Below are 57,671 nucleotides of genomic sequence, written 5' to 3'. Positions count from 1 at the left end.
ACAAGAAGTTTGAGGTGGAGAAGAATCGGGCATTGGCAGGGAAAGATATGGCGGATCTCATTAATCCGTTCTCTCCTGATGAATTTATGGCGGGGTCGACGGATGTGGGCGATGTCAGCTGGATTGTGCCGACTGCGCAATGCATGACGGCCTGTGAACCGCTCGGGACGCCGCTCCATACGTGGCAAATCGTCGCGACCGGAACGACTTCGCTAGCGCATAAGGGAATGCTTCATGCCGGAAAAATTATGGCGGCAACCGCGGTGGATGTCCTGCAGCAGCCGGAGCTCATTGAAAAGGCGAAGGCAGAACTGGTGGAACGCAGGAATGGGGAAGAGTATGTATGTCCATTGCCGCCGGAGGTAAAGGAATATAAGGTTCGGATTTAATGACAAGGAAAAGGCGTGCACCGTGTGATAGCACGCCTTTTTTATATTCAATTAGATTTATTTCTATATCAAAAGCACCCCGGTAGTTGAGGATGAAAATTGAGAAAATCTCAGCTTATCTGGAAGGACAGTTTTTAGACTTTAAACGGAAAAATGTCCCAATGGTGTATATTAAAAAACCAACCCTTAAAGATTTGAGTAGGTTTTTGTTATCGTGGTAGACCAGGAGGATAGTAATAGGGGGGTACTTTAAGCCACCCTCGTTTACGCATAAGTGTTTTTAAGGTGGTTCCATACGTTGCCCATTCTAGATAGTTTTGCAACCAAATTAATCCGACATCATTTCGAACAGAATCAGCTTGTCCCTTCGAACACGCTTGCAAACAGGTAACTACCTTGAATGCTATACCATTTGCAAGTTCATTATCCGTCAACTTTACTCCTAAAGGAATATCATTTGGATGTGAATTTTGTTTTGACGATGATACATCTGGTAAGGGAATTCCCTCTTTTTTCATAAAACTGCTTAATTTTTTTACTTGTGATTCACATATTCGAATGACATCCGTTAATATTTCTTTGACCTCATCATCAGTTGTTGTATTTAACCCCATCTCCTCATAACGAACGAACTCTTCCATCAAAGTTAAATACGTCCAACAGTCACCCGCTTCAATGATATGTAAAGGTGATTTTGCTTCATTTGTTGTATCAAACGATATTTTAAGCAGATTCCAAATCGCTTCAAAAGGATTAGACATTGTCACACCTCCTAAACTGTATTATTCCATTTTTTTAAAAAATAATGTAATTTTAGAAAGAACTTAAGGGAATAAAACAAAGAGTCGCAGAATACGACTCTTTGCGTAATAAAAAGTGGTCCACTGCGACCTAAACTTTAATCTTCGTTTAAAATAAGGGAACAGTCTAGGGTTTTATTTTAAAACGTTAATGAATTCATCTTTTAATTTCTCTAACTGCTCATTAACACCGCGATCAATCAGATTTCCTTTCTCATCAAACTTTTCACGGGCATTCCCCACTTGGATCATAGGTCTATTGATCAACTTTACATTTAAAGCATACATAACATCGCGTAAATGACTTTGTGAGACTCCAACCTGAATGGAGGCAGCACCCATAACGGCAGTTGGTTTGCCTGCTATTGGTCTTTGTAAAGAACCGCGTGATAACCATTCAAGAGCATTTTTTAGTACAGCCGTATAAGACAAATTATATTCGGGGGAACTAACTAGTATAGCATCCGCAGACTCCACTAATTCTTTAAGTTTTATTACGTTTTCTGGCAAGTTATTTTCTCTCTCTTCACTAAAAAATGGGAGTTCCGATAGATCAGCTACTGTAAATTTAATATGTTCGGGCAGCAGCTGCCCAAATGCGCGTAATAGACCGCGGTTAAACGAATTTTTCCGTAAGCTGCCGCAAATCCCCACAATATGTAATTCGGAATTTAATTCTTTCATAGTTAATCCTCCTATTGTATAAAATTGTCACTTTGACCATATAGTACAACGCCTATTGTATCAAGAGCCATTTATCATAGGACTGAACATAAGAAGGGGAATGTTGTCATCAAAGTGGAACAAATCTAACACAATCTTTTGATCATTAAGTTCCAAAAGAAAATTAATTTTGGGGAACAGGATTGTTAACGCCGGAGGTTAAGAAATATAAGATTCGAATCTAATGACAAGGAAAAGGCGTGCACCGTTTGCACGCCTTTTTAAAAAACGCCTAAAATAAAAAAGCACAAGAACAGGAATGGGTGCATAGCCTATTAAAACGAGTTTAACTTAAATAAAAAGGATGGCTGTCAAAATGCCTGCGATTATTTTTGGACCGGTAACAATAAATAATATCACTGGAAATGGTGATGTCCAATTTGGTGATAGTTTGTTCAACTCACCAAAGGTTGCATCTAAGACTCCTGCTGGTGCCGGTGGATTTAACACGGGAGCGTTCATAGTAACAAATACCGGTGTAAGTTCTACGAATTTTATTGACCCTGACGGAGTTGACCAGCCAACTATTGGTAATGCCTAAAGTAATAAAACCCATTTTCCCCTTCGAGATTTGGAATCTCTTAAAATTCCAAGAAAATAAAAAATAATGAAAAGGATGGCTGCCTAAATGCCTGCAATTATTAATGGACCCATAGCAATCGATAATATCACCACAGATGGTAATGTCAAATTTGGTGACTCCATTTTTATGACACCAAAGCATGAATCCAAATCCTATGCTGGTTCTGGAGGATTTAACACAGGGGGGGCCGTGATAGCAAATACCGGGGTAAATGCTACAAATTATGTTGACCCTGATGTAGTAGATCAGCCGATTTATGGTAATAACTAAAGTGATAACAACCGTTTTCCCCTTCGTGATTTGCAATTTCTTAAATTCAGGGAATATAAAAAAAATACCAGGGAATGAAAGTGCATAAAAAGTGGCGGAAGCCAGCACACATTCCTTGGTATTTTTTCATATGTGGGTAGTCAAGCCCTACGAGGACGCGATTGATCATATTATATATGTACAAACAAGTATACCAGCTTGCACATATGATGATGTAAGAGCACTTTAGGGGGAATACACTTGTTTGTTAAAAAAGACGGTATCCATATTGGTACTATTTCAGGCGGGGTTGTCAACTTCGGTGGGTCAGCTTTTAATTCACCGATCACTGTAGCAAAAACACTTCGCGGGGCTGGAGAAGGCAACACGGGGACAATCGTTATAACGAACATAGGACGCAAAATATGAATTCAGAGTGCGATTTTGTTCCATTATTTTGTAGGATCAGCAACAAAGATGACGAAAAGAGCCTTAAAAAACAAAAGGGACAAGCTTTTGCTTGCCCTTTTAGTAACACTAGTTTTTAGGATGTTTGTAATAAACTAGGCATCCATCCAATCATATTTAGGTGAATACTCATAATCTACTGTAACTTTGAATGAGAGGATGATATGAATGGCTTACTACATAATTTTGCATCACTACCATCCATGGCATACACCTATTTACGTGCCATTTTTTCCATCGCCGGTATCACCAGCTGCTCTTACCTATCGATATTTGTTGAATAATTATGGTACAAAATACCTTTATTAGACTAGGCTGGTGTAAGGTAAGTGCGATTAATAAAGAATAGTACGCCGCCTTGGCGTGCTCATTTTTTGCGTCAATTCTTCAAGAATAATGCTTTAAAGCTTAACCGTTACTTCTGTTCCATCCTTTAGGATGGTTTCCAGCAATAGTAATCCTTTGTTCTCAGAAAGTGCATGCAGCAGTGGTTTCAAATCTTTTCTATCTATTTTTGGAACCTTAAAGGATTTTCCTTCTTTTTCGATTGCTTTATTTGCATATTTTAATATCCATTCTGACGTAAGAATGGCACTAAGCATCGTTAAAAGGGCATACGGAACAGGTATGGTGAATTTTCGATCCTTTGTTTTAATTTTCACTCTTAACATAGGCATCACTCGATGGTCACAAATAATTTTTCACCTTTGGCCGAGGTGATATCAACGATTTGGCCGTCTACTTCATTTTCAATTGCCTCAATTAAGAGGTCGATATTAATATCTTTCACATATTTTTCAGCTTCCGGGATTTTTTCAGCAATACTCGTTCCCACTTTTAAAACTGCCTTTACCAGCTTTATGGGTAGATTCACATTTACATGATCGCCCTCTTCAGATGCCACGCGAATCTTGAGCATTTTATTTAGATAGGGGGTATCTTTTCTTTCTAGAATGGAAGTTTCTTTCCCTTGTAAGGCATTAATTAATTCCGTCGCATTCTTTTTATCCAGCTTCCCTTCCTCAACCATCGTTAACACACGTGAAATTTCCTCTTTCATTTAGGATTCCCCCTCTTTAATTAACTGTATGGCTTCTTCTGCGGTAATTTCCCCTTTTTCAAGCATGGAAACAATTTTTTTCTTATCGACCTCTGTTTTCTTTACTGCGTTATAACCCAGTGAGCTAATAATCTCATCCAATTTCCCACGAACGGTCGGATAAGAGATCCCAAGCTCCTTTTCAACTTCCTTGATGTTTCCACGGCATTTTAGAAAAATTTCAATAAAATGAAGCTGTTCTTGTGCAAGAGCTGCAAATTTCGATAATTCAAATTCATTCTCCACCGTGGTATGACAATGAGTACATTGCAGCTTGGTAATGGTTAATTGATTGCTGCAAACCGGACAATTAGAGATTAGTGGATAAGCCATTTTTATCTCCTTTCCTAACTTAACCTCATCATACTACATCTGAATTGAAAAATGAATAACACAATTAACATTATTTAAAAACTACATAAAATTAATTAATAATATTAATTTTCGTTTTAATTTTATTTAATGAAAAGGCTCTGTAAATCTTGGTTGTTGATTTCCGCTCCAGGCACTTCGCTTTCCGTGGGCGGTTCGGGGAGCCTCCTCGTCGCTTTGCTCCTGCGGGGTCTCCCCTGTCCCGTACTCCCAAAGGAGTCTTCGTGCCTTCCGCTCCAATCAACACTGTTCAAAAAATCAACATTGTTCTTTAACACATCCAATGAAAAAAGGATCCCTTCACAATTGTTCTATTTATTTGTAGAAAGTAATACATATAACGGATGGAGGAGGATAGAATGAAGGCAATTGTGTACACCAAATATGGTCCCCCCGATGTTCTTCAACTAGAAGAGGTAGAAAAACCGATTCCGAAAGAGAATGAAATCCTGGTAAAAATAAAAGCCACCACCGTAACCGTTGCCGATGTTCGGGCCCGGAGCTTTACCGTTCCTCCCGCTTTCTGGCTGCCGGCACGAATCACGCTTGGTTTTAGACAGCCCAAAAAAGTGATCCTAGGAATGGAATTGGCAGGAGAAGTGGAGTCCGTTGGGAAAAAGGTTAAACGGTTCAAGGAAGGGGACCCGGTTTTTGCTGCATCACTGGCGGGGTTTGGAACCTATGCTGAGTATAAGTGTCTGCCGGAGGATGGGCCAGTAACCTTAAAACCTTCCAATATCACGTATGAGGAAGCCGCCGCTATCCCAATTGGAGCCCGCACAGCCTTATTTTTTCTAAAAAAGGCTAATATACAAAGAGGCCAAAGGGTTCTCGTTTATGGTGCTTCCGGAAGTGTAGGAAGTTATGCAGTTCAGCTTGCCAAGTATTTCGGAGCGCATGTGACAGGGGTGTGCAGTACCACGAATTTGGAATGGGTTAAATCTCTAGGAGCAGACAAGGTAATGGACTACACGACGGAGGATTTTTCCAAGATAGATGAGACGTATGATGTGATCTTTGAAGCGGTAAACAAGAGTTCGTTTGCGGCTTGTATGAAATGGTTAAAGAAGGACGGTGCCTATATAAATATCACAGAGCCGTTGCCAAGTGCTCGAATGCTTTGGACTCAAATGACGAGCAACAAGAAATTATTATTGAGTCGAAATTCACCTGAAACCCCGGAATCACTGGAATTTCTTAGGGAACTGGTTGAGACCGAGAAGTTAAAAGTGGTCATTGATAGAACCTATGCGTTTGAAGATATAGTGGAAGCTCATCGATATGTCGAGAAGGGGCACAAGAAGGGGAATGTTGTCATAAAGGTAGAACAACTCTAATTAACAATCCTGTTCCAAAAGAAAATTAATTTTTGGGAACAGGATTGTTATTTGCTTTTCTGACGATTGCGATAAAAACTCGAGAAATAAGAAAAGTGATACTCAAAGAATAAAAGCTAATGAGGGAATTCCATCCCTTTTTGAATTTAATTAAAGACGTGTATTTTTCTAAGAAATGCTCTGTTACAGTCATCGGAATACTGAAATAGAATACTTTAAAAAATATACCGAAAATATTGGACTTTTTTGTAACCTGGTTATAGTAAACACAAGTTATCGGGTAAAGTAAATAATCAAAAATAAAGCTAAAATCAAAGGATTTAAATAATTTAACCGGATATTTGATGTATCCTTTTTTCACAATTAAATTATCTAATATGGAAGATAAAAATCCTTTAAAAAGAAAGATCAGTAACCAATCCTTTGCGGGGGGTTTTCGAATCAAATTTATAAATGAGATGATTCCAAAAATGAATAAAGTCCATAATACACTTTTCTCGAATGTTTTTTTCATAATGACACCTCATTTTGAAGTATACCCAAATGGATTGAGGGATTATTTAAGTTTGTATTAACTTCCATAATTTTGGAAATGATAAAGAAAAATTATGGGATGGGAATGAAAATGAATGGTAGAACACTTACCCAAAATAACATCTGCTGAAATTTCGATGTTGTGGAGTACCTATATTGGTGACACCATGTCTATTTGTGTTCTAAAACATTTTTTACAAACCTGCGAAGATCCGGACATTTTGCCGATCATCGAACTCGCTCTCAGCTATTCATACGACCATGTCGCACAAATATCTGATTTATTCACAAAGGAAGGCATTCCTCTGCCGAATGGATTTGGAGAACAGGATGTAAACTTGCAAGCGAAGAAGCTCTTTTCAGATGTAACGTACTTGCGTTACTTGCAACATATGGGGAGGACGGGATTGAATTCATACAGCCTGGCTAAGTCCGTTTCTGCCCGTAAAGATGTCCGTCAGTTGTTTAAACATTTTTCAGACCAAACAGAAACGTTGTTTGACCGTAATGTAGAACTGATGCAGGAAAAAGGGGTCTTTATCCGAGCTCCCTATATTGCTTACCATGACAAAGTAGAGTATATTACAGATAAAAAATTCCTTGGTGGACTAGTAGGCCATCGAAGGCCGCTTCTTGGAATTGAAATTGCCCATTTAGGGGTTAATATTGAAGTTGCAAATGTTGCAAAAACAATGCTTTTAGGATTTAGTCAAGTTGCTCAGTCAAAGAAACTGAGTGACTACTTTAAAGAGGGATATGATTTAGGAAAGAAAATGGCGGAAGATTTTATGATAAAACTAAAAGAAGATGATGATTCTTATCCTTCCACATGGGATTCAACGATTACAAATAGCACGGAGGCACCTTTTTCGGATAAATTAATGTTATTTCATACAAATGCGCAAAGTGCGATTGGGATTGGAGATTTTGGACTTGCCATTGCCGCATCCCTTCGAAAAGATTTAACGGTCAATTATGAAGGCTATATCCTTAAGGTCGGAACATATGCCGGGGAAGGTGCAAAACTCTTAATTGATCATGGATGGTTTGAAAAACCTCCCCAAACCATTGATCGAGAAGCACTTAGAAACCAAAATAAATAAATTTATAGAAAAGCTCCCTTCAACGAAAGGGAGTCTTTTTATTTTTAAAGTAAAGGGCAAGGGTCAGCGATCGCTCAGGAATATCGTTCCACAGAAATAGGAGTAAAGGTACTTTTACGGTACAAATGGCTGCGTTCTTATAAACGATTAATGATGACAAATAGAATTTAAGAGGTGCCTTATGTTACAATCCGGGTAGGAACTCACTCATTCGAACTATCTGATTTCTGAAAGGAATTCTTGAGTAATGAAAAAAATCGTTTTAGGAATTGTTGGCCCGCAAGACCTCGTAACACGGGTCCAAGAACAAGCCGTAACCGCCAAATTGGATCATATCGAAATCCAAACGTATAATACTAGTTTGTTTGAAGAACTAAAAATATTAGCTAAAAAAATAGCTGAATCTTGTGACGCTTTACTTTTTACCGGGCCAGGGGCCCATGAGATTTACAAGGCGGAAGAAGCGAAATTGGACTTGGAGTTTCCTCCCATATCCGTTTCTGTCCGTTATGATGGGTCCGCCCTTTATCGATCCCTGTACGAACTGTCCATAGAAAATAAGGGCGATCCCTCGCGATTTACTCCTTTTACCATTGATCGGTTGCCGATTAATGAAATGAATGAAGTGCTTCGTGAAGTCAGGCTACAAGAAGAAAAAATGATTGTGATTAACGATATTACTTCATCTTCAACGAATGATTGGGCAACTCTTCATGAACAACATTTTCTTACTGGCAAAAGTAAATATGCCATTACGTGTTTAACAAGTGTCGCGAATGAACTGATACAACGTGGCATTCCTGTCAAGAGGGTAGAACCAACCTACTCTTCCATCCATTCAGCCTTGCAAATTGCTTATGCAAAGATAGAAAGTCTTTTGCAAATTCAATCCCAAATAGCGGTAGTTCTGCTAAAATGGCGGTTTCCGGACCGGCGCCCGAAAAATCGTTTTAGTGCCTATAGAGCTAATCTAAAATTGCAAGAAAACATCATTGATTTTTGTGAATCTTGGGAAGCCTCCCTAACCTTTTCAGTCGATAATCAAGCGGTCATCTATACAACAATGGCAGTAGCTAAAAGCTTTACTGATAATTTCAAACACTTTCCCCTCCTGCACACATTGGATGAAGAAACCGGCAATAAGATTTTTGCTGGGATTGGCATCGGGACTGATACGCTAAAGGCGGAGCGCAACGCAGAAGAAGCGATAAAATACACCGATTTGAAAAGCAATTCTTGTGCCTATATCATGTTTGCGGATGGGAGCCTTATGGGCCCACTGGTACAAAGTGATAGGATCCCGCTAAAATTTTCGAAAAGTGCTGATAATCCGGTTCTAGTCAAACTATCTGAACAAACCCATCTAAGTGTGGTAACCCTTACCCGGCTATTGTCATTGGCGGGTCAGCAAGAACAAGAGAATATCAGTGTACATCATATTGCCAAAGCCTTTGACATTTCCCTACGTAGTGCAAGAAGGCTGCTACAGCAGCTTGAAGCCTGTGGACTTGCCGAAGTGGTGGGAGAAGAACAGCCACCCGGACGGGGTAGACCGCGGCAGCTGTTTCGGCTTCTGTTTCCGGAAGAACTAGCCAAGAAAAAGAATGGATAGAATTTGAGAGTGTACAGCAAACGTTGCCTGTACACTCTCTTTTTCATTTTCAAAATAGGTATAGACTGTTCCTTAAAATAAATAGAAATATTTTAAAAATATGAAAATTTTAAATTGACAAACAATTAAACGCTTTTTATTATTTAATTACGGACTATTTATCAAACTTGAAATAAACGACCGTAATTCGAATGAGAACGTTCTGTTTCAAAGCGGGTTAGGAAAAGGAGGTGAACGTATGTATGAGAACTTAGTTGTTCGATAGGTAGTTGGATCTTATGTTTCATATAGCACCTACACGAATGATCAATACCAAACAATAATAAAATCTGTAGTTTTATTAGGGAGGTTAATGGGCGTGAAAGATGCGTTAAATAAAGGAACGGGAAAGTATATCGTCTTTGCTCTTTTGTATGTAGGTTGGTGCATTTCTTATATCGACCGGGCCGCCATTAGTATTGCCCTTGCATCTATAGGTAAAGAATTTCACTTAGATGCTTCCGTACTTGGAGTTGTATTAAGCACTTTCTTTATTGGATATGCAATTATGCAAATTCCGGGTGGATGGTTGGCAGATAAATTCGGGTCAAAGAAAGTCATTATGACCGCTATCCTGCTATGGTCGATTTTCACGCTCTTTACTGGTTTCGCATGGTCTTTGACCGCTTTGATTGTGATTCGTTTATTGTTTGGCCTAGGAGAAGGAGCATTTCCTGCAGCCAGCGTAAAAGGTGTCAGCGAAGTCTTCCCTAAAAAGGAAAGATCGAAAATGGCGGCGGGGCTTATGTCTTCTAATTATATTGGTAGTGCTCTTGCTCCATTGTTGATAGCGCCTATCATGATTGCCTTTGGATGGAGATCCTTGTTCCATATCATCGGAATTATCGGTATTGTTTTTGTCTTGGTTTACTGGTTGGTAATACGCCCTGTAAAAGCAGAGACAGCGGCTTCAGAGGGCAAGGATGCTGAACAAAAAGCCCTTCAGAAAGGGCAGATTAAAGAACTCCTTAAAATGCCGATTATGTGGCAGTTGGTCATTGCCTGGTTTGGTCTGAGCTTGGTCAATAAAGGATTGGATTCCTGGATGCCCACATATCTGTTAAATGTACGCCACTTGGATTTGAAGTCGATTGGGTTTTTAACACCATTGCCCTTTATTGCTGCAGGGATTTCGACTGCCATTGGCGGATGGGTTATGGATCGGTTCTTTGATGGCAAAGAAAAATACTTGCTTGTCATTAGTGCAGCCTTTACCGCCTTTTTCCTTTATTTCATGTACACTGCCCATACAGTTGCCATGGTCATTACGTTCCAAAGTATCGTCTATTTTTTCAAATCCTTCACGCTGGCAACAGTCATAGCCTTGCCTGTGAAAATGCTTTCTGGAAAAGTTGTTGGAACTGCTACGGGGATGATTAATTTTGGGGGACAATCTGCAGGGTTTGTGTCACCGGTCATTATCGGATTGATGATCAGCGCTTTTCATGGTTCATATAATGCGGCGTTTTGGTTCCTGATTGGAGCGGCTTGTCTGTCAGTCATGGCTAGCTTAACGATTAAATCACGTACCAAGGCGGATGGTTCATCTAATTTAAATAAAGCAATAAATTAAGTTGAACGAACTGGAGGAGTATAAAATGAAAATCGAAAAAATTGTCCTGCGAAAAATGAAAATGGCTTTGAAGACCCCTTTTGAAGTGAGCTTCGGTGTATTGACGGAAAGAGACTTTATTTTAGCAGAGGTTCATACGAAGGATTTTGTCGGATATGGGGATTGTTCAGCCATGCCATTTCCTTATTATAGTGAGGAGACAAATGCTACAGCGTGGCATATCTTGGAGAAATTTCTCATCCCATTGGTCTACAGTAAAGATGAAATTGCACACCCTGAAGAGCTCTATTCGCTGTTTAGCCACATCCGCCGAAACAAAATGGCCAAGTCGGCTCTGGATTGTGCCGTCTGGGATCTATATGCCAAAGAAAAGAATCTCCCTTTGCACAAGGTGTTAGGCGGAACAAGGGAACAAATTGAGACCGGGGTAAGCATAGGAATCCAAAAGACTTCGGATGATTTGCTAAGGGTGGTGGAGAGACACATGGAAGAAGGCTACCGCCGAATAAAAATCAAAATAAAACCGGGTAAGGATCTTCAATATTTAGAGGCGGTTCGGGAAAGGTTTGGCAATATCATGCTTCAGGCTGATGCGAATTCCGCCTACACATTAGATGACCTGGAATTATTTAAAGAAATGGACCACTTAAATATGCTCTTAATTGAACAGCCGCTAGCCCATGATGATATTGTAGATCATGCAAAACTGCAGTCCGTTATGAAAACAAGAATCTGTCTAGATGAGAGCATTCATTCAGTGGAAGATGCGAGAAAAGCAATCGAGCTTGGGAGCACAAAGACGATTAACATTAAAGTGGCCCGGGTCGGCGGGTTAACCGAGGCCAAGATGATTCATGATCTTTGTGCTTCTCATGACATCCCTGTTTGGTGTGGAGGCATGGTGGATACGGGGATTGGAAAGGCTCACAACATCGCTATCGCTACGTTGCCTAACTACCAATTTCCTGGGGATATCCCTGCTTCCGACCGCTATTATACTGAAGATTTTGTTGCCCCTCAAGTCAAAATCAATCAGGACTCAATGATTCAAGTTCCGGAGAGGGCAGGCATTGGATTTAAGCCTGTTCCTAAATTGTTGGACCGCTTTACTTACGATATAAAAGAATTCAAAAGATAAACAATCAAAAACATATCTGGGGAGAAAAGATCATGAGCTTAACGAGAGTGGAAGAGTTAATCGCTGAAAGAAAAGAAGAGTACTTAGAAAAGTTATTTTTGATATTGCGGCAAAAAAGCATCAGCGCTCAAAATGTCGGGATCAGGGAATGTGCCCATTTGGTTCAGGAGATGTTTACCGAATGTGGAATCCAGTCCGAGATTTATCAAACGAGAGGACTTCCTATCGTCTATGGTGAAATTAGTAGGCCCGAAAACACTTTTACACTTCTCATTTATGGCCATTATGATGTCCAGCCTCCCGAACCACTGGAAAAGTGGCTTTCCGATCCGTTCGAACCAACCATCAGGGAGGGGAGAATCTATGCCCGCGGTGCTGGGGATAACAAAGGTCAGTTTATGGCCCATTTGTTGGCGATCCGGTCATACATAGACGTTTATGGGCATCTTCCGATTAATGTAAAATTTATCATTGAAGGGGAGGAAGAAATGGGTAGTCCCAATCTTCCCTTATTTGTGGAGGAGCACAAGGAGTTGTTGAAGGCCGATCTCGTTTATACCGCGGACGGTTCCTCCCATGAAAGCGGGGCACAATCCATTTTGCTTGGCGTTAGAGGGATGCTATATGTGGAGATGACCGCAAAAGGAGCAGAATGGGACAATCATTCGGGGAATAAGGGCAATATTGTGCCAAATCCCGCTTGGAAATTAATCGATTTGCTCAAAACGATGCGCAATGAACAGGGTAAAGTATTGATTGAGGGATTCTATGACCGAATTTTGCCGCCTTCTGAAATAGACAAAAAGATCATGAGGGAAATTCCTTATGATTTAAACGAGGTAAAGGAAAAAATCGGCTATCCTGACCTGGAAATGGATAGTGAGACATATCAGCAAAAACTCATGTTCGAGCCGACCTTCAACATTTGCGGGTTTTATAGCGGGTATACAGGGCCAGGGGTGAAAACCATCATCCCATCGACAGCTACTGTAAAAATTGACATTCGCCTGGTTCCCGATCAGGACCCTGATTACATTTATCAGTGTATTCAACAGCATATCAGCAAACATGCGCCTGACATTCAGCTTAGTGAACAGTTGTATTCAGTTCCGTCATCCAGAACGTCCCCCGATTTGGAATGTGTACGCTTGGTGGCGGAGGCTGTAGAAGCCTCAACGGGCCGGAAACCGGTTATTCAGCCAAGCCTTGGAGGCAGCTTGCCAGATTATATCTGGACGAAGATATTGGGCTTGCCGTCCATCAATGCTCCTTATGCAAATTTTGATCAGGGGAATCATTCTCCTAATGAAAATATCAAAGTAGAGAATTTTTTTAATGGAATTAAGAGCACTTGCCATGTGATTCACAAGTTTTCTGAGAAATGATTGATTATTTAACCCCGCTTTTCCGATAAAAAAGGAGGAGCGGGTTTTATTGTAGAATGAAAACAAACCTTAATTTTATCGAGAGTAAGCAATGAGAATGAAGAAGAAGCGAAAAAGAAAAAATGGGACTGGGTGCTGGAGCTTATTGATGTTATTGAGGTGATGGGGCAAATCTTATTATGGTTGATACGTGGGATTTTCCACGTGATTACGAAAATCATGCACTAAAAAGTGAAAAAGAGCTGCCCATTTTAAAGTTGGGAAATCTTATAAATGTTCCGCCGCCACCCCCGTGTATGCGGCTTTTCCTCGGCAAATCCAATCAGAAGAATTCTTCAAGAAGGTCTGGACATTCACCCATTATTCTTCCATGCAAAAAATAACCCAAAATTATTTTTCTAAAAACCTCATGCTAATAGGAGAAAAAAGAAGTATATAAGAGGAGTTTTAGGGTGATTACGCTTACTTGAAGTTTCACAAAATTGTCATTTTCAGTTATACTTCATTTGCTTACAACGGACCCGACTTTCATGAGAGTTGAAAGTCAAAATAACAAAAATAAATGAGGTGTTTCATAATTGAAATTACAAACAATTAAATATGAATGGTTCGGGAATATCAAGGGGGATATTCTTTCAGGCACTGTCGTCGCGTTAGCATTAATTCCAGAAGCCATTGCCTTTTCCATTATTGCGGGTGTCAATCCAATGGTTGGTTTATATGCATCTTTTTGTATTGCTCTTGTGATTGCTTTTGTTGGCGGCAGACCTGCGATGATTTCTGCTGCCACTGGAGCTACAGCCTTGTTAATGGGCGGCTTAGTGAAAGGTCATGGATTGCAGTATTTATTAGCTGCCACCATTCTAACAGGAATCATTCAAATCATCTTTGGTTCCTTGAATATCGCACGGTTAATGAAATTTATTCCTCGTTCCGTTATGGTGGGCTTTGTGAATGCACTGGCCATTTTAATTTTTATGGCTCAGTTAACCCATTTTAAGGGTCAATCATGGGTGATGTACGTAATGGTTGCAGGCGGGCTAGCCATCATTTATCTATTCCCGCGAATAACAAAAGCTGTGCCTTCACCACTTGTATCCATCATCATGATTACCATTATTGCGGTGTTAACAGGAGCACATGTAAAGACGGTTGGTGATTTAGGGACCCTGAAACAATCGCTGCCTACTTTTCTTCTGCCACATGTTCCTTTTACGTTGGAGACATTCAAAATCATCTTTCCTTACTCACTTGGAATTGCGGTGGTTGGATTGATTGAGTCGCTATTAACAGCGCAAATTGTCGATGATTTGACCGATACGACGAGTGATAAGAATAAAGAAGCCCGTGGACAGGGGATTGCTAATATCGTATCTGGAATGTTTGGCGGTATGGCTGGATGTGCCATGATCGGTCAATCCGGAATCAATGTCAAATCAGGTGGCCGGGGAAGGCTCTCAACCTTTGTTGCGGCAGTATTTTTAATGGTTCTGATTGTTATTTTAAATAATGTTCTTGTAAAAATTCCAATGGCTGCCTTGGTAGCGGTCATGTTTATGGTTTGTATTGGAACTTTTGATTGGTCCAGCTTAAGGAAATTGCCGATCACACCTAAATCTGATGCGATTGTTATGATTGTCACGGTTGTTACGGTTGTTGCAACCAATAATTTATCCATCGGTGTTGGAGTAGGTGTCATTCTGAGCGCGGTTTTCTTTGCCTCGAAGATTTCAAAAGTGGAGGTAAAAGCAATCTCAAACGGGACAAAGAAAAAGACTTATCTCGTATCAGGACAGATTTTCTTTGCATCCGTGAATGATTTTGTCCAGCACTTTGATTTTAAAGAGGATGTTGCGGAAGTAGAGATGGATTTATCCAATGCCCATCTTTGGGACGATTCCGCCATTGGTGCGATTGATAAGATTGTTCTTAAGTATCAGCAAAATGGGGTACGAGTGAATCTTAAAGGGTTAAATGTTGAAAGTACGAGGTTGTTAGATAAACTAACTGTGCATAAGGCTTCCGAAAGTTTTATGAAGGTTTCGAATCAATAGGGAAGAAGGGGGCGTCCAAAAAGTCAGTTAACTGACCTTTGGGAGCCCCTTTTTTTCGCTAATTTTTTCGGGTGGTGCCTTATTATTGTTCCTTATTTAAGGGTAACAACTTTATTGGTTAATAGTTGAATCGTAGTTTTTCGAATCAGCTTTGGGAGAACGTGAAACGTATAGGGTTTATAAACGCGTTCGGTCCATTGGTGGCCGTCTTTGCCATAGACACCCATATTTATAGAAGCAATATTTAACTCTCGAATATCCTTAAAAGGTGTAATTCCGATTGAGTCCCATTCAGGAATATTATCAATTAATGAAAGAATCTCTTCATCAGTTTCATGTAAGGATAGGAAGCTTCCGTCGGCTAAATAAGGGAAGAACTTTTTAACAGCAAAGATTTCTTCTGTTTCTGTTTCCATTTCTGCGACAACCTTTTCAACCACCTGTAGCAATGTTCGATCACGAGCCTGATCATCCTTTAAATAATTATGCGGTAAGTAAGGCGGTGCAAAGAACAGAATGACTCTTGGTTTCTTATCGGGATCTAGTTGTTGTAAAGCTTCGACTACTTTAAAGCAAAGCATCCGCAGTTCTAATCCTTTATTTTCTTCAATCACCATTTGCGTATGTGAGGCCGTTTGTATTCCTTTTCTTTCAAGATCATCTATATAATCCGCTAAGTTTGTCACTTCAATATTCCACAAAAGCGGCTTTGGCGGCAATCCGGTTTGTTTTAAAAATGTTTGGTAACGCGTATATGAGGAATGTTCGACTTCAGAGCAGGCATCAATGGCGATTTCCTGTAACTGATCCATCACTTCTTTTGCGGTTCGCTCATAGATAAAATAATTAAAATACAAATAGCTGCTTTTGGCCGTCTGTACATTGTAGATTTCTTTTGTGTCCCTTTGATATAAACAAGTTGGCGGCAGGCATAATTCTCCTTCAATGTTTTCGGCTAAATCGAGATTATTATGAATCCGTCTGGTTAGTTCGGAGGCGATCACATTTGGGTCAATCCCTGTTAATGTATCCCCGACATGAACTTCCCGACCATAAATATAAAAACATGGAAGTAACTTTCCTGCTGCCCCTGTATAAATATAACGAGTGCGATCCCCGTCATATAATGGAGTAATGAAATCATCGTTAATCGCCGCAACAAAATCCAGCTTTTCCTGTTGACTCAAGCGTTTCAACTCAGAAATTGCCGATTGTACGCCAACATGCTGGCTTTCTTCATCTGGATTGAGCATGAGAAGAATGTTTCCCGGAAGCTCATCTAAATGTTCACTGAAATATAGCACATTTGCAAGATGAACAGCAATCCCGCTTTGCATGTCTACAGCGCCTCTCCCAAACATCCATTCACCAGAGAGGGCATCCTGCTGCACCTCTTGATCAAACGCATAGGTTGAGAAAAATGCCTGCAAGGCATCGGGATTTAACGCATCACTCTTTAAAGAACCAAAGTCTTCGATTCCGACTGTATCCATATGAGAATGGAAAATAATTGTTTTTTGTGATGCAGATTTACCGTAAATCAAGGCGAAAATATTTTTCCGGCCAAACGGATCTCCAGGTATTGGCTGTTCCCACACGTTCAATGGGTGCTGTGTAAAGTAAGGGAATGTTTGAAGGGTTTGTTTAATAAAGTCGGCCACATTCGCTTCACCATCTGTTCCATTGACGCTAGGAATACTAACGAGTTTTCTTGTAATCGTTTCTACTTGTTCAGCCAAGGTTTGTTCTTTTAGTTCGTTATACATGATTTCAATCCCTCCTGATGCTTAGGAAACCTTTTCCTTTACAGCGTCTGATTTTTGTTTCTTTTTAATCACAAAATGGAAATACAGATAGCAAAAAATAATGAACGGTATGCTGCAATAAATTCCGAGTCGTTGATCTGGAATGAAGAGTAAGGATACAAGAATGAATCCGTATAATCCAAATCCGAGTATCGGAACAATTGGATAAAGCGGTGTTCTAAACTTCAAGTCTTCCAGCTTTCCACCGTCTTTTATGTATTGTTTGCGGAAGAGAAGCTGGGATAAGCAAATCGACATCCATACAAAAATAGTAATAACGCCAGAAATGGAAATTAACCACACATACACCGTTTCCGCCGCAAAAACACTAGTTAAAAGAGATAGGGCTGAAACACTTAAGGTCATGATTAAAGCCCGAAATGGGATTCCCCGTTTTGATAATTTTTTCAAGAAGGAAGGTGCCATCCCTTCATTTGATAAAGACCAAGCGATCCGTGATGCAGCGTAGGTACCTGAGTTTGCTACCGAAAGCACAGCGGTAAGAATAACGAAATTCATAATATCTGCTGCATAAGGAATCCCGATTCTATCAAATACAGAAACAAATGGACTTTCCGATAATCCCGCTTGATTCCATGGAATAAAGGCATTAATAATCGCAATCGCTAAAACGAAGAAGATAATGGTCCGCCAAATAATATTACGAATGGATTTGGGCAGTGTTTTCCCCGGATCTTCACTTTCCCCTGCGGCAATGCCGACAAGTTCTGTCCCTTGAAAAGAGTAGTTTACCGTAACCATTGTTAATAGAATGGCTGCGAAGCCGTTAGGGAAAAGACCACCATGACTTGTGAAATTCGTGAGAAAAGGAGCAGCCTCATGTCCTGTTAACGGAATGATACCAAATACTGCGGCACCTCCTAGGATAATAAAGGCAAGAATAGCCGTTACTTTAATACTCGAAAACCAAAACTCTGTTTCCGCATAACTTCGTGCAGAGATTGCGTTCAGCATAAAGATCACAACTCCAAATACGATGCACCAAACCCAAACAGGGATATCTGGAAACCACCGCTGCATGGTGATTCCTGCTGTTGTAAATTCTAAGCCGGCTGTATTCGCCCAGCTTAACCAATAGAGCCAGCCAATGGTAAATCCGGTAGACGGGCCAATAAATTTTGAAGCGTATACTTGGAATGACCCTGAAACCGGCATGGCCACAGCTAATTCCCCAAGACAAAGCATTACGAGATACATAAGAAGTCCACCAACTAAAAAGGCGAGAATGGACCCACCTGGTCCAGCTTTACTAATAATTAAGCCTGAACCGTTAAAGAGTCCTGTACCAATAACACCGCCGAGTGCGATCATGAAAAGATGCCTGCCCTTCATCGTCCTCTGCAGCTCAGTGTTTGTTTCGTTTTTTTGCGTCATAAGTTATCCTCACTTTCCATTCTTCGAATCTAGTAAAATGCAGAATTATAGACAACGCTTACAAATGAATAATAAAAAAATCAACTCCTTAAATGTTTTCGCATTACGAAAAACGTTTTCGTAATGCGATAAAAGTCTATTTATATTTAAAATTATTTTTATTTTCTTGTCAATACATACTATTTAAAAGTTTCAGTTTAATCGATATTTACATCATTTCTCTGGTCATGTAGAATGGACAGTATTGAAGGTTTTAAGGAGATGGGGAGGACGATGATTCAATCAATTGATCGGGCAATGAGCATTATAAATATCCTTATCTCAGATGACAGTAAAAGTTCGTGGGCCATTTCTGAAATTGCAAAAGAAATGAATCTGCCTGTAGGTTCTGTACATAGGATTATCAGCACCTTAATGAGTCATGGCTTGGTATCACAAATCCCTGAAACGAAGCGGTATAAGGTAGGATATACGTGGATGGAAATCGGCCTTCGTTCCCTCGAAAATATTGATTTCAGAGAGGCGACACGCCCAATCATGGAACAATTGGCACAAGAGGTCAAGGAGAGCGTATATTTCAGTATACCTAACGGAAACTTTGCGATTATCATCGAAAGAGTCGATAGTCCTTCAAATGTACGAATCATAGATAACTTGGGCGAACGGATTCCTTTACATATTGGTGCTGCCAATAAATCAATGCTTGCCTTTATGGATAATGAAAAGGTCGACCAGATTACGCATCAATTAATACCATCTGAGCAGGATCGTGGGAAACTGCTAATGCAGCTGCGTGAAATTAAAACAAATGGTTACGCTATAAGTTACAGTGAAAAAACGGAAGGTACGGCATCCATTGCCGCTCCAGTCATCGGTTTTGACAATAAAGTAATGGGTTCATTGTATATAAATTTACTAAGCAGCCAGATTCCGGATGAGCGGTTATCTTTTTTAATCGAAAGGGTAACTAACGCTGCCAATCAAGCCTCAATACGGATTGGTAAAACGGCAAAATAAAACCCTCGTTTACTCTTACAGAAGTTAACGAGGGTTTTATTTTGAAAAAGTGACAGTATAAAACAGTCGCTTTTATTTATATAGATGATTAAAATGGTGCAATCTTATAAATCTTCCGCGGCCTCCCGCGTGTATGCGGCTTTTCCTCAGCCACCACCTCAGCAAACCCTTTTTCTTCAAGCGTCGTTAAAATCCTCCGAGCACTCCTTGCCGGGATCTGCATATATTTAGCAAGCTCATTGGCGTTCAGCTCATCACTCGCTAATTTTTTCAAAGAGGATTTCAGTTTATTCAAGGTCATAACACTCAGCGAAGTTTCTTGGCTGAGCGATTCCAATTGTTCGGAAGCATAGGAATAGGTCAACTGCTCGGGCTTTCCTAGCGGTCCGGCAATCGTTTTATCATCAAAACAAACCATCCACGAGCCTTTTCCAGCTTCTTTCGCGTGCAACAACGCGTTTCCTGCATTAATTTCCGCATCATAGACCGTCTGGCCAATCCCAATCCCACAGGTAACAGCCTCTTTGCTGATCTGTTCAAAATCTTCCATATCGGGGATCTGACTAAAGTTACTGGTGATATCCTGTAATAAACCTCTTGTGGTAAAAATAACATAACGGCCAAGTCCCGAAGGTTTCACCGATCCATGAACTTTTTTTGTGTAGGCGAGCAGCGTCTCCATGTATTTGAGCTCAATGCGAAACAGCTCGTCGGTCGAAAAATTATCTTTTTTCAAATCTAAAAAAGAGTCGATTTCGATGATCTGGACAGCAATCTGGGTTGATTTATAATGCAGCATTTCATAGGTGCGGAGGATTTGGGTCAGCACCGCCTCAGCCGCCATGGTAGATGGAAGGCTTCGATAGGCAGGAACGCCAAGACGCTGCAGTTCATGGTGAATCGGGTGTCCGGTAATGGCTGCTTTCGTTTTGCCGCTTTTCCAAAGTTCATAATGATAGTGAATTAATCCCTCAAGCGAAATCATCTCGGATTCTACATATTTTAGCTCGGTGGAAATCCCGGCCTCCTCTAAGGCATTTTCCCAGGTGGGGGCATCGCACGAGTCAAAACTGATTTCATCGACAGCAATTTTTTGTTCATATAATACCCGTAGCACGGTTTTGTAAAGAGTGGATCCATTGTAGCCGACGTGAAAAACAGGGGCATCAATCTTGTCCCAGTCCTGAACGATTTCATAGGTAATCGGCCCCGTACATAACCACATATCCATTTCATTGATCAGAGGAGCTACCTTCTCATCTAAATCCTCCTCCGTCAACACCTCAATCGGCGTACAAATAAACTCCGAATACTCACGCGTCACAGACTGAATAATCTCCAACGAATCCGCTACCCCTAACAGACCTAAACGAATCTTCACGTAACTCACCTCATTCCCGCACAATCACATTTTAAATCCATTATAGCAGATGTGTTGGGGGGTGGTGGAATGGTTCGACAAAAATCGGGTGGTGCCTGTCACCACCCGATTTTTGTCGAATACTTTCTAATTTAAATTTTATAACGGTTCTGTTAAAATTTGGATTGTTGTGAAAAGTGAAAAGGGGGAAAAAGGAATGAAGGCATTAAAGACAATGAAGCTTTCATTGGTTTTAGCAGTCGTCTTGTCGATGGTTTCCACGTTTGTTTTAAGCAATGCACCAGTGAAAGCGGCTACCACGAAAACAGCTACTGTGGCAGTGGATAAATTAAATGTGAGAAGCGGGGCAGGAACCCAGTATAAAAAGGTTGGATCCCTGAAAAAGGGCACAAAGGTAACGGTTTATGCCCAAAAATCAAGTTGGTCTCAAATCCGCTATAAAGAGAAAAAAGCCTATGTTGCAACCAAATATCTTAAATTTGGAGTAACGGTAAAAAAGTATCACTATAAAGGTAAAAGTAAGCTGCCTTACCCACAGGTAAAGGGCTTGAAAAGCAAAACAGCTGAAAAGAAGATTAACCAGGCCCTATTAGGCTATGCGAAGGATGCATATCAGAATTATCTCAAGATGCTGGCTGATGAAAAGCAGGTAAAACAAGATGAACCGGAATGGTGTAGTGAATATTCTTACGCGTGTGACTACGATTATTCCACCTTCTATAGTGTGAAATACAATGATGGAAAGCACTTAAGTATTATTCTCTATGATTCTTTGTATCTAGGTGGCGCACATGGATCAGAAACCGCAACTTCCTACAACTTTGTTGTCAGCAGCGGAAAACAAATCAAGCTTATGAATATCCTGACTTCAAAGACCAAAATCAGCAAGGTACAAAAATACGCCTATAACTACATGCTGAAGCACCCGGAGATTTTCACTATAACCAAGCTTAGTGATGTTGTTATTGATAAAGATACTCAATTTTACTATACTGATGGCGGGATTAAATTGGTCTTCCAAGAATACGAGGTTGGCCCAATTGCGGTAGGGTTCCCAACGGTTAAAATACCGAGTTCGGTATATAAATAAACTCGATAGGAACTGATGATAAATTCCACTTTATTGTCAGTTTTTTTAATCGACAAAATTCGGGTGGTGCCTGTCACCACCCGAATTTTGTCGAATCTATAGATTCCTTCCTCTGCACCAGAAAATCAAGAAAACTCTCCGAGATGCGGTCAAAGCTTCTGTCTTTTAGATAAATTAATTCATAATCTCTTTGAATATAGGGAAGGTCAGCTACTTTTACTTCAATTAGAGTACCGTTCTCTAGCTCTTCTCCAATTGCTGACTTTGGCAGAATGGCGATTCCGATTTTTTGTTTTACCATTCTATTTACGACTTCGATATTATCTGTTTCCATAATGACATTCTTCTGGAGTTGGAGATGGTCAAAGGCATTATGAATCAAGGTCCAATCAATAGAGTTTCGATTATACAAAATGAATTTTTCGCTAGCCAGCTCCTCCATAGTTACCACTTCTCTTGTTCCAAAAGGATGTTCAGGATAAATGGCCAGGATCATTTCATCATGGAACAAATGAATACTTTCAATTCTTGGATGGTTAACAGCCCGTGCAATCCCAAATGTCACTTGATGATTTAACACCATGTCTAAAACTTGAGTGGAATGGCCGGTATACAGGTTGACTTTCACTTGAGGGAATTCATGATGGAATTCTTTCATTAAATCCGGAAGAAAATGAAAGGCAGCCACAAAAACAGCCGAAATCTCAATTTCCCCCACTAATTTCAGTTGCTCCCGCTGAATCGCATATTGGCCGTCTTTTAGGCTGTGAAGGATATCTTTTGCATAGGGGAGGAACGTACTCCCTTCTTTTGTCAAATTGACGGTATTGCCAGTTCGGTAAAATAATTGACAGTTAAGCGAATTTTCCAGGGCCTTAATCCGTGCGCTGACTGTCGGCTGTGTGGTAAATAACGCTTCGCCCGCCTTGCTAAAACTCCTTGTGACTGCCACAAAAATAAACGCTTCAATTTGTTCGATATTCATTCAAGTTGCCCCTTATAAAAATATTCTATAACCATTATGACAAACTTTGATTGGATTTTTTCAATCATTTGCCTTTTACTTAAAATATCATCTATGTAGTAGGAGGAAAATAAGATGAACATTGGCTACGCTAACGGTAAGTATGTCCAATTGGATGAACCGGTCATTCCAATTGAGGAACGCGGTCATCAATTTGGTGACGGTGTGTATGAAGTGATTCGGGTGTATAAGGGAAAACCATTCATGCTGGAGGAGCACCTGCAACGGCTGATTCAAAGTGCAAAGGCAATAAAATTACCGATGGAACAATCAGCGGAAGATTTTAAAACACTGATTTTAGAAGCGGTTCAAAAATCAAATGAGCTGGACTGTGATGTGTATCTGCAAATAACCAGAGGGATTGCTGTTCGCAAACATCTATTCCCGACTGCCCCTGTATCGGTGACGATGACGGTTCGGCCGATGAGTATCCTCCAAAAGGATGCAAGAGAAAAAGGGGTGAAGGCGATTTTTCATGAAGATGAGCGCTGGGCTAATTGTTATATTAAATCCTTAAACCTTCTTCCTAACATTTTAGCCAAACAAACCGCGCATGAAGCTGGCTGCTTTGAAGCGATCCAAGTAAGAGATGGATATATAACAGAGGGAACAAGCTCGAATGTGTATATGGTCAAGGATGGTGCGGTCTATACGACGCCGCTGTCGAAACAAATCTTATCCGGAATCACCCGAATAGCCGTTAAAAAAATTACCGAATCTATAGGGATTCCTTTCATCGAGAAGAAATTCACACCAGAGGAACTGCTTCAAGCGGATGAAGTATTCATCACAAGTACAACGTCGGAAATACTGCCAATTGTCAATGTGGATGGAAAAAGCATCGGTGACAGAAATCCAGGAGAATGGACGATGAAAGCTTATAAGAAATTTAGAGAGCTCATTCTGGCTGATTAGGAACTGGAAGAACAAAGGGTGGTGCTGCTGCCACCGCCCGAATGTTCTAAGGCAAAGGTTTACCAACCGGTTTGGGCACTTTACCCTCCGGTTCGGTAACTTTACCCACCTCTTTTGCACTTTTACCTTCCACTTCGACCTCCAGCTACTCAAAAGGTAATTTTAAAACCATTTATTTGAAGCAAAAATGAAATTTTATCTATAAAACGACTAAAAACCCACCAACCAACTACAAGAAAATCCATTTACCTACCACTTTTAAAGGTTTACCAACCGGTAGGAGCACTTTACCCTCCGATTCGATAACTTTACCCACCGCTTTTCCAATTTTACCTTCCGCTTTTGCACTTTTATCCTCCACTTCAAAATCCCCCCACAACATCGGTGAAAATTTTTTCCAAAAAATCAAAAAATAGAGGAAATTATTTACGAAAACATCCCCCTATGCTATCCTAAACTTGAAAACGAATCCATAAAAAAGGGGCTAATAAGGATGATTGTTGATCACATCCGTAATTTTCATTTCTATAAAGGTATCCATGAAAGAATCAATCAAGCAATTGACTATATTCAACAAAACAATTTCACAAACTTCCAAACAGGCACACATGAAATAGGCGGCGAAAACCTATTCTTCAATCTCATTGAATACGAAACCAAAAACCCACAAGAACGCTTCTGGGAATCACATAAAAAGTATCTAGATGTCCATTATATATTGGAAGGAACAGAACAAATCGGCTTCGAATCGTTTGACCAAATGGAAATCAAACAACCATATGACGAACAAGACGACTACTTTCTACTCGAAGGCAACCTAAAATCAACGGCCACAATGCAACAAGGGGACTTCATGATTCTCTTCCCGCAGGATGCACATATGACCGGAATCAAGGTCGACACATCGGAAAAAGTCAGAAAAATAGTTTTCAAAATAAAATTATAGGGGGAGAGCCCATGAAACCCCAAGAAACCATCACAACCGATGTACTCGTCGTAGGAAGCGGCATCGCAGGTCTAAAAGTGAGCATCGAACTGGCCAGAGCCGGTAAAACCGTTATCATGTCGACCAAAACCCAGGTTTGTTCCGGCTCCAGCTTCTATCCGCTGAAAGCCTCCCTGGGAACACAGGTGACCAAGGATAACCAAGACAAAGAAGTATTTTTACAAGACATAGAGGCAGTCAGCCATCACATGCATGACAAAGAAATGGCCCAAATCTATGTTGATGAAATCCAGGACCTGGTTCAAGAATTTCCCGAAATCGGGATAGAGCCCTATAAACTACCAGATGATCGCAAGGCCTGCTTTGCGGAACATAGCCGGACCATTTATATGCTGAGGGATTGGGATCAAATCCGTGAAAATGTGAAAACGATTTTCGAACATTATCCTAATATTTCAATATACGAACGATCTGCCGTGATTTCGTTAATCAAGGTCGGCAACAAGGTATCCGGTGCCTTCCTACTGGACAACCATAATAACCTCATCCTAATCCAGTGTAAGGCGGTCATATTGGCTACTGGAGGTTTCGGGAACATTTACAAGCATAACTTAAACCCAAATGATGTCGATGGATCGGGGCATATCCTTGCACTGGAAGCGGGGGCAAGTCTCGTAAACATGGAATTTATTCAATTCATCCCGGGATTCACCTCACCAAAATATAAGACATTATGGGGCGAACACACCCTGAATTACTGTAAAGATTTTGTAGATGAAGAAGGGAACAGTATTTTAGAAAAATTTCTTCCTGAGGGCCTCAGCAAGCAAGAATGTTTGGAAATCCGTAGTACACATGGTCCATTTACACACTCTCTCCCGTCTAAATACTTTGATATCGCGATGATGAAGGAAATTATCCGAACCAAAAGCGAAGCAGGTTTCGAGCTTGTCTTTGATGAGGCGATATATGAAGATCAGCAGGATTTCTATACGATCTATCTCAATTGGCTGAAAGAAAGAGGCATCAATCTTGTGACGGACGCTTGCAAAATTGCTCCTTTTGCGCATGCTAGTAATGGCGGGGTCAAGGTGGATAGCTTTGGACGGACGTCTGTATCAGGGCTTTATGCAATCGGTGAGCTCGCAGGAGGAATTGAAGGAGCCAATCGACTTGGAGGAAATTCGACAGGTTCCTGTATGGTTTTTGGAAAAAGAGCCGCCCAGAATTGTCTGGACTATGTGAACAATGGCCAGCTGGAACCGCTTGATGTCCAAGCGGCAATCGACCAGTTATCCGAGTCTATTCCAAAGACATCCGAGCAGTCCAAAACCCCACATGAAGTAATCGAAGAAATCCGGGAACTGATGTGGTTTAAGGCAAATGTGATCCGAGATGAAACAAATCTTACCTCCGCATTAAAAAAGGTAACGGAATTAAAGGCTTCTTTTGATATGAGTCTTCATGTACAAAACGAAAATGAGCGGAAAAGTGCATTCAAAGCGAGAAACTTTTTGCTGCTTTCTGAAATTCTTTTAAAGGCGATGTTGGAAAGAAGAGAAAGCAGGGGGGCACATTATCGTGAAGATTTTCCGAATGAGGACGAAAACTTTCAAAAACGATTATGGATTTCCTTAAAAAACAAGGAAGTAACTCTGGAGTTTCGGGCATAATTTTCAAAAATAGGAGAATATTTTTTCCTAAATAAATTAAATTGGTGAAAATTATTTACAGAATTACTCAAGCGTGATATATTTACTTTGTAAACGGTACCAATAAATTCATTTCCAGGTGGCGAAGATAAATGACAAATCAAAAATTTAAAGGTGTTTTTCCAGCATTCTATGCTTGCTACGACGATGCAGGAGAAATATCAGAGAGCCGGACAAAGGATCTATGTAACTATCTTTATGAAAAAGGGGTTCAAGGTCTTTATGTAAGCGGAAGTTCTGGAGAGTGCATTTACCATAACCTTGAGGAAAGAAAAGCGACATTAAAATATGTTGCCGAAACCGTAAAAGGGAAGCTGACGCTAATCGCTCATGTTGGGGCACCTTCCACAAGAGACAGTGTGGAATTAGCGAAATATGCAGAAGAGCTTGGCTATGACGCATTATCAGCCATTCCACCGATCTACTTTAAACTACCTGAAAGTTCAATCTATAAGTATTGGACGGACATCATGGATGCAGCGGATCTGCCATTCATTATTTACAACATTCCACAAACAACTGGGTACAATCTATCCATGAATCTATTCAAGCAATTAATTGAGAATAAAAAAGTAATGGGTGTAAAAAACTCTTCAATGCCAGCGATGGACATTGAACGATTTAAGGCAGCAGCAGGCGAAGACTTTATCGTCTTTAACGGACCTGACGAACAATATGTGGCCGGACGAATCATTGGCGCTGATAGCGGAATTGGCGGAACCTATGCAGCAATGCCAGAGCTGTTTTTAAAAGCCGAACAATTTGTTTCAACTGGAAACTTTGAACAAGCAAGAAGCATTCAACGGGATATCAATGACATTATTATCGCGTTATGTTCCTTAAATGGTTCCATGTACTCCGTCATTAAAGAAGTTCTTAAATTAAATGGCGTGAATGTTGGAAGTGTTCGAGCACCATTTGAGCCGGTATCCGGAGAGGATTTAAACAGAATCCCAGCTATTAAAGAGATGATCGACCAAGCAATTCTTAAATACGGAAAAAACTAAAATGAAGCGAAGAATTGTCTGCTTTGGAGATTCAAACACATGGGGCTTTGATGCGGCAACGATGGGGAGATTTCCCGAAGGAGTCAGATGGACTAGCCTTCTAGCTGAATGGTTAGGCGATGACTTTCAAGTAGTCGAGGAAGGACTTTCTGGCAGAACAAGCGTCGTAGACGATCCATTGTTTGAAGGCTTAAACGGTTTGACCTATCTTCATCCTTGTTTAATGAGTCATGCGCCACTTGAGTTAGTGGTGATCATGCTTGGAACCAATGATACAAAGGAAAGATTTAATCTCACTTCTTTTAATATCGCTCAAGGAATTGCCAGGCTTGCGCTAAAGGCAAAAAATACTCCGGCAGGCTTGAATGGCGCACCACTTAAAGTACTTGTGATGGCGCCGCCTCCCATTGGGAAAGAGTACATGGACACTGAAGTAGGAAAGTCAATGGGGAAAAATTGTGATCAGAAATCAGCTGAACTGCCCGGCCATTTAAAGGAGCTGCTGCAGCTGCAAGGAACTGAGTTTCTCGATTTAAGCGGTCATGTACAGATGAATACCATTGACTACATGCATTTGGATCAAGAAGGACATCAGCTTTTAGCCAGGCTTGTCCTTCAAAAAATAAAAAACATGCTATAAAGGGGGAAAAATGAATGTTGAAAAAACGCTTTTTGGCCACTGCTTTGTCTGGTGTGCTTGCACTTGGAGCTTTAGCCGGTTGTGCAAACAAAGAAACAAGTAAATCGGATGAAGGGGCAAATGGTAAAAAGACAGTTGAATTGTCGCTTATGTTAACACCGCAATGGAAAGGAGTCATGGACCCTACAGAAAAAGGGGCAGACTACGACAGCTTCTTTAAGTATGCAGCAGATAAGTTCTCCAAACAGTATAAAGACTACGACGTAAAAGTGAAGGTAGAAGTAGTTGCAGCTGAACAAAGGGATGAACTCTTAAATGTTAAGTTAAACGGCGGCACTCCTCCGGATATCTTCTTTGAAAACACGTTCGCAATGGGTGATTATGCCCATCGTGGTGCATTAGTTCCGTTAAACGATATCGTTGATGACGCTGCGAAAAAGGACATTGATCAAAAGTACTGGGATAGTGTGACGTTCGGCAAGGATGTTTACTTCTATCCATTCTCTCACATGCCAGGAACCTTAGCGTACAACGCGGACATGTTCAAGGCAGCAGGACTTGAAAAGTATCTTGGCGGCAAGGATGAAATCAAGACTTGGACGTTAAAAGATTACGAAACCATCCTCAATGCGCTGAAGAAGGATCTACCGAAGGATAAGTATCCAATGGCGCTATATGCGTTAAATAACCAAGGCGATACATGGAACCTAGCTTATTTAAGAATGTTTGGTAATAAGTTCTTCGATGACAAAGGTAACATTATCCTTGATGATGCAAACGGAGTGAAGGCAGCAAAATGGTTAAAGAAAATCTATGATGCTGGATTAACAAACCCAGGGGCAGAATCAGTTTCATCTAATGATGCCAATGCCATGTTTCAAAATCAAAAGTTAGCAATCAGCTTCACAAACTCAGTGTTGTTTAACAATGCAAAAGCAGATATGGCTGCTGGTAAAGCGCCAAAGTTTGATATCCGCCTAGCGAATATTCCATCTGAAAGCGGAGATCCGTTAACCTTTACGTATGTATCAGGTGCTGCTGTTTTCAATACGAAGGACAAAACAAGAATTAAAGTAAGTAAAGATTTTGTTAAATTCTTCTCAACCGATCCTGAACTCGTAAAAGCTTCAAAAAATGGAGTTCCAGTAAGGACTTCTGTAGCGAATGAATTTAAGTCTCAAAATCCATTATTCGCAGCATACGATAAAAACGCAAAGTATTTGTTCAACTTTACTGGCAGTGTTCCAGGCTACAGCGAGCTAAGACAGGCTTTATATCCAGAGCTTCAAGCGTTATTAACTGGACAAAAATCAGCTGAACAAGCCGTGAAAGACTATCAGAAAAATGGTAATGGAATTATTGAAAATGCAAGGGCCAACTCAGTTATCAAACAATAGCCCTGTAAACTTTAAAAATTTAAGCCCCTCAAGATTAGGGGCTTAAATTTTAGAAAGGTAATGGTTACGATGAAATTCAATAAGCATACTTTCAAAGAAAATATGACAGGGTATCTATTTGTAGCTCCACAACTTTTACTCTTCTTAGTATTTCTTGTTTATCCCATCATTGAAGGAATTCGACTAAGCTTGTTCAGAATTAATTACACCAATGAAGTATTTGTCGGATTTGACAACTACACCAGACTCTTTCAGGACCCTGTTTTTGTAAAATCTACGATTAACACCGTTGTTTTCGTTATCTTCATTGTGGCCTTAACAGTTATATTTTCTCTATTTGTTGCATCGGCTGTATTTGATAAAAATGCAAAATATGTTTCCTTTATCCGAGGAGCCTACTATATCCCTGTAATGGTTTCGATGGTTGTCATGAGTATGATCTGGAGTTTCTTACTAAATCCAGCTAATGGACTGATCCCGTACGTGGCCAAACAACTAGATTTTTCAAATGTGAACTTTTTAGGGAATCCCCATACGGTATTACCGGTGATCATTTTCGTTACGTTTGCAACCAATGTAGGTCAAGCGATTATTCTCTACATTGCGTCGATGATCGGGGTACCAAAGGAACTATTTGAAGCAGCAGAAGTGGATGGGGCCAGCAGAACGACCATCATTATGAAAATCCTGATTCCGATGGTCAAACCTACTACGATCTATATCACGATTATGAACATTATTGCCGTCTTAAAGATTTTCGTTGTAATTCAACTATTAACCGGTGGCGGACCAAACAATGCTTCTACGACTCTTATGTATTTCTTATACAATAATGCCTTTAAGTATAATCAGCTTGGTGTGGCTTCTGCAGTAGGTGTGATTATGTTCTTAATTACATTAATATTATCGGTTCCACAATTAAGAGCAATGTTTAAGAAAGATTAGAGGTGAATTCGCATGAAAACGAAAAACAAGAAAAAAAGAGAAACCGTTGACGTAATCGCCAATGTGATCATCATTTTCTTTGCTGTCCTAAATATATTTCCTCTTTATTGGCTTTTTACTAGTTCCTTAAAAAACAGTTCGGATGTAATCAAAATGCCTCCTGATTGGTTTCCGAAAACGATGTCCTTTAGTAACTATGCGGACGTTTTCCAGAACCAGCCAGCATTAAGATGGACATTTAACAGTATTATTGTCTCACTGGTTACAACCGTCGCAGTGATTATTGTCAGCTCACTTGCCGCTTATGCGTTCTCAAAGTTGAAGTTTAAAGGAAAAAATGTCATTTATATTATCTTTATTTCCAGTTTAATGATTCCAAAAGAGGTCATGATCGTTCCTTTATTCAGGATTATTCAGGAGTTTGGAATGGTAAATTCACTAAATGGCATGATTTGGCCGAATGTTGCCACAGCCTTTGGAGTATTTCTGCTTAAGGGATTTTTTGATACGATACCTGATTCACTACGAGAAGCGGCCCGGATTGACGGAGCAGGGGAGTTTTATACTTTTTATAAAATTATCTTGCCGATTGTGAAACCCGGAATCGGTGCGTTATTCATCCTGAATTTTGTTCAGGTATGGAACGATTACCTCTGGCAGTTAATTGTCGGCCAGGAGGAAACTTCAAAAACGTTAATGGTCGGAATTGCATCCTTGATGCAGGATTTAAGTCCGAACTTTGCTTATAAGATGGCAGGTGCTACGGTGGCTGCGGTGCCAATGCTTGTAATCTTTATACTTTTTCAACGTTACTTTACAAAAGGATTGGCGATTGGGGCAGAAAAGGGATGAGCCTTGGTGTTCATCGGATCGTCTTGTCGATCTCCACGGAAAGCAAATCAGATACCAACCATTTTTTAAATAATCAACTGGAGATGCTTTGAAATGAAGAACAAGGAAGAACTATTCGCAAAAATTAAAGGGAAGCTTATCGTGTCCTGTCAAGCACTTCCAGAGGAGCCGCTTCACAGCTCGTATATCATGGGAAGGATGGCATACGCTGCAATGCTTGGGGGAGCATGCGGGATACGGGCGAATAGCGTGGACGATATTCGCGAAATTAAAAAAACCGTTTCCTTGCCGATCATCGGAATTATTAAACGTGTGTATGAGGGCTCGGAGGTATTTATCACACCTACAATGGATGAAATTGAATTGCTTTATCAAGAGGGAGTCGATATCATTGCATTAGATGCAACGAATCGGATCAGACCGGATGGCAAGACCATTCATGAAATCTTTCCAATCATCCGCAGTAAGTACCCAGATCAAATCTTTATGGCAGATTGCTCAACCTATGAAGAAGGGGAACTAGCCTATGAATTAGGGTTTGATTGTATCGGGACCACTTTAAGCGGTTATACCTCCTACACGCACAATCAGAAACTGCCTGATGTTGAGTTAATCGGGAAATTAAAAAGAGATTTTGATCTTCCGATTATCGCAGAAGGCGGGATTTGGTCTCCGGAGGAACTGAAGTCTGTTTTTGAACGAGGTGCCCATACAGCGGTTGTGGGCTCAGCAATTACGAGACCGATGGAGATCACAAAAAGGTTTATTCAAGCGATTTCTTAGATAAATGCTATAAATCCCACGGGTGATTCTCGTGGGATTTGTACCGCCTAAGGAAATGGGTAAAGGGTGAGAGACTTGAAAATATTAGCTGCTGACATTGGTGGAACCTCAATTAAGCTGGGAATTTCCGATGAAAAAGGAAATTTGGCTGTTTTTAAAGAATATGATACGGAAAGCAAAAAAGGTGGAAAATTTGTCGTTGAAAAGCTCATGCAAATCATCTCCGAATATGATGGCTTTGATGCGATCGGAATCAGTACGGCAGGACAGGTGGATCGCGAGCAGGGCTGCATTATTTATGCCAATGAAAATATCCCAAACTATACGGGAACACGGTTAAAGGATCTGTTAGAAGAAAAATTTAAGGTTCCTGTTAAAGTAGAGAATGACGTGAATGCCGCTGCTTTGGGAGAACAGTATTTTGGTGCCGGACGTGATTTTCAGGATTTTCTTTGTTTGACGTATGGAACCGGTATCGGCGGTGCCATCATTCAAAATAACGAAATTTACTCAGGATATAATGGGGTCGCGGCTGAATTTGGGCATATCTTGACCCATCCTAAAGGATTGCCGTGTAACTGCGGTGGACAAGGCTGTTATGAACAATATGCCTCCACGACCGCATTGGTGCGGATGGCAAAGGAAGTGGATCCGGAGTGCCTGAATGGAAAAGTCATTTTTGAAAAACTTTACCGTGGTGACAGCCGGATGATTAATGTGCTCAATCATTGGGTATTTGAAGTGGCCATCGGACTTGCTTCGTTGGTCCATATCTTTAACCCTCGGGCGATCATCATTGGCGGCGGTGTAATGGAACAGGAAATTTTGGTGAAAATGGTAGCGGCTGAAGTACGGGAGTTAATCATGGAAAGCTTTTCTGATGTGAAAATCCTAAAGGCTTCTCTTGGAAATAAAGCTGGAATTCTTGGGGCGGTTTCGCTTCATCTGAGAAGTGGGAACTAGAAGGAGTGCTATGTATGTCAAAAGTAGATATTTTTTCATTGATTCGTTCAAACTACAATGCCTTTACGAAATCTGAAAAAAAGGTAGCCGACTATATTCTTGAAAATATGCAGGATGTCATCTACATGTCGATTACTGACCTTGCGGATGCATGTAATGTAGGGGAGGCCAGTGTATTTCGATTTTGCAAAACCATGAATTTAAAAGGCTACCAGGAATTTAAAATTGCCTTGGCCCACAGTACCCAAGATGAAGAAACGCAGCAAATGTCCGGCGAAATTACCCAGCAGGATACGATCGGAGAATTGGCATCGAAAATTTTATCGACGAATATCAATGCGCTGACGGAAACCTCTAATCTCATCAATGAGGCAGACATTGCGAAGGCCATTGATTGTTTCATTCAGGCAGACCGGATTCACTTTTTTGGCGTAGGGTCCTCTTTGATGACGGCAATGGAAGCGAAGAATAAGTTTATGAGGATCACGAATAAAACGGAATGCTCGATCGATTCCCATTTGCAAATTATGTCCGCCTCTTTAATGACAGACAGGGATGTGGCGGTTGCGATCTCTTATTCAGGGTCAACGAAGGATACGATTGATGTCGCAAAGGCAGCAAAGGAAAGAGGAGCAAAAGTCATTTCGATTACCCGATTTGCGAAATCACCCTTGACCAATTATGCGGATATTACCCTGCTTTGCGGATCAAACGAAGGACCGCTCCAAGGCGGCAGCCTCTCCGCCAAAATCTCACAGCTCTACCTGCTCGACATCCTATACGCCGAATTCTTCAGAAGAAACTACAAAGAATCAACACTCAACAAAGAAGCTACAGCTAACGCCGTTATTGAGAAAATGCTATAGCGTTCGTTCGACAAAAATCGGGTGGTGCCTGTCACCACCCGATTTTTGTCGAATGGGACCACGGGGACGGTTCGGCCAAGTGGTGGGTAAAGGAGCAAAACCGGAGTGTAAATCGGAAAGAGCGGAGGGTAAAGCCCCGGAACCGGTGGGTAAAAGCAAGATTTTGTAGATTTGAAGGAAAAGAGGGGGACAGGAATTTACTAAAAAAGGAAATTTCCCTTCAAAAAAGGTATCTGAGCCCGGTAGAGACTTTAGAATGAGGGAGACTTTATAGTAGTGGAGGGTATTTCGCCTGAAGCGGATGGTAAATGAGCAGAATCGGAGTGTAAATCCACAAAAGCGAAAGGTAAAGCCCCGAAACCGGTGGGTAAAAGCAAGATTTGAAGATTTGCAGGAAAAGTGGGGACAGAAATTTACTAAAAAAGGAAATTTTTGTTCAAAAAAGGGTATCTGAGCCTGGTTGAAGCCACTTAATGGGGAAGACTTTATAGAAGTGGAAGGTATTTTGTCCAAAGCGGTGGGTAAACGAGTAGAACTAGAGTGTAAATCACAAAACCGGAGGGTAAAGCCCCATAACGGAGCAGCTCTTAAACAGGGGCTCATCTCCCCATGCTGAATATGTCTTTTATATATAAAAAAAATCGGGTGGCACCACCCGATTTTTATCGAAAACAACTCTAATTTATTTGTGAGTGTTGAAGAATTTTCTGACGGACATAGTCTAGATGCTTGTACATTTGGTTGAATGCTTCATGGGGATTATGTGCTGCGAGCGCTTCGTAGATGCCTTGGTGAAAAGCTACGGTCAGGTCGCGTTCCCTGAATTTGATGAGACTGTCCGTTTTCTCATGAGTGATCAGCAGGGAGTCAATCATCCCCTCGACAATTGGATTATTTGCACTCATGGCAATAATCCGATGAAATTCCTTGTCGGCCTCACCGTAATTATTATCTTTGCTATTCTTGATGGTCTCAATGGTTTCCTGCAGTCTCGCCAGATCTTCATCCTTAATTTTTTCAGCTGCAATCGTCACAAGTCCAAGTTCAAGAGACATACGCGCTTCAATAATGACGGGTAAGTTATCCGTAGCCAGTGCTAACATGATCGAGAAGGGATAGGACCCGACTTTATTATTAAAAAATGTGCCTTCCCGTGTTTTCCGTGTAATCACACCAAGCGTTTCAAGTGAACTAAGCGCCTCGCGTAAAACCGGCCGGCTCACATCGAGTTCCTTCATCAGTTCCATTTCAGGCGGCAGTTTGTCACCTGACTTCATTTGCCCGCTGACGAGCAGCTGGACAATCTGGTCGACGACTTGTTTGGAAAGGGTATTCCGGCTTACCGATTGAACCTCTAATTTCTTTGATGATGGTTCCAAAGTATAACACCTCTATTTGACTTCATTAATAGTCATATTGTAATACAATTATACTAACATACTTCTGTCTTAAAAAGAATAGTGCGTCCCTCTATTGAGAAACGCACCGTAAAAAAAATTATCGAACCAGGCAAGGCTTTTTAGGATCAAACTTCCAGTTCGGAACCAAGTACTGCATACCAATGGCATCATCGCGGGAGCCAAGCCCTTTTTGTTGATAAAGCTGATGCGCTTTCTCAATCCGTTCCATATCAATTTCCACTCCAAGACCCGGTTTCGTTGGTACATCCACCATGCCGCCGACAATCTTGAATGGCTCTTTGGTTAGACGCTGCCCGTCCTGCCAAATCCAGTGGGTATCAATCGCTGTAATTTTCCCCGGCGCCGCTGCTGCAACATGGGTAAACATCGCCAGTGAAATATCAAAGTGGTTATTGGAGTGTGAACCCCATGTCAGACCCCATTCATGACACATTTGGGCAACGCAAACGGAGCCCTGCATCGTCCAAAAATGTGGATCAGCAAGCGGGATGTCAACAGACTGAAGCTGAATCGAATGCCCCATTTGCCGCCAATCTGTCGCAATCATATTCGTGGCAGTCGGGAGACCTGTTGCCCGTCTAAATTCGGTCATGACCTCGCGGCCGGAGAATCCATCTTCTGCACCGCAAGGATCTTCCCCATACGCTAAAACATGGTGTTGGTCCCGGCAAAGCCGAATCGCGTCCTTTAATAACCAGCCGCCATTTGGATCAAGCGTAATGCGAGCTTCAGGGAAGCGCTCCGCAAGCGCCGTTACGGCTTCAATTTCTTCTTCGCCCCTTAGTACGCCGCCTTTTAATTTGAAATCATTAAATCCATAGCGCTCCCGGGCAGCTTCTGCCAAACGCACAATTGCTTCCGGTGTTAATGCTTCTTCATGACGAAGGCGGAACCAGTCATCTGCCGCATCCGGTGCACTTAGATAATCAAGATCGGTTTTCTTTCGATCTCCTACATAAAATAAGTACCCTAACATTTCTACTTTGTCGCGCTGCTGGCCTTCACCGAGAAGAGCCGCTACAGGAACTTGTAGATATTGTCCGACTAAATCAAGAAGTGAAGCCTCTAATGCCGTAACCGCGTGAATCGTGGTACGGAGGTCAAAGGTTTGAAGTCCTCTACCTGCCGAGTCTCGGTCCGCAAATTGGTTGCGAATCGTAGTTAAAATATTTTTGTATGTACCAATCGATTGGCCAATCACGAATGGTTTCGTATCTTCGAGGGTCTGGCGGATTCTTTCGCCGCCTGGAACTTCTCCGACTCCGGTATTTCCTGCATTATCCTTTAGAATGACAATGTTGCGTGTGAAGTAGGGGGCATGGGCGCCGCTCAAATTAAGAAGCATGCTGTCATGTCCAGCAACGGGAACCACCAGCATTTCTGTAATAATCGGTGTACTTGTTTTTTTAGCGTGTTGAACGAATTGTGCTTCCATATCTTTCACTCCTTTTAGTAGTTGAACCTTTCTTGCCTTCTTTCAAAAAGGGACCGGTTACAAAATATGAAAGAAGAGGCGGTAAACATCTATTTTTCCAAATGGTAAGACAAATAAAATTGTTTGTCAATCATTTGATTTTTAAATTTCTGAAAATAAGTAATTGACCGATTAATTTATTTGTCTTACAATAAAACAAACGAACAACCAAACAAAAAGGAGGAACAAGGATGACGACAACACGTAAGGCTCCAACAGGAATTTTGGGATTTCCAGTTGCGCCTTTTACCGAAAACAACCAACTTGATGAAAAAGGACTTGCTACCAATATTCAATTTTTATTAGATGAAGGGCTTGAAGCAATCTTTGTAGCTTGTGGAGCTGGAGAATATCAATCAATAAGTAAAGAAGAATATGAAGCAATGGTCGATGTGGCTGTAGCTGTTACAGGAGGAAAGGTACCTGTATACACAGGAGTTGGCGGCAATATTCAAACTTCCTTAGAGTTCGCGAAGATCTCTGCAGATAAAGGGGCCGATGGCTATTTGATCCTGCCTCCATACCTAGTGGCTGGGGAACAGGCAGGCTTAGCGGGTTATTTTAAAACGATTGCGGAAAGTACCGATTTAAATGCAATTGTCTATCAGCGCGATCAGGTTTCTTTATCCGTTTCTGCATTGGAAGCGTTAGCAGAAGTCCCTCAGGTCGTCGGAGTGAAAGATGGCTTAGGAGATATGGAGTTAAATACGATTTTGACCCAAACATTTGGAAAGCGGTTTAGCTGGCTCAATGGAATGCCATTAGCAGAACTAACCATGCCGGCATACGTGCCACTTGGCTTTGACTCTTACTCCTCCGCGATTTCGAATTACATCCCGCACATCTCGAGGAAATTTTACGAAGCGCTATTGAACGGGGAGCAGGTAGTCGTACAAGACATATTACAACAAGTGATCTTACCTATTAATAATATTCGCCGCCAGCGCAAGGGCTATGCGGTATCACTGATTAAGGCCGGTATGGAAATTGTGGGATTGCCAGTAGGAGAAACAGTAAGACTGCCAATTCTTCCGGTAGAAAAAGAACATTATAGAGAACTAGAAACGATTTTGAAAAAAGCAATCGATCTTTATCCAAAAAACATACTCGTTCAATCCATAAAAGGAGACTTATAGATGACCACAACTGTTCAAACAAAAACCTATCTTAACTATATTAACGGTGAATGGATCGCTTCAGCTTCCAATGAAGTAGAGAAAAGTATCAATCCGGCAGACCAACAGGAAATTGTCGGTTATGTCCAAAAATCAACCGAGGATGATTTGAACCGTGCGGTCAACGCCGCAAAACAAGCGAAAGAGAACTGGCGCAAACTTTCAGGCGCGGCGCGCGGCGAGTACCTCTTTAAAGCAGCGGCAATTCTTGAAAAACGGATCGATGAGATTGCTGAATGCGCAACAAGAGAAATGGGGAAAACCTTTGCGGAAACAAAAGGGGAAACTGCCCGCGGGATTGCCATCCTGAAGTACTATGCTGGGGAAGGAATGCGCAAGGTGGGCGATGTGATTCCATCCACTGACAGCAGCGCACTAATGTTTACTACACGTGTTCCGCTTGGGGTTGTAGGGGTGATTACACCATGGAACTTCCCGATTGCGATTCCGATTTGGAAAATGGCACCGGCACTTGTATACGGAAACACCATTGTCGTCAAGCCTGCAACGGAAACCGCTGTTACCCTTGCAAAAATCATCGAGTGCTTTGAAGAAGCAGGTTTCCCTGCTGGTGTCGTGAATATGGTCACAGGACCAGGAAGTGTGATTGGACAAGGGATCGCCGATCATGAGGATATTAACGGGATTACCTTTACTGGTTCAAACGGTGTCGGAAAAAGAATTGGGCAGGCCGCCTTACAGCGCGGGGCCAAATACCAGCTGGAAATGGGCGGGAAAAACCCTGTGATTGTGGCAGCAGATGCCGATCTTGACCTCGCAGTAGAAGCCGTCATTGCCGGTGCCTTCCGTTCCACTGGTCAAAAGTGCACAGCAACTAGCCGAGTGATCGTGGAACAAGGAATTTACGAAGAATTCAAAGAAAAGCTTGTGCAAAAAACACAAGAGATTACAATTGGAAATGGACTCGACAGCACGGTATGGATGGGGCCGAGCGCAAGTGAAAGCCAGCTCAACACCGTTCTATCCTACATAGAGAAAGGGCTTGAGGAAGGCGCCGAACTGCTAACCGGCGGAAAACGCGTGGTAGAAGGGGATTTGGCGAACGGCTTCTATGTAGAACCAACCATCTTTGATCACTGTACAGAGGATATGGCGATTGTACAGGAGGAAATCTTTGGACCTGTCATTGCTTTGCTGAAGGCTGAATCAGTTGAAGAAGCCCTAAAGATTGCGAACAATGTACAATATGGCCTGAGCGCTTCGATTTTTACCACAAATATTCAGAATCTGCTATCCTTCGTCAGCGATATGGAAGCAGGGTTGATCCGGGTCAATGCAGAAAGTGCAGGGGTTGAATTGCAGGCTCCATTCGGGGGCATGAAAAACTCCAGCTCGCATTCCCGTGAACAAGGGGAAGCCGCAAAAGAGTTCTTTACATCGATTAAAACGGTTTTTGTAAAATAAGAAACTACTATTATATGAAAGGGGAGAATCGAAAAGTTGAAAACGACGGTAAAAGAAACACCTCTTTACATTCAAGTAGATCAAAAAGACAATGTAGCGATTGTCGTGAATACAGGGGGATTGGATTCCGGAACGGTTTTCTCCTGTGGACTGGAACTGAAAGAAAGAATTCCGCAAGGGCATAAAGTAGCCTTAACCGATTTCCAGGAAGATGATGCGATTATCCGCTATGGAGAAGTAATTGGATATGCAGCTGCCTTCATTCCGAAGGGCAGCTGGGTGGAAGAGTCGTTAGTGAAACTGCCATCATCCCCCAATTTAAAAGAGTTGCCGATTGCCACACAAGTGCCGGGAGCTTTGCCGGCGCTTAAAGGCTATACGTTTCAAGGGTTTCGGAATCCGGACGGCAGTGCCGGAACCAAGAATATCTTAGGAATTACCACAAGCGTTCAATGTGTGGTCGGTGTTCTTGATTTTGTTGTTCGAAAAATAAAAGCAGAGATTTTACCGAAGTATCCGAATGTGGATGATGTTGTGGCCTTAAACCATAGTTATGGATGCGGGGTGGCAATCAACGCCCCTGAAGCAGTAATTCCCATTCGAACGATTACCAACCTAGCCAAACACCCGAATTTTGGGGGAGAAGCAATGGTCATTGGTCTGGGATGTGAGAAGCTCTCTCCAATTCGAATCACTCCAGACAGGAATGAAGCCGATATCCTCTCCCTTCAAGATCAGCAGGGGATGATGGGCATGGTTCAATCGATTATGGAGATGGCGGAAGAGAGATTAATCCGATTAAATACAAGGAAACGGGAAACCTGTCCAGTTTCCGATCTCGTCATCGGCCTTCAATGCGGGGGAAGTGACGCCTTCTCAGGTGTCACCGCGAATCCAGCCGTTGGTTATGCCGCAGATTTATTGGTTCGCTCTGGTGCAACGGTCTTATTTTCAGAGGTAACCGAAGTACGAGATGCGATTCATTTATTAACACCGCGCGCCGTCAATGAAGAAGTAGGAAATGCGTTAATTCGTGAAATGGAATGGTATGATCAGTATTTGTCCAGAGGAGAAGTAGATCGATCGGCGAATCCGTCTCCGGGGAATAAAAAGGGTGGATTAGCCAATGTAGTGGAGAAATCATTGGGTTCGATTGCAAAGTCAGGGAAAAGTCCGATTTCCGGCGTCCTTGCACCTGGTGAAAAGGCGAAGGAAAAAGGGTTACTCTTTGCCGCCACACCTGCCAGTGATTTTGTCTGTGGAACCTTACAGCTCGCTTCAGGGATGCATCTTCAAGTGTTCACAACCGGAAGAGGAACGCCATACGGACTGGCAATGGTCCCCGTCGTGAAGGTGGCTACCCGTAACGCATTGGCAGAGCATTGGGATGATTTGATTGATATCAATGCCGGCACGATTGCAACTGGGGAAAGAACCATCGAAGAAGTCGGCTGGGAGATTTTCCACTTTATTTTGGAAGTGGCAAGCGGTCAAAAGAAAACATGGACAGAGCATTGGGGATTGCACAATGACTTAGCCTTGTTTAATCCAGCTCCGATTACGTGAAAATACTAAAAAAATGAACCATACAGGTGTAAAGTTACACATCCAAAATGGTTTATCTGTGATACTCAGTCTTTTACCTGCGATGCTTTAAAAATCAACAATCTACAAACGACATGAGTATTTTTCTTCTGAAAAATCTCCTGTCGTAAACTGCATACGAAATTGATAGCGCTGTCACTGGACTTTTTAAAAAATGAATCAAGCCAGGAAGGATGGTATGGAATGAGAAGACAAGGATCCCCCATCATCACAGATATGAAAGTGATTCCCGTTGCCGGATATGATAGTGCACTGCTGACACTAAGCGGCTGTCATGGACCTTTTTTTACCCGTAATATTGTCATCTTAGAAGATGAAACAGGAAATAAGGGAATCGGTGAGATTCATGGCGGCGAAGACATTACGAGAATGCTAGAAAGCTATCGCCCGTTTGTCGTAGGCCAAGAAATTGCCAACTATCGAGGCTGCCTTACGGCCATAAGGAGCGGAGGCTTAAGTGTAAAAGGTGACTCTGGTGAAGGGTTACAAGGATTAAATTTAGCCAATTTGAAATTTGTCGTCCAGGCAGAAGCAGCGGTTGAATGCGCGATGATGGACTTACTCGGAAAATTTGTAAATCAGCCCATCGCCGCTCTGCTCGGCGATGGTGGTCTGCAGCGGACAGAGGTTCCTTTCTTAGGATACCTATTCTATATCGCAGATAGTGAAAAAATGAATCTGCCTTATTTACGCGAAACCGAATGGAAGGATGAGTGGGATCGTGTAAGACGAATGGAAACCTTAACGGCTGAAGGAATTGTTTCTCAAGCAAAAGCAGCCCATCGCCGTTATGGATTTACGAATTTCAAATTAAAAGGCGGGGTCTTGAGCGGCGACGAAGAAATGGAAGCGATTCAAGCGTTACATGAAGCCTTCCCTGAGGCAAGAATCAACCTCGATCCAAACGGGGCTTGGTCCTTAGAAGAAGCCATAAGGCTTTGCAAAGGAAAGCATGATATTCTAGCCTATATTGAAGACCCATGCGGTCCTGAAGCTGGATTCTCGAGCCGTGAGATCATGGCTGAATTCAAGGATGCAACAGGTCTGCCTATAGCGACCAATATGATTGCAACCAATTGGCGGCAATTCCATCATGCAGCTGCACTTAGAGCAGTGGATATTGTGTTAGCTGATCCTCACTTCTGGACATTAAATGGAAGCATTCGGATGGCGTATCTATTGAAGGACTGGGGATTAACATGGGGGTCCCACTCCAATAACCACTTTGATATTACATTGGCAGCGTTTGCACAAGTAGCAGCTGCAGCACCAGGAAATATTTCGCCGATCGATACCCACTATATTTGGCAGGATGGTCAGGAATTATGCGACAATCCGATGCAAATAAAGGATGGAGTCATTAAACTGCCGGATCGACCAGGTTTGGGTGTGGAAATCAATATGGATAAAGTCATGATGGCCAATGAATTATATCGTCAATTACCTTACCACGATCGTGATGATACCATTTCGATGCAATATCTCATTAAAGATTGGCAATACCATTCCAAGCAACCGTGTTTGGTGAGATAAAATATGCCTTTCGTCCAAAACATCTTAGTTTGAAAACAACAATGACCATCAATAAAGCTTAAATATTATAGTAGATACGTGTTTTCAAAGAATAGGAGGAAAGTTAATGAATAATAGCAGTGCTCAACGGATTAGCCCAGAGGGACAGAACCTTAAACAAACCAGAGTCAGGTATTTGATCCTTACCATGTTATTTATCGTTACCATTATTAACTATATTGACCGTTCTGCTCTTGGTATCGCTGCTCCTGTCATGCGAGAGGACCTCGCTTTTGACGCGGTAAAAATGGGAATTGCTTTTTCAGCCTTTAACTGGGCTTACACGATTTTTAACATCCCAGGCGGATGGCTGCTCGACCGATTTGGAGCACGAAACGTCTATGGAATTGCCTTATTATTATGGTCCGCTTGTACATTTTTTCAAGGATTCATCAGCACTTTAGTAGGATTATTCATTTTAAGATTCTTAGTTGGAATCATGGAAGCTCCATCCTTTCCAGGAAACAGCCGATTAACCACCATGTGGTTTCCGCAGCATGAACGTGGAAGGGCCGTATCGATTTATAACTCCGCACAATTTTTTGGATTAGCCCTTTTTACACCCGTTATGACATGGATTTTAAAAGATTTTGGCTGGAGTCATGTATTTTGGGTATCAGGAGGAGCAGGGGTCCTGATGGCAATCCTATGGTTTAAGTTTGTCCGTGAACCTTATAATCATCCACGTGTCAATCAAGCAGAAATTGATTATATTAATTCAGGCGGTGGACTCGCCAATGAAGAACAAAAACGAAAATGGAAATGGTCTGATGTCCGCTTATTGTTGACCAACAGACAAATGGCTGGAATTTATATTGGCCAGTACGCAATGAATACAATTGTATGGTTTTTCTTATCTTGGTTCCCTACGTATCTTGTAGAAGAGAAAGGCTTGACACTTATTCAAACAGGTTTTGCCGCATCAATCCCGTATGTGGGAGCATTTTTTGGAGGGCTTTTCGGAGGATTTATTTCTGACGCCCTATTGAAAAGAGGAAAATCACTCGCTGTAGCACGTAAAACACCAATCATTGCGGGATTTCTATTATCGAGCAGTATCGTATTAGCGAACTACACTTCAAATATTTCGATTATTATCATTATTATGACTTTATCCTTTTTCGCAAAAGGAATGGCAGGAATTACGTGGTCCCTTGTCGGTGATATGGCACCGAAAGAATTGGTTGGTTTAACCGGCGGTATCTTCAATACAATCGGGAATACGGCAGGAATTGTTACACCATTAGTGATCGGATTAATATTCGCTAAAACCCATTCCTTCAACGGCGCCCTCATCTTTGTCGCCAGCGTCATGATGATCGGAGCACTAGCCTACATCTTCATCGTAAACAAACCGGAAAGAATTGAACTAGCAGAGAACAAATAGTAGCTTTCGACAAAAATCGGGCGGTGCCAGGCACCGCCCGATTTTTGTCGAATCATTTGTATGAAAAATATACCTTCGGGAAAAATTAACAGAAAGAGAGGAAGGTGGAGTATGTGCCCCGATGTGTTTGAAGCTATTAAGAATGTGGTGCAATCGTTGGTGGACGATGAGCCGAAATCGCCCTTACATGTTGGTGAGGTGATGTCATGCTGGTTATTTTTAGCTTTAAGCGCGGAGACGCAGGTACAGACGGAAGCAGGAATGAACAGCACAACCGACCCAGAATTAAGAAAAGCCCTTCATGAAGCAGTAGAAATGTTTAAAGCGCAGAAAGAGAAGCTTACAACTTTTTTGCGGTTAGAAGGAGTACCCTTGCCACCCACAAGTGAATCCAAACCTATCTCAGATCCAAATAGTGTCCCGCTCGGTGTCAAGTTGACGGATAACGAACTTGCAAACAGCCTAAGGAAAAAAATCACGATGGCGATTACCAACTGTTCCGCTGGTTCAGCCCAAACAATTCGTACCGATGTTGGAATCATGTGGGGGAAATTTTTACAGGAACATATAACCTTTTTAACAACACTTAAATCGCTGATGCGAAAACGAGGGTGGCTCAAAGCTCCACCGCCGTATCATCCACCAGGTTCCCCGAATACAGGAAGGTGAGAAATGTGCCAGACCTATTAGAAGCTGTTAAAAACATAGTTCAATCCTTAATGGACGATGAGCCAAAACCACCCCTGCATGTTGGTGAGGTTATGTCTTTCTGGTCATTCCTTTCTGAAATAGCGGATGAACAAGTACATTCAGAAGCAGGGATTAACAGTACAACGGACCCTGAATTAAGGAAAGCCTATCAAGAAACGATAACCATGCTAAAATCACAGAAAGAAAGAATGATCGCCTTTTTACGATCAGAAGGAGTACCTTTACCGCCTTTAAGTGAGTCGAAACCCATTTCAGACCCAAATAAGGTACCCCCCGGCGTCAAGTTAACCGATGATGAACTTGCAAACAGCATTGGTATTAAAATGTATTTAGGTGTTTCCTATTGTGCTGCCGCGATCAATGAGTGCGGACGGAATGACGTTGGTATAATCTGGGTAGAATTTTTAGAGGAATACATGACATTTGGATCTAATATGAAAGCCCTTCTGAAAAGACGAGGGTGGCTGAAAGTTCCACCCCTCTATTATCCCCCCGGTTTACCGAGTCAATGACAGCAGCTGTCCTAAAGGGATGGCTTTTTCTTGTCGAACAGTATAGTTGAAAATCACGTATCTTTTTACTGCTTTCGATCGTTTAATTATAAAAGCATGTTGATGAATGGGGGAAGTACGATGGAAAAGGTTCTTATTCTTGGTTCGAGTGGTCTTGTTGGGAGGGCTTTATCGGATGAATTGAAGGATGGTTTTGACGTATATGGAACTTATTCAACAACGTTACCCAGTCTCCCGGATGGTAAGCAGTTTCAATTGGAAGTTAAGCAAACCGATAAGCTAAAGGAAATCATCCATGCAATCAATCCTGGCATGGTGATATCGTGCCTTAGAGGAGACTATGATCATCAGCTAAAGTTTCATAAAGAATTGGCTTCGGAATTACACAATAAGGATAGTCGTTTGTATTTCATTTCTACCACAAATGTATTTGATGACGACTATTCTAGACCCTACACCGAAACAGATCTACCTTTTTCCCAATCCGATTATGGAAACTTCAAAATTGAATGCGAAAAGATGTTGAGAGAAACTTTAGCTGAGCGAGCCATGATTATCCGAATCCCAGCGATATGGGGGAAGGATTCTCCAAGATATCATGCAATCAAAGAAAGTATAAAGAGTCAAAAAGTGATCGATGTGTACAGCAATCTCGTTTGTAACAATCTTTTAGATATTCAGTTAGCCAAGCAACTCCGATTCATTATTGAAAATAAGCTAAAAGGGATTTTTCACTTAGGTTCAGTGGATGGGATGACGCAGGGACAGTTTTATGAACAGATTATAAGCAAGCTTGGGAGTAAAAAAAGCCTATTAAACTATCACTTGTTTCAGGATAAGGCCGACACTTTTTATTTTGCATTGAAATCAAATCGAAAGGATATGCCAAGCTCTCTTCAAAGTACGAATATGGATATTATATCTTACCTGCTGGGATAAACGGGGTTGCTGAAGCAGCCCCTTTATCATTGACTGACAGTAATAGGAGGTATTTTTTTACATCTATTGAATAAGTAATAGTATTCCTTGAAAGTGGGTGGCATGATGAATCAAAACGAATATGAATGGGTCCGACAAACCCGCGGCACACTATTAGACTTTTGTGCGCAACTAAATCCCAATGATTTTACTCACCAACATGGCTTCGCTTTGCAAAGTGTACGAGACACATTGATACATATAGCAGATTGTTACTATGCATGGCTAGGCTCATTTGTTTTAGAAAAGACAAAGAAGCCGATTACTCCTAAGGAGGAACGGGATCAATTCCATTTGGAAAAAATAAAAGACCGTTTCGAACAGGTAGATTCGATTGTAAATGAGGTATTTGAACTTCCTAGAAATCAATTAAATGAGATGATGGAAAAAAAGATCCCTTGGAGAGAGGCACCAGAAACGCTATCCATCACGCCTGGAAAATTGCTCATGCATACCATTACACATGAATTTCATCACAAGGGGCAAATTGTCGCCATGCTTCGCCAGATGGGGTATGAACCCCCGAACACCGATGTATTAGGGACAGAAGATTAATTTAGTTCCATAATCATTAATAAAAGGGACCGATATTATAACCACATAGATTATATGATTTTAATCACTCCAGCTAATTCTAATTGTAAATATAATTAAATTGGAATTTTATAATTTAAGATTTAAGGAGTGTTTAAAAATGGAACCTCAAGTATACGGCTTTTTTATGCCAAATGAAAATTTAATTGGTATCGGAGCAGCAAAACAAGTTGGTCAAAAAGTAAAAGAACTTGGTGGAACAAATGTCTTGATTGTAACAGGAAAAGTGGTTGAAAAATTGGATTTCACCCAATCAATCGCTGAATCCATTCAAAAAGAACACATACCTGTAAGCCTTTTCTCAGATGTAGAACCAAATCCAACAGATAAAAATGTAGAAGATGGGGTTAACTTCCTAAAAAAGGAGAACTGTGACTTGGTTGTAGCAATAGGTGGGGGGAGTTCACTTGATTGCGCAAAAGCAATTTGCCTAGTTGCTGCAAATGGAGGAACTATCCATGACTATGCTGGAATCGACTTATCTCCATCACCTATGCTTCCTCTCATCACAGTTAATACAACAGCAGGTACAGCTAGTGAAATGACAAGAATAGCTGTTATTACCAATACGAATAGCTCTCAAAAAATGGTCATAGTAGATAAGCATATTACACCTAATCTTTCTATTAATGACCCACAACTTACAGAAAAATTACCAGCCAATTTAACAGCAGAAACTGGAATGGATGCATTAACACATGCAGTTGAAGCATTTATGTCAATTTTGGCGACTCCTGTAACAGATGCATGTGCCCTACAAGCTATTCGATTAGTTGGCCAACATCTAAGAAACGCAGTGAAAAATGGTGAAAATTTAGTTGCTCGTGGAGGGATGACAAACGCCCAATTTTTAGCTGGAATGGCCTTCAACAACGCCCTTCTTGGTTATGCACACGCAATTGCTCATCAACTTGGAGGAGTTTATAATTTGCCGCATGGTCTTTGCAATGCTATTCTTTTACCTCATATCGTAAAGTTTAACTTGGATGCAAAACCAGAAAAAGCAACTGAGATAGCAATTGCACTCGGCGAAAAAGTTAATGATTTATCGCCAATGGAATCAGCAGAAAAAGCGGTATCAGCAATTAAAAAGCTTGCCCAAGATGTTGGGATTCCTAATAGATTATCTGAAATTGGCGTAAAAGAAGAAGATCTTCTAATGTTAGCTGAACTATCTATGAAAGACCCATGTGCATTATTTAACCCGAAAAAAGCATCACTAGATGACATCGTTTCTATATTAAAGGCCGCATTCTAATTAAGAATTTAAATTGCCCATTAACTAAACTGTAAACAAGGTTACCAAATTGTTCTATTTCTCTAACTAAACTGTAAACAAGTTATAATAAACTAAATAAGTTCTTAGAACCAATTCCAAGAGTAGCACTTCCTTTTCCAAAGCAAAAAGTCACCTCATTTTAAAGGTGACTTTTTGCTTTGCTTGAAGCAGCATGAAACTGCCTGTGCACAAATCTATATTGGTGCTTTTTTAGTTATGTCTATTAACTTAAAGTAATATCTCTAACTAGACTTCTCTATTTACTACTTGAGGAGGTTGTTCAAACCATTTTTCTTTTATTGCTAAAAGTAAACCTAGTCCATAATACTTTTTCATATCGTCAGATATTTTGTCTAATTTAGAAAGAATATCCGTTCTTAAACTGGAAGTCATAGCCTGACTTATCATGGCAAAACAGAATATTCCCAGACAAGTATTCGCAAAAAACAACATTAACTTATCGGAGAATGGAGACATCTCTACATTGGAAATGTTATAGTCCCCTGATGCTGATATCGGAATATTTTCTTTATCAAGAACTTCTTGAAGGGAATCTAATACTTTTTTGATTCCATCTCTCCCTTTACTAAAATGTTGTTTTAACTCTTTTGCTTTCGCTAATTTATTAAAAGTGACAAATACCATTTGTGAAAACTGTGCTCTATGAACAATTCTGGATAGATTAGCAATTTCAGCAGTATTTAGAGGTCTTGATCCACCAAAAAAACCATTGAGATATATCATGGAATCAGCAAATTCTACCTTACTATCTATCGCTACTTGTGGATGTTTCAAATATACTCCTTGTGATAACATTAGATCTACAATTTCATTCTGAATTTTTACAGAAAATGCAATATTTTTTTGAAAATGTTCTCGCACATCGTTTCTGGTGCAATCTGATATTGCAATTGGATATGTACTCATCGATAAGTGTGTTAGATCAAAACAAAAATACAAAATAAATGTATCGGAAAATACTTTGAATGCGTCAACCCTTACGTCTTCATTGGTAAAACCAAGTGGAATAGTAAGATTCTCTTTGATATAAATCTCTTTGAGTTCATTTAGATTATTTTGAGATTGATTTAACATCTTTTCTATCACTTGTTTTATTTCGTTATTTTCTGTGCTTGCATAAAAATATTCAAAAAGTCTTAGTTCCATACTGCTCTTTAAATAGGAAGACCAAAGGTTAGATACTTCGTTTGAGGTTAATTCTATAAAAGGCATATCGTTTTCTGAATGACTCATCTTATCAACTCCTTTCTAATTACTTTCTCCAATCCTTCACTTAATATTAATGGTTAAAATAGCAATAGCAACGTGCATACTCATTGCCCTTTCAGCACTGTTAATAGTAGTTTTTCCAATTTACTATTATTTGATTTTTGAAAATCAAGAAACTATCTAAGGAGCCAGTAAAAACATGTGAATTACGAGCCATCTTTGATTGGCGGCTTGAAAGAAGCAAAAAATCCAGGAAAAGAACATGAGCCATATGTTCCGGGAAATCTCAAACGAGTAAAAATCTCTCGTGAAAACAACTTGGACAAGCTGGCGAAACGTATAGAAGATTTAGTGATTGGGAAAGGGAGGAATTAACCTCCAACCTTGTTAATGCACTTTCATCCTGTCGAAAAGAAATCCAGGACAAGATGATTGAAATCTTTAGGAATTGTGACGAAGAATACGGAAGAAGAGTTGAGGAAGGACTGAGAGCTGCTGGAACAGAGGCAGATACAAAAATGGAGGATGCTGTAAATCTGGCTGAAGAATTAGGACACCCTTCTGATCTATATTAATTTTCAAAAAGGGCTGAACATATTACGGGACAAACTGATAAAAAGGCTGCGGCGGCAAAAATGCAGCAAATGATAAAAGATGAACCACTCAATATTTAGCAGAAATTATAAAAGAACTAAGCCGCTCTATTCCCTTAATTAAGGATGAAGAAGAAAAAGGTAAAGACTGCAAGGATTTTTAAAAACATTGCGTCTTTATACACCCTAAAATTTTTAATTAGGAATGGTACTATGATTTCATTAAAGGTAAAACTGCTTTAATTACCGGAGCAGGCAGAGGAATTGGACGTGCTACTGCGATTGCTTTAGCCAAAGAAGGAGTTAATCTGGGGCTAATTGGATTAAACATGTCCAATCTTGAAAAGGTATCTGCCGAACTAGCGCAATATGATGTCAAAATTTCAGCTGCAACAGCAGATGTAACTGATCTTGAAGCAATCCGCCATGCGGTTGAACATATCAAATCAGTAGTTTTGACACCCATTTTTAATAGTACAATACTTATGTCCATCAATTGTTATGTCAAAGTTAAAGGAATTCCGAACGAACCTTGATAAATAAAGAAAAAGACGTATGCCAATTCATACGTCAATTCTTGTGTCATTTATTAAGAAAGCACCCGAAAACAGATCCCTTTATCGTCTGTTAGTTTTTAAGCTTCAATTGAAGTTGTTCAGCAGCATGTAATGCATTTTTGTCCTGCTGGATATCCCCAGGCTTATTGCCCTCACCAATTACATACCCGGCAAACTCCATCTTCATAAAGTCAAAAATATGCTGAAACTGCTGGATCATCGGCAACCCCTTCAAGTACGGATTATCGCCGCCGACTGCCACAACATAGGCCTTCTTTGCAGCCATCTGCTTCTTGAAGTCAGGATACTTCGCATCCCGCATCGAATGCGACCAGCGATCAATGAAGTTCTTCATCGTCCCCGACATACTGTACCAATAAACCGGCGTAGCAAAAATCAACGTGTCATGCTGCAACACCCGATCAATCACAGCATTATAGTCATCACCAAGATCCTGGAACCCGGCCTCATCATGGCGTGCATCCTCAATCGGCAAAATCGAAAAATCCCTCAAGTTGATTCTTTCCACATCCAACCCACGAATCGCATGCTCAGTCAGTGCTTCCGTATTCCCATTTGGACGAGTTCCCCCGTAAAGTACCGCAATCGACATCCGTCCCAACTCCTTTATAAATGGATTACCCTTCCATCATACCAAAAATTAACCGAAACTCACCAAGCCGTGCTCGAGTCGACAAAAACATACATAAAACTACCATTACCACCAATTTTCCCAACAGTGATATAATTTAAGAAAAGACAAATAGTAAGAGGTCAAGGCCATGAGGAAATCAGGACAAATCACGCTCGTAGGTATTTCGCTATTATTTACTTTATTTCAAAAAATGTATCACCAACAAGAATTTTTCACCATTGATTTTTTGATCTTCACCGTGATTGCATGGATCGTTGGCTATCAATATGACAAGGCACGTTTTTTTGCCAAAAAGGTCCGGGAGAGTGAGTGCAGCTATAAAAAACTCATCGATTCTTTGCCGAACCCCGTTTACATTTTAAGTGACCAAAAACTACTTTATGTCAACCAAGCTGTTGTCAGGACAGCAGGAGTAAAAAGCAAGGAAGAACTGATTGGGAAATCAATTTTTGATTTTATCGTCCCGGAATATCAAGAACGTGCACGAGAACGGTACAAACAGATTAATAAAGAAAAACAACCGGTCAACACTATCGAATACAAGGCAAAACGTCTAGACGGTTCAACCTTTTTCTTTGAAGTCTCTTCTATGTACATAGTGTTTGGCGGGAAAGAGGCCGTGCTTTCCATTGGAAAGGATATCTCCGAACGCAAAGAAGAAACGGAGCAGCTGCTGCAAAAATCAGAGAAGCTCGCTCTACTCGGGCAAATGGCGGCCGGGATTGCCCACGAAATCCGCAATCCACTCACATCGATCCGCGGCTTTATCCAGCTATTCAAGTCTGGGGAAACGCACCCGGATTACTTTGATATTGTCCTCTCAGAGCTCGACCGGATTAACAGCATCGTCGGTGAATTCCTCGTTCTTGCTAAACCAACTGCTGCGGTTTTTATTGAAAAAGATGTGAAAAATTTAATCAAAGACGTCGTCACCCTAATCAATAACCAGTCGATTTTGAACAATGTCCAGATTTACGTCGAGTTCGACAGCGACCTGCCAATGGTGATGTGCGAGGAGAATCAGTTGAAGCAAGTGTTTCTCAACCTGCTAAAGAATGCAATTGAGGCAATGCCAAAAGGTGGCAATATCGACGTGAAGGTGAAGCAAAAGGAAGACGGAAAAATCTCGATTCAGATTATCGACCAGGGCGTGGGGATTCCGGAGGCCCGGATTCCAACACTTGGGGAACCTTTTTACACCACAAAAGAAAAAGGCACCGGCCTCGGCCTGATGACCTGTTACAAAATCATCGAGAGCCATAACGGGGAAATTAAGATTACGAGTGTCGTAGACGAGGGGACTACGGTGGAAATCATGCTGCCAACGATCACGCAGCCGTTGTTGGTGGTGTAGTTGGCCTTTTTTGTTGAAAAAGGTAATTTTCAAGGAGGGATACCTGGTTTTTTAGAAGCTTAAATTAAAAGCGGTGGGTAAAAGGGTAAAAGTAGTGGGTAAAGAGGGAGAACCGGAATGTAAACTCCTCGAAGTGGTCGGTAAAGAGCCAAACCGGTGGGTAAACGGAATGAGGTTTAAAAAGAGCTCTAATCTTGGGAACAAAACTTAATGAAAATGGTAATTTCTCTTTAAGATAGGTAATTTTCAAAGAAGGATACCTGGTTTTTAGCTGCTTAAATTAAATGTGGAAGGTAAAAGGGCAAAAGTAGTGGGTAAAGAGGGAGAACCGGAATGTAAACTCCCCAAAGTAGTGGGTAAAGAGCAAAAACCGGTGGGTAAACGAAATGAGGTTTAAAAAGAGATCTGATATGAGGATAGAATCTTACTGAAAATGGTAATTTTTCTTTTAAAAAGGTAATTTTCAAAGAAGAATACCTGGTTTTTAATAGCTTAAAAGAAAAGTTGTGGGTAAAGAGGAAGAACCGGAATGTAATCTCCCCAAAGTGGTCAATAAAGATCCAAAACTGGACGGTAAATCCTAATGGGCCTATCCATACCAGAGTGTGACCATGAACAAACAAAAGGGTCAGGCAATAGTCCCAATAAAAGCCGTCAATCCTCAAATCCCGAAAGCAACCCCTCCAACAAAAAACTACCTCTAACCGCAACAACGACAAATCATCATATGAAAAAGAACCCATCCACATTCCCCTACCTTTTCCAGCGTAAAAACTCGCCCGCAGCCTGAAGCAAGCTAGAAGGTGAGACCCAAGACTAACCCAACAATCCAGTCCAAACAATAAAAAACCGCAGACAGAGAAAGTCTCATTAAAAAAGCCAGCCCCATTCAAGGAGGGCTGGCTATGCAAATCAATAAAATCTCTTGAAACTAGCAAAATGCTCTTTGAAGTAAGAGATAGTTAAGCTCGAAATAGCGATACCGCGAGACGGATCGGCGTGAACAAATTGGTTGTCACCAAGGTAGAATCCGACATGGGAGATACCCTTTTTATAAGTATTTTCAAAGAATACGAGATCCCCAGCCTTCGGCTTGTCGACATAGTACGTGCGGTTATAATAGCCATCGGCGGAATAGCGGCCGATATCAATGCCTGCTTGGTTGGCGACATAATAAATAAAGCCGCTGCAATCAAAGCCAGACGGAGTGCTGCCAGCCCAGACATACGGAATACCCATTAAGCTTTTTGCGGTACTGACAATTTTGGCAGAAACATCACCACTAGAAGGCGTTGTCGCTGTCGTCGTCGTAGACTCGGGAACAGACACGGACGTCCCTGTAATCTTCAATTTCTGACCGACATAAATTCGATCGGAAGTCATATTGTTTAGTACCTTTAGCTCCGCAACCGTCATTCCCGCTTGCTTGGCAATCCCGCCTAGGGTGTCACCACTTTTCACGATATAATCAGTCGCATTTGCGGGCGGTGTTTGCGGCTTAGCAGGCTGAACAGGCGGATTGGCAGGTGGCGCAGGTGGTTTAGCAGCAACTGCCGGCTTACCGGTCACTTTCAACTTTTGTCCAACACGAATCAAATTGGACTTCAAGCCATTCAATGCTTTCAATTCCTGCAAGCTAAGACCAAATTGCTTAGCAATCTTTCCGAGTGTATCACCAGATTTAACGGTATAAGTGGATACATTTTTTGTCGTCGATGAAGTAGTAGTTGTGGTACTCGCCTTACCAGGAACCTTCAACTTCTGGCCAACCTTAATTCGGTCAGACTTCAAATTGTTCAACTTCTTCAATTCCGACACCGTCGATTTATATTTCACGGCAATTTTACTAAGGCTATCGCCTGTTTTAACTACATACGTAGTCGTCGCCGTTTTAGAGGTGGTAGGAGATGTCTTCTTTGCCACCGCTTCCGTCGTAAAAGTTGCCCCTGATGACCCAGCAGCAACCTTCAGCACCTGACCAGGATAAATGATTGTACTATCCAGTCCATTCCACAGCTTGATGTCGCCGACACTTACATCATATTTATTGGCAATCTTAATTAAGGCATCCCCACTTTTGACGGTATAGGTCTTTACCGGGGAGGATGTCCTCGTAACAGTAGTCGTTTTTGCTTTTGTGTTCGGGAGCTTAAGTTTCTGATTGATCTGTAGAGAATCCGATTTTAAACCATTCAATGCCATTAATGTGTGTACACTGGTGTTATATTTCGAGGCAATATGTGATAGGTTGTCACCCTTTTTGACTGTATATGTACTTGCGTGCGCCGTCCCTGCGTAAACTGCCGATAAAACCGCCGCTGTCGAAACCGCACGGACTATTGTTTTCTTCATTGAGTCCCTTCACCTCTCTAATTTTTTCACTTTTTAAATATTTTATCATAGTTTGCTAGTGTTTCGGGGCACAAAATTGAAAAAGATGACAAATGAGGTAAGATTTTGAGGGAAAAGGGTGCAAAAACCATAGGAGAAAGGGGGTGAAAATGTAAAAAGGTGCAAAACTAAAAAGGCATTGCTCTTAAGCAATGCCCCTATCAACACCCTATTTAACCTTTACCTTAACCACTCTCGAATTTCCGGCAGCATCTTTCGCCGTAATCGTTAACGTAGTATTCTTCTTCTGCGCTTTAATCTTTAATTTGTAATATCCTTTAGAGTCCGCTTTTCCACTCGCTAATGTCTTGCTGCCAGCCTTCACAGTAACATAGGCTTTCGTTTCTGTTTTCCCACTGACATATTTGCTCGTTTTCTTCACTTTATTAACCGTTAAAGTAGCTGGAGCTGTTTTATCGGCTACCGTAACAGATGTTGTGTTACTTACATTTTTAAATCGATCCGTAGCCGTAAAATACAATTTAGATCCAGCTTTGACTGGCTTCGTCGGAAACTTAAAGTTTCCGTATTTGTCCGTATTCGCTACACCAAATGGTTTTGTTCCATTTTTAATCGTAATTTTCGAATACGCTTCGGCTTTACCAGTAATGTACTTATCATTGTCATCGAAAGGGTTTACTTTTGGTGCAGCCGGTGGAGTCTTATCCAGTACCGTAACATTACGGACAGGGCTAACGTTTCCAGCAGAATCTTTTGCAGTAAAGCTAAGCTTCGTTCCAGCTTTAAATGGGGCTGCAAGGCTTACTTTAAAATTACCATAATTGTCTGCGTTAATAGTTTTAAAGGTTGCAGCGCCATTCTTAATGGTTACCGTTGAACCCGCTTCCGCTTTACCAGAAATGGTTTTATCATTGTCGTCAATCGGATTGACAGTTGGTTGTGCCGGTGGTGTTGTATCAATCATACCAGCATAAAGCATATAAATATCATTTGAGGCTACTTTATTTAAATTTGTGGCACCGATATAATAGGTTCCTGGCGTAACAGACAAAATCTGATAGTCAATTCCATCATCCGTACCATAATCTTCTGGGATAACAAACTTATCAGTTAAAGGATCCAATAACGCAAATCCTAAATCTGCTAAATAATCGTTATTTTCAACGATGCTGCCCAGAAGAACTAAATAGCCAGGTTCAGTGATATTGATTTTGAAAAAATCCAAATCACCCGCTACATTTACATTGTAACGAAAATCTCCGAAAATACCGGTGTCCAATTCTGCCGGATTAGCGTAATCAGGAAGGTCGTTGGGCTCGGATTCAATAATTGGATTATTCGTTTCTTCCAATCTAGTAAATCCGGAACTCTTATTGATAAACTTCCGAACATTCAATGAATGAAACTTTGAATCTTTTACCGTTGAATGACGGTCTTGGTGGAATTCAACGATCTTCTTTTGAACATCCGTTACTGGGCTTGCAGCATACGTTTTCGTTGACTGGAATCCTGTAAACAATAGAGCAGCCCCAATCCCAGCGTAAGCAACTTTCTTTTTCAAAACATCTTCCCCCAACTAATTATATTTTCCTAGTAAGTATATCACGGTTGTAAAATTATGTAACTTTATATAAAAACTGTTATTTCTACAATTTTCTCTTCTAAAATTCAATTAATCTCTGAAATTCACAAAAATTCTTTTAATTTCGACTGGAAATCTATTTACATATCAAATATTTAGGAATAAAATAGGTAATTAGTACGATAGTAGGAGGAGTCAAAGAACGTGGAAAGCAAGGAGAAGAATAACCGTTCTATGGAGCAAAGTGCATTTTCAGAGATTATCAAGAAGGCTTACGAAAAAGGTTTAACAGATAGTAATCTCACCGTACATAAGTTATTAGAAGACTTAGAAACCGAACTGAAAAATATGAGGGTAAGTTAAAAAGATAATGGGGTCGCCTGTAAACGACATCCTGTTATCTTTTTTTTAGTTCATTTTTAAAACAGTCATCTAAAAAACAAAAAAAGGAGCAGTCTCAGGTAAAGAAAATCTACTGAGGCTGCTCCCTATTTTCTACAGTGGATAATACTAAATGGATGAGGGAATCCAGCTCCTCACTGCATTTAATGGCTTCAGGGGAAGTAATCCCAAAGGTTTCCACCAATTTAGCCAATTCTTTTTTATATTGTTCAATCGTTAAGATCAAATCGTGCATGAGTACCGCTCCTTGTGAAGCATCTAAATACGCTAAAATTAATATTATCATTAAATTTGAAATTTTGAATATTGAGATTCCCATATGGACCAATTCTGGATTAAAATGCGGTTAGAGAGGGTTGAATTGAGGAATCCTTGACATGAAAGAGTAAAAAATGTAACAAGTTTGTTACATAAAAGGTGGGAGATTCGTGACCCCTAATGAAATCGTTTTAATAGCCGTTACGGCCCTCGCATCGTTTGCTGCCGGAGCCATACTATCCAACAGGCTGGGTTCAAGTGATCAAAAAAAGAAGGTTCGGAAGCAAAAAGAGCTAGAAATCGAAATACAAAAAGCCAAACAAGATTTACTCCATACGATTCAAAAGCAGCAAGGGTTA

The 57,671-nt window shown here is 41.0% G+C and carries 55 protein-coding genes and 2 pseudogenes (2 of these 57 only partly in view); 39 read left to right on the top strand and 18 right to left on the bottom strand.

The window, feature by feature from the left end:
* Positions 1-389, top strand: the final stretch of a protein-coding gene (locus ACFQZ9_RS12610; protein WP_498944069.1) for a M20 family metallopeptidase. It extends 1,018 nt beyond the left edge of the window; the window shows 389 of its 1,407 coding nt (coding positions 1,019-1,407); its start codon lies beyond the left edge, outside the window; the stop codon is at positions 387-389.
* 209 nt (positions 390-598) lie between these two features.
* On the opposite strand, the gene ACFQZ9_RS12605 is transcribed toward ACFQZ9_RS12610, so the two are convergent.
* A complete protein-coding gene (locus ACFQZ9_RS12605) occupies positions 599-1,150 on the bottom strand; it encodes a DUF3231 family protein (protein WP_498944068.1) in 552 nt (183 codons plus the stop codon).
* 174 nt (positions 1,151-1,324) lie between these two features.
* A complete protein-coding gene (locus tag ACFQZ9_RS12600) occupies positions 1,325-1,873 on the bottom strand; it encodes an NADPH-dependent FMN reductase (protein WP_498944067.1) in 549 nt (182 codons plus the stop codon).
* 355 nt (positions 1,874-2,228) lie between these two features.
* Between ACFQZ9_RS12600 and ACFQZ9_RS12595 the strand changes: the two genes are divergently transcribed.
* From ACFQZ9_RS12595 to ACFQZ9_RS12585, 3 genes are all read left to right on the top strand, one after another.
* Positions 2,229-2,453 (top strand): spore germination protein, encoded by a 225-nt coding sequence (locus ACFQZ9_RS12595; protein ID WP_026572771.1) that lies wholly within the window; start codon positions 2,229-2,231, stop codon positions 2,451-2,453.
* A gap of 87 nt (positions 2,454-2,540) precedes the next feature.
* Positions 2,541-2,765 (top strand): spore germination protein, encoded by a 225-nt coding sequence (locus ACFQZ9_RS12590; protein ID WP_498944066.1) that lies wholly within the window; start codon positions 2,541-2,543, stop codon positions 2,763-2,765.
* Positions 2,766-3,005: 240 nt separating this feature from the next.
* On the top strand, positions 3,006-3,173 hold the full coding sequence (locus ACFQZ9_RS12585) for a spore germination protein (RefSeq protein WP_498944064.1): 168 nt from the start codon (positions 3,006-3,008) through the stop codon (positions 3,171-3,173).
* A gap of 440 nt (positions 3,174-3,613) precedes the next feature.
* Here ACFQZ9_RS12585 and ACFQZ9_RS12580 read toward each other — a convergent pair whose 3' ends face one another.
* The 3 genes from ACFQZ9_RS12580 to ACFQZ9_RS12570 are packed head-to-tail and all read right to left on the bottom strand — an operon-like array spanning position 3,614 to position 4,644.
* Entirely contained in the window at positions 3,614-3,883 is a 270-nt protein-coding gene (locus ACFQZ9_RS12580; protein WP_498944063.1) for a hypothetical protein, read from the bottom strand.
* A 5-nt stretch (positions 3,884-3,888) separates the two neighbouring features.
* Positions 3,889-4,272 carry an SHOCT-like domain-containing protein gene (locus ACFQZ9_RS12575; protein WP_498944062.1) on the bottom strand — a complete coding sequence of 128 codons (384 nt, stop codon included), beginning with the start codon at positions 4,270-4,272 and terminating at the stop codon, positions 3,889-3,891.
* Entirely contained in the window at positions 4,273-4,644 is a 372-nt protein-coding gene (locus ACFQZ9_RS12570; RefSeq protein ID WP_327835242.1) for a DUF2089 domain-containing protein, read from the bottom strand.
* Positions 4,645-5,042: 398 nt separating this feature from the next.
* On the opposite strand from ACFQZ9_RS12570, the gene ACFQZ9_RS12565 reads away from it, so the two are divergent.
* A complete protein-coding gene (locus ACFQZ9_RS12565) occupies positions 5,043-6,020 on the top strand; it encodes an NAD(P)-dependent alcohol dehydrogenase (RefSeq protein WP_498944061.1) in 978 nt (325 codons plus the stop codon).
* Positions 6,021-6,045: 25 nt separating this feature from the next.
* On the opposite strand, the gene ACFQZ9_RS12560 is transcribed toward ACFQZ9_RS12565, so the two are convergent.
* The gene (locus tag ACFQZ9_RS12560) at positions 6,046-6,534 is read right to left on the bottom strand and encodes a CBO0543 family protein (protein ID WP_498944060.1); all 489 of its coding nucleotides are present in this window, start codon (positions 6,532-6,534) and stop codon (positions 6,046-6,048) included.
* Between the two features lie 115 nt (positions 6,535-6,649).
* Here ACFQZ9_RS12560 and ACFQZ9_RS12555 point away from each other — a divergent pair, with 115 nt between their 5' ends.
* From ACFQZ9_RS12555 to ACFQZ9_RS12530, 6 genes are all read left to right on the top strand, one after another.
* On the top strand, positions 6,650-7,657 hold the full coding sequence (locus ACFQZ9_RS12555; RefSeq protein ID WP_498944059.1) for a YvdQ family spore coat protein: 1,008 nt from the start codon (positions 6,650-6,652) through the stop codon (positions 7,655-7,657).
* Positions 7,658-7,904: 247 nt separating this feature from the next.
* Entirely contained in the window at positions 7,905-9,269 is a 1,365-nt protein-coding gene (locus tag ACFQZ9_RS12550) for a hypothetical protein (protein WP_498944058.1), read from the top strand.
* 358 nt (positions 9,270-9,627) lie between these two features.
* The gene (locus ACFQZ9_RS12545) at positions 9,628-10,881 is read left to right on the top strand and encodes an MFS transporter (protein WP_498944057.1); all 1,254 of its coding nucleotides are present in this window, start codon (positions 9,628-9,630) and stop codon (positions 10,879-10,881) included.
* A 25-nt stretch (positions 10,882-10,906) separates the two neighbouring features.
* On the top strand, positions 10,907-12,019 hold the full coding sequence (menC, locus tag ACFQZ9_RS12540; RefSeq protein ID WP_498944055.1) for an o-succinylbenzoate synthase: 1,113 nt from the start codon (positions 10,907-10,909) through the stop codon (positions 12,017-12,019).
* A gap of 32 nt (positions 12,020-12,051) precedes the next feature.
* On the top strand, positions 12,052-13,404 hold the full coding sequence (locus tag ACFQZ9_RS12535; RefSeq protein WP_498944054.1) for a M20/M25/M40 family metallo-hydrolase: 1,353 nt from the start codon (positions 12,052-12,054) through the stop codon (positions 13,402-13,404).
* 578 nt (positions 13,405-13,982) lie between these two features.
* Positions 13,983-15,458, top strand: a complete 1,476-nt coding sequence (locus ACFQZ9_RS12530) for a SulP family inorganic anion transporter (RefSeq protein WP_498944053.1) — start codon at positions 13,983-13,985, stop codon at positions 15,456-15,458.
* 92 nt (positions 15,459-15,550) lie between these two features.
* Here the strand turns inward: ACFQZ9_RS12530 and ACFQZ9_RS12525 are convergent, their stop codons facing one another.
* Complete coding sequence (locus ACFQZ9_RS12525) at positions 15,551-17,224, bottom strand: M20/M25/M40 family metallo-hydrolase (RefSeq protein WP_498944052.1); 1,674 nt, start codon at positions 17,222-17,224, stop codon at positions 15,551-15,553.
* A 21-nt stretch (positions 17,225-17,245) separates the two neighbouring features.
* Positions 17,246-18,658, bottom strand: a complete 1,413-nt coding sequence (locus ACFQZ9_RS12520) for an amino acid permease (RefSeq protein WP_498944051.1) — start codon at positions 18,656-18,658, stop codon at positions 17,246-17,248.
* A 273-nt stretch (positions 18,659-18,931) separates the two neighbouring features.
* Between ACFQZ9_RS12520 and ACFQZ9_RS12515 the strand changes: the two genes are divergently transcribed.
* The gene (locus ACFQZ9_RS12515) at positions 18,932-19,675 is read left to right on the top strand and encodes an IclR family transcriptional regulator (protein WP_498944050.1); all 744 of its coding nucleotides are present in this window, start codon (positions 18,932-18,934) and stop codon (positions 19,673-19,675) included.
* A gap of 88 nt (positions 19,676-19,763) precedes the next feature.
* Here the strand turns inward: ACFQZ9_RS12515 and ACFQZ9_RS12510 are convergent, their stop codons facing one another.
* Positions 19,764-21,056, bottom strand: a complete 1,293-nt coding sequence (locus ACFQZ9_RS12510; RefSeq protein WP_498944049.1) for an ArsR family transcriptional regulator — start codon at positions 21,054-21,056, stop codon at positions 19,764-19,766.
* 196 nt (positions 21,057-21,252) lie between these two features.
* On the opposite strand from ACFQZ9_RS12510, the gene ACFQZ9_RS12505 reads away from it, so the two are divergent.
* Positions 21,253-22,146 (top strand): SH3 domain-containing protein, encoded by an 894-nt coding sequence (locus tag ACFQZ9_RS12505; RefSeq protein WP_498944048.1) that lies wholly within the window; start codon positions 21,253-21,255, stop codon positions 22,144-22,146.
* Positions 22,147-22,219: 73 nt separating this feature from the next.
* Here ACFQZ9_RS12505 and ACFQZ9_RS12500 read toward each other — a convergent pair whose 3' ends face one another.
* On the bottom strand, positions 22,220-23,131 hold the full coding sequence (locus ACFQZ9_RS12500; protein ID WP_498944047.1) for a LysR family transcriptional regulator: 912 nt from the start codon (positions 23,129-23,131) through the stop codon (positions 22,220-22,222).
* A gap of 114 nt (positions 23,132-23,245) precedes the next feature.
* Between ACFQZ9_RS12500 and dat the strand changes: the two genes are divergently transcribed.
* Positions 23,246-24,085 (top strand): D-amino acid aminotransferase, encoded by an 840-nt coding sequence (gene dat, locus ACFQZ9_RS12495; RefSeq protein ID WP_498944046.1) that lies wholly within the window; start codon positions 23,246-23,248, stop codon positions 24,083-24,085.
* A gap of 229 nt (positions 24,086-24,314) precedes the next feature.
* On the opposite strand, the gene ACFQZ9_RS12490 is transcribed toward dat, so the two are convergent.
* Complete coding sequence (locus tag ACFQZ9_RS12490; protein ID WP_498944045.1) at positions 24,315-24,446, bottom strand: hypothetical protein; 132 nt, start codon at positions 24,444-24,446, stop codon at positions 24,315-24,317.
* Between the two features lie 132 nt (positions 24,447-24,578).
* Between ACFQZ9_RS12490 and ACFQZ9_RS12485 the strand changes: the two genes are divergently transcribed.
* The 10 genes from ACFQZ9_RS12485 (at position 24,579) to ACFQZ9_RS12440 (ending at position 34,196) form a co-directional block, all read left to right on the top strand.
* Entirely contained in the window at positions 24,579-25,031 is a 453-nt protein-coding gene (locus ACFQZ9_RS12485) for a NanQ anomerase/TabA/YiaL family protein (RefSeq protein WP_498944044.1), read from the top strand.
* Between the two features lie 11 nt (positions 25,032-25,042).
* Positions 25,043-26,704 carry an FAD-binding protein gene (locus tag ACFQZ9_RS12480; protein ID WP_498944043.1) on the top strand — a complete coding sequence of 554 codons (1,662 nt, stop codon included), beginning with the start codon at positions 25,043-25,045 and terminating at the stop codon, positions 26,702-26,704.
* Positions 26,705-26,835: 131 nt separating this feature from the next.
* On the top strand, positions 26,836-27,750 hold the full coding sequence (locus ACFQZ9_RS12475) for a beta/alpha barrel domain-containing protein (protein ID WP_498944042.1): 915 nt from the start codon (positions 26,836-26,838) through the stop codon (positions 27,748-27,750).
* A 1-nt stretch (position 27,751) separates the two neighbouring features.
* Positions 27,752-28,390 carry an SGNH/GDSL hydrolase family protein gene (locus ACFQZ9_RS12470; protein ID WP_498944041.1) on the top strand — a complete coding sequence of 213 codons (639 nt, stop codon included), beginning with the start codon at positions 27,752-27,754 and terminating at the stop codon, positions 28,388-28,390.
* 14 nt (positions 28,391-28,404) lie between these two features.
* Complete coding sequence (locus ACFQZ9_RS12465) at positions 28,405-29,787, top strand: ABC transporter substrate-binding protein (protein WP_498944040.1); 1,383 nt, start codon at positions 28,405-28,407, stop codon at positions 29,785-29,787.
* A gap of 69 nt (positions 29,788-29,856) precedes the next feature.
* Positions 29,857-30,732: a carbohydrate ABC transporter permease gene (locus ACFQZ9_RS12460; protein WP_133333046.1), complete on the top strand. Its 876-nt coding sequence runs from the start codon at positions 29,857-29,859 to the stop codon at positions 30,730-30,732.
* Between the two features lie 12 nt (positions 30,733-30,744).
* The gene (locus ACFQZ9_RS12455; protein ID WP_498944039.1) at positions 30,745-31,584 is read left to right on the top strand and encodes a carbohydrate ABC transporter permease; all 840 of its coding nucleotides are present in this window, start codon (positions 30,745-30,747) and stop codon (positions 31,582-31,584) included.
* Between the two features lie 93 nt (positions 31,585-31,677).
* Positions 31,678-32,367, top strand: coding sequence for an N-acetylmannosamine-6-phosphate 2-epimerase (locus ACFQZ9_RS12450; RefSeq protein WP_498944038.1), 690 nt, complete (start codon positions 31,678-31,680; stop codon positions 32,365-32,367).
* A gap of 75 nt (positions 32,368-32,442) precedes the next feature.
* Positions 32,443-33,330: an ROK family protein gene (locus ACFQZ9_RS12445; protein ID WP_498944037.1), complete on the top strand. Its 888-nt coding sequence runs from the start codon at positions 32,443-32,445 to the stop codon at positions 33,328-33,330.
* Positions 33,331-33,344: 14 nt separating this feature from the next.
* The gene (locus tag ACFQZ9_RS12440; RefSeq protein ID WP_498944036.1) at positions 33,345-34,196 is read left to right on the top strand and encodes a MurR/RpiR family transcriptional regulator; all 852 of its coding nucleotides are present in this window, start codon (positions 33,345-33,347) and stop codon (positions 34,194-34,196) included.
* 677 nt (positions 34,197-34,873) lie between these two features.
* On the opposite strand, the gene ACFQZ9_RS12435 is transcribed toward ACFQZ9_RS12440, so the two are convergent.
* Together ACFQZ9_RS12435 and gudD are read right to left on the bottom strand one after the other, a co-directional pair.
* Complete coding sequence (locus ACFQZ9_RS12435; RefSeq protein WP_498944035.1) at positions 34,874-35,575, bottom strand: FadR/GntR family transcriptional regulator; 702 nt, start codon at positions 35,573-35,575, stop codon at positions 34,874-34,876.
* A 118-nt stretch (positions 35,576-35,693) separates the two neighbouring features.
* Positions 35,694-37,052 (bottom strand): glucarate dehydratase, encoded by a 1,359-nt coding sequence (gene gudD, locus ACFQZ9_RS12430; protein WP_498944034.1) that lies wholly within the window; start codon positions 37,050-37,052, stop codon positions 35,694-35,696.
* Between the two features lie 230 nt (positions 37,053-37,282).
* On the opposite strand from gudD, the gene kdgD reads away from it, so the two are divergent.
* From kdgD to ACFQZ9_RS12380, 10 genes are all read left to right on the top strand, one after another.
* Entirely contained in the window at positions 37,283-38,227 is a 945-nt protein-coding gene (kdgD, locus tag ACFQZ9_RS12425) for a 5-dehydro-4-deoxyglucarate dehydratase (RefSeq protein WP_498944033.1), read from the top strand.
* On the top strand, positions 38,228-39,691 hold the full coding sequence (gucD, locus tag ACFQZ9_RS12420) for an alpha-ketoglutaric semialdehyde dehydrogenase GucD (protein ID WP_498944032.1): 1,464 nt from the start codon (positions 38,228-38,230) through the stop codon (positions 39,689-39,691).
* 36 nt (positions 39,692-39,727) lie between these two features.
* Positions 39,728-41,257, top strand: a complete 1,530-nt coding sequence (gene garD, locus ACFQZ9_RS12415; protein WP_498944031.1) for a galactarate dehydratase — start codon at positions 39,728-39,730, stop codon at positions 41,255-41,257.
* A 222-nt stretch (positions 41,258-41,479) separates the two neighbouring features.
* Positions 41,480-42,829, top strand: coding sequence for a glucarate dehydratase family protein (locus ACFQZ9_RS12410; protein WP_498944030.1), 1,350 nt, complete (start codon positions 41,480-41,482; stop codon positions 42,827-42,829).
* Positions 42,830-42,935: 106 nt separating this feature from the next.
* A complete protein-coding gene (locus ACFQZ9_RS12405; protein WP_498944029.1) occupies positions 42,936-44,255 on the top strand; it encodes an MFS transporter in 1,320 nt (439 codons plus the stop codon).
* Positions 44,256-44,366: 111 nt separating this feature from the next.
* Complete coding sequence (locus tag ACFQZ9_RS12400; protein ID WP_498944028.1) at positions 44,367-44,924, top strand: YvdQ family spore coat protein; 558 nt, start codon at positions 44,367-44,369, stop codon at positions 44,922-44,924.
* Positions 44,925-44,929: 5 nt separating this feature from the next.
* Complete coding sequence (locus tag ACFQZ9_RS12395; RefSeq protein ID WP_498944027.1) at positions 44,930-45,478, top strand: YvdQ family spore coat protein; 549 nt, start codon at positions 44,930-44,932, stop codon at positions 45,476-45,478.
* A 120-nt stretch (positions 45,479-45,598) separates the two neighbouring features.
* Positions 45,599-46,417 (top strand): Rossmann-fold NAD(P)-binding domain-containing protein, encoded by an 819-nt coding sequence (locus ACFQZ9_RS12390; protein ID WP_498944026.1) that lies wholly within the window; start codon positions 45,599-45,601, stop codon positions 46,415-46,417.
* A 105-nt stretch (positions 46,418-46,522) separates the two neighbouring features.
* The gene (locus ACFQZ9_RS12385) at positions 46,523-47,011 is read left to right on the top strand and encodes a DinB family protein (RefSeq protein ID WP_498944025.1); all 489 of its coding nucleotides are present in this window, start codon (positions 46,523-46,525) and stop codon (positions 47,009-47,011) included.
* Positions 47,012-47,150: 139 nt separating this feature from the next.
* Entirely contained in the window at positions 47,151-48,308 is a 1,158-nt protein-coding gene (locus ACFQZ9_RS12380; RefSeq protein WP_498944024.1) for an iron-containing alcohol dehydrogenase, read from the top strand.
* A gap of 267 nt (positions 48,309-48,575) precedes the next feature.
* Here ACFQZ9_RS12380 and ACFQZ9_RS12375 read toward each other — a convergent pair whose 3' ends face one another.
* Positions 48,576-49,583 (bottom strand): DUF3231 family protein, encoded by a 1,008-nt coding sequence (locus ACFQZ9_RS12375; protein WP_498944023.1) that lies wholly within the window; start codon positions 49,581-49,583, stop codon positions 48,576-48,578.
* Between the two features lie 174 nt (positions 49,584-49,757).
* On the opposite strand from ACFQZ9_RS12375, the pseudogene ACFQZ9_RS12370 reads away from it, so the two are divergent.
* Both ACFQZ9_RS12370 and ACFQZ9_RS12365 read left to right on the top strand, forming a co-directional pair.
* A pseudogene (locus ACFQZ9_RS12370) lies at positions 49,758-50,134 on the top strand (catalase-related domain-containing protein); the annotation flags it as partial.
* A gap of 239 nt (positions 50,135-50,373) precedes the next feature.
* A pseudogene (locus tag ACFQZ9_RS12365) lies at positions 50,374-50,601 on the top strand (SDR family NAD(P)-dependent oxidoreductase); the annotation flags it as partial.
* 178 nt (positions 50,602-50,779) lie between these two features.
* Here the strand turns inward: ACFQZ9_RS12365 and ACFQZ9_RS12360 are convergent.
* Positions 50,780-51,322 carry a flavodoxin family protein gene (locus tag ACFQZ9_RS12360; protein WP_498944022.1) on the bottom strand — a complete coding sequence of 181 codons (543 nt, stop codon included), beginning with the start codon at positions 51,320-51,322 and terminating at the stop codon, positions 50,780-50,782.
* Between the two features lie 169 nt (positions 51,323-51,491).
* Here ACFQZ9_RS12360 and ACFQZ9_RS12355 point away from each other — a divergent pair, with 169 nt between their 5' ends.
* A complete protein-coding gene (locus tag ACFQZ9_RS12355; RefSeq protein ID WP_498944021.1) occupies positions 51,492-52,718 on the top strand; it encodes an ATP-binding protein in 1,227 nt (408 codons plus the stop codon).
* Between the two features lie 912 nt (positions 52,719-53,630).
* Here ACFQZ9_RS12355 and ACFQZ9_RS12350 read toward each other — a convergent pair.
* On the bottom strand, positions 53,631-55,070 hold the full coding sequence (locus ACFQZ9_RS12350) for a C40 family peptidase (protein ID WP_498944020.1): 1,440 nt from the start codon (positions 55,068-55,070) through the stop codon (positions 53,631-53,633).
* A 208-nt stretch (positions 55,071-55,278) separates the two neighbouring features.
* Positions 55,279-56,631 carry an Ig-like domain-containing protein gene (locus tag ACFQZ9_RS12345; RefSeq protein ID WP_498944019.1) on the bottom strand — a complete coding sequence of 451 codons (1,353 nt, stop codon included), beginning with the start codon at positions 56,629-56,631 and terminating at the stop codon, positions 55,279-55,281.
* 225 nt (positions 56,632-56,856) lie between these two features.
* Here ACFQZ9_RS12345 and ACFQZ9_RS12340 point away from each other — a divergent pair, with 225 nt between their 5' ends.
* Positions 56,857-57,015, top strand: a complete 159-nt coding sequence (locus tag ACFQZ9_RS12340; RefSeq protein WP_498944018.1) for a YwzD family small protein — start codon at positions 56,857-56,859, stop codon at positions 57,013-57,015.
* A gap of 109 nt (positions 57,016-57,124) precedes the next feature.
* Here ACFQZ9_RS12340 and ACFQZ9_RS12335 read toward each other — a convergent pair whose 3' ends face one another.
* Positions 57,125-57,289, bottom strand: coding sequence for a Spo0E family sporulation regulatory protein-aspartic acid phosphatase (locus ACFQZ9_RS12335; protein WP_498944017.1), 165 nt, complete (start codon positions 57,287-57,289; stop codon positions 57,125-57,127).
* Positions 57,290-57,482: 193 nt separating this feature from the next.
* Between ACFQZ9_RS12335 and ACFQZ9_RS12330 the strand changes: the two genes are divergently transcribed.
* Positions 57,483-57,671 carry the 5' end (the start) of a PAS domain-containing hybrid sensor histidine kinase/response regulator gene (locus ACFQZ9_RS12330; protein ID WP_498944016.1) on the top strand. Its footprint extends 1,821 nt past the window's final position, so 189 of the gene's 2,010 nt are visible here — the first part of the coding sequence; the start codon lies at positions 57,483-57,485; its stop codon lies off the right edge, out of view.

The sequence above is a fragment of the Neobacillus sp. GCM10027624 genome (genome assembly GCF_042675345.1).
Taxonomy (GTDB): domain Bacteria; phylum Bacillota; class Bacilli; order Bacillales; family Cytobacillaceae; genus Neobacillus; species Neobacillus cucumis_D.
Note: the sequence above shows the minus strand (reverse complement) of the source record. Positions and strands in the feature narration are given on the sequence as shown.

Excerpts from the sequence above, each read along its gene's own strand:
- ACFQZ9_RS12350 (WP_498944020.1), bottom strand. The coding sequence starts at position 55,070 with ATGAAGAAAACAATAGTCCGTGCGGTTTCGACAGCGGCGGTTTTATCG.
- ACFQZ9_RS12390 (WP_498944026.1), top strand. The coding sequence starts at position 45,599 with ATGGAAAAGGTTCTTATTCTTGGTTCGAGTGGTCTTGTTGGGAGGGCT.
- gudD (WP_498944034.1), bottom strand. The coding sequence starts at position 37,052 with ATGGAAGCACAATTCGTTCAACACGCTAAAAAAACAAGTACACCGATT.
- ACFQZ9_RS12595 (WP_026572771.1), top strand. The coding sequence starts at position 2,229 with ATGCCTGCGATTATTTTTGGACCGGTAACAATAAATAATATCACTGGA.
- ACFQZ9_RS12465 (WP_498944040.1), top strand. The coding sequence starts at position 28,405 with ATGTTGAAAAAACGCTTTTTGGCCACTGCTTTGTCTGGTGTGCTTGCA.
- ACFQZ9_RS12500 (WP_498944047.1), bottom strand. The coding sequence starts at position 23,131 with ATGAATATCGAACAAATTGAAGCGTTTATTTTTGTGGCAGTCACAAGG.
- gucD (WP_498944032.1), top strand. The coding sequence starts at position 38,228 with ATGACCACAACTGTTCAAACAAAAACCTATCTTAACTATATTAACGGT.
- ACFQZ9_RS12480 (WP_498944043.1), top strand. The coding sequence starts at position 25,043 with ATGAAACCCCAAGAAACCATCACAACCGATGTACTCGTCGTAGGAAGC.
- ACFQZ9_RS12440 (WP_498944036.1), top strand. The coding sequence starts at position 33,345 with ATGTCAAAAGTAGATATTTTTTCATTGATTCGTTCAAACTACAATGCC.
- ACFQZ9_RS12590 (WP_498944066.1), top strand. The coding sequence starts at position 2,541 with ATGCCTGCAATTATTAATGGACCCATAGCAATCGATAATATCACCACA.
- ACFQZ9_RS12550 (WP_498944058.1), top strand. The coding sequence starts at position 7,905 with ATGAAAAAAATCGTTTTAGGAATTGTTGGCCCGCAAGACCTCGTAACA.
- ACFQZ9_RS12410 (WP_498944030.1), top strand. The coding sequence starts at position 41,480 with ATGAGAAGACAAGGATCCCCCATCATCACAGATATGAAAGTGATTCCC.
- ACFQZ9_RS12385 (WP_498944025.1), top strand. The coding sequence starts at position 46,523 with ATGAATCAAAACGAATATGAATGGGTCCGACAAACCCGCGGCACACTA.
- ACFQZ9_RS12360 (WP_498944022.1), bottom strand. The coding sequence starts at position 51,322 with ATGTCGATTGCGGTACTTTACGGGGGAACTCGTCCAAATGGGAATACG.
- ACFQZ9_RS12575 (WP_498944062.1), bottom strand. The coding sequence starts at position 4,272 with ATGAAAGAGGAAATTTCACGTGTGTTAACGATGGTTGAGGAAGGGAAG.
- ACFQZ9_RS12560 (WP_498944060.1), bottom strand. The coding sequence starts at position 6,534 with ATGAAAAAAACATTCGAGAAAAGTGTATTATGGACTTTATTCATTTTT.
- ACFQZ9_RS12570 (WP_327835242.1), bottom strand. The coding sequence starts at position 4,644 with ATGGCTTATCCACTAATCTCTAATTGTCCGGTTTGCAGCAATCAATTA.
- ACFQZ9_RS12605 (WP_498944068.1), bottom strand. The coding sequence starts at position 1,150 with ATGTCTAATCCTTTTGAAGCGATTTGGAATCTGCTTAAAATATCGTTT.
- ACFQZ9_RS12355 (WP_498944021.1), top strand. The coding sequence starts at position 51,492 with ATGAGGAAATCAGGACAAATCACGCTCGTAGGTATTTCGCTATTATTT.
- menC (WP_498944055.1), top strand. The coding sequence starts at position 10,907 with ATGAAAATCGAAAAAATTGTCCTGCGAAAAATGAAAATGGCTTTGAAG.
- ACFQZ9_RS12515 (WP_498944050.1), top strand. The coding sequence starts at position 18,932 with ATGATTCAATCAATTGATCGGGCAATGAGCATTATAAATATCCTTATC.
- ACFQZ9_RS12460 (WP_133333046.1), top strand. The coding sequence starts at position 29,857 with ATGAAATTCAATAAGCATACTTTCAAAGAAAATATGACAGGGTATCTA.
- ACFQZ9_RS12455 (WP_498944039.1), top strand. The coding sequence starts at position 30,745 with ATGAAAACGAAAAACAAGAAAAAAAGAGAAACCGTTGACGTAATCGCC.
- ACFQZ9_RS12400 (WP_498944028.1), top strand. The coding sequence starts at position 44,367 with ATGTGCCCCGATGTGTTTGAAGCTATTAAGAATGTGGTGCAATCGTTG.
- ACFQZ9_RS12475 (WP_498944042.1), top strand. The coding sequence starts at position 26,836 with ATGACAAATCAAAAATTTAAAGGTGTTTTTCCAGCATTCTATGCTTGC.
- ACFQZ9_RS12535 (WP_498944054.1), top strand. The coding sequence starts at position 12,052 with ATGAGCTTAACGAGAGTGGAAGAGTTAATCGCTGAAAGAAAAGAAGAG.
- kdgD (WP_498944033.1), top strand. The coding sequence starts at position 37,283 with ATGACGACAACACGTAAGGCTCCAACAGGAATTTTGGGATTTCCAGTT.
- ACFQZ9_RS12525 (WP_498944052.1), bottom strand. The coding sequence starts at position 17,224 with ATGTATAACGAACTAAAAGAACAAACCTTGGCTGAACAAGTAGAAACG.
- ACFQZ9_RS12470 (WP_498944041.1), top strand. The coding sequence starts at position 27,752 with ATGAAGCGAAGAATTGTCTGCTTTGGAGATTCAAACACATGGGGCTTT.
- ACFQZ9_RS12375 (WP_498944023.1), bottom strand. The coding sequence starts at position 49,583 with ATGAGTCATTCAGAAAACGATATGCCTTTTATAGAATTAACCTCAAAC.
- ACFQZ9_RS12335 (WP_498944017.1), bottom strand. The coding sequence starts at position 57,289 with ATGCACGATTTGATCTTAACGATTGAACAATATAAAAAAGAATTGGCT.
- ACFQZ9_RS12555 (WP_498944059.1), top strand. The coding sequence starts at position 6,650 with ATGGTAGAACACTTACCCAAAATAACATCTGCTGAAATTTCGATGTTG.
- ACFQZ9_RS12520 (WP_498944051.1), bottom strand. The coding sequence starts at position 18,658 with ATGACGCAAAAAAACGAAACAAACACTGAGCTGCAGAGGACGATGAAG.
- ACFQZ9_RS12380 (WP_498944024.1), top strand. The coding sequence starts at position 47,151 with ATGGAACCTCAAGTATACGGCTTTTTTATGCCAAATGAAAATTTAATT.
- ACFQZ9_RS12580 (WP_498944063.1), bottom strand. The coding sequence starts at position 3,883 with ATGTTAAGAGTGAAAATTAAAACAAAGGATCGAAAATTCACCATACCT.
- ACFQZ9_RS12565 (WP_498944061.1), top strand. The coding sequence starts at position 5,043 with ATGAAGGCAATTGTGTACACCAAATATGGTCCCCCCGATGTTCTTCAA.
- ACFQZ9_RS12405 (WP_498944029.1), top strand. The coding sequence starts at position 42,936 with ATGAATAATAGCAGTGCTCAACGGATTAGCCCAGAGGGACAGAACCTT.
- ACFQZ9_RS12505 (WP_498944048.1), top strand. The coding sequence starts at position 21,253 with ATGAAGGCATTAAAGACAATGAAGCTTTCATTGGTTTTAGCAGTCGTC.
- ACFQZ9_RS12600 (WP_498944067.1), bottom strand. The coding sequence starts at position 1,873 with ATGAAAGAATTAAATTCCGAATTACATATTGTGGGGATTTGCGGCAGC.
- ACFQZ9_RS12485 (WP_498944044.1), top strand. The coding sequence starts at position 24,579 with ATGATTGTTGATCACATCCGTAATTTTCATTTCTATAAAGGTATCCAT.
- dat (WP_498944046.1), top strand. The coding sequence starts at position 23,246 with ATGAACATTGGCTACGCTAACGGTAAGTATGTCCAATTGGATGAACCG.
- ACFQZ9_RS12450 (WP_498944038.1), top strand. The coding sequence starts at position 31,678 with ATGAAGAACAAGGAAGAACTATTCGCAAAAATTAAAGGGAAGCTTATC.